The organism is Bacillus sp. T-10(2022) (assembly GCF_056502895.1).
On sequence record NZ_CP113518.1, the window covers coordinates 412501 to 470171 of the forward strand.

41 protein-coding genes, 8 rRNA genes and 1 riboswitch (1 of these 50 running past the window's edge) are annotated in these 57671 nt (G+C 43.7%); of the genes, 44 read left to right on the plus strand and 5 right to left on the minus strand.

Translation table 11 applies throughout. The features are described from left to right. From OSJ91_RS01985 to OSJ91_RS02030, 10 genes are all read left to right on the plus strand, one after another. Window positions 1-1639: ribosomal RNA gene (locus OSJ91_RS01985) — 23S ribosomal RNA — on the plus strand (it extends 1294 nt beyond the left edge of the window). A gap of 66 nt (window positions 1640-1705) precedes the next feature. Then, a 5S ribosomal RNA gene (gene rrf, locus OSJ91_RS01990) occupies window positions 1706-1821 on the plus strand. A 517-nt stretch (window positions 1822-2338) separates the two neighbouring features. Beyond that, a 16S ribosomal RNA gene (locus OSJ91_RS01995) occupies window positions 2339-3889 on the plus strand. Window positions 3890-4065: 176 nt separating this feature from the next. Then, window positions 4066-6998 (plus strand): 23S ribosomal RNA (locus OSJ91_RS02000). Window positions 6999-7062: 64 nt separating this feature from the next. Beyond that, window positions 7063-7178, plus strand: a 5S ribosomal RNA gene (gene rrf / locus OSJ91_RS02005). Together the 16S, 23S and 5S rRNA genes form the textbook arrangement of a ribosomal RNA operon. 896 nt (window positions 7179-8074) lie before the next feature. Continuing rightward, entirely contained in the window at window positions 8075-9277 is a 1203-nt protein-coding gene (locus OSJ91_RS02010; RefSeq protein ID WP_133353137.1) for an MFS transporter, read from the plus strand. A gap of 67 nt (window positions 9278-9344) precedes the next feature. Beyond that, complete coding sequence (gene aroD / locus OSJ91_RS02015; protein WP_485890901.1) at window positions 9345-10106, plus strand: type I 3-dehydroquinate dehydratase; 762 nt, start codon at window positions 9345-9347, stop codon at window positions 10104-10106. A gap of 60 nt (window positions 10107-10166) precedes the next feature. Next, entirely contained in the window at window positions 10167-11051 is an 885-nt protein-coding gene (locus OSJ91_RS02020) for a shikimate dehydrogenase (RefSeq protein ID WP_350301006.1), read from the plus strand. Between the two features lie 268 nt (window positions 11052-11319). Then, window positions 11320-12525 carry an MFS transporter gene (locus tag OSJ91_RS02025; RefSeq protein ID WP_350301007.1) on the plus strand — a complete coding sequence of 402 codons (1206 nt, stop codon included), beginning with the start codon at window positions 11320-11322 and terminating at the stop codon, window positions 12523-12525. Between the two features lie 224 nt (window positions 12526-12749). Beyond that, a complete protein-coding gene (locus tag OSJ91_RS02030; protein ID WP_485890902.1) occupies window positions 12750-13763 on the plus strand; it encodes a LacI family DNA-binding transcriptional regulator in 1014 nt (337 codons plus the stop codon). A 118-nt stretch (window positions 13764-13881) separates the two neighbouring features. Here OSJ91_RS02030 and OSJ91_RS02035 read toward each other — a convergent pair whose 3' ends face one another. Beyond that, entirely contained in the window at window positions 13882-14439 is a 558-nt protein-coding gene (locus tag OSJ91_RS02035) for a shikimate kinase (RefSeq protein WP_053533572.1), read from the minus strand. Window positions 14440-15193: 754 nt separating this feature from the next. Here OSJ91_RS02035 and OSJ91_RS02040 point away from each other — a divergent pair. The 16 genes from OSJ91_RS02040 (at window position 15194) to purD (ending at window position 33935) form a co-directional block, all read left to right on the plus strand. Then, a 16S ribosomal RNA gene (locus OSJ91_RS02040) occupies window positions 15194-16744 on the plus strand. A gap of 176 nt (window positions 16745-16920) precedes the next feature. After that, a 23S ribosomal RNA gene (locus OSJ91_RS02045) occupies window positions 16921-19853 on the plus strand. Between the two features lie 64 nt (window positions 19854-19917). Further along, window positions 19918-20033 (plus strand): 5S ribosomal RNA (gene rrf, locus OSJ91_RS02050). 576 nt (window positions 20034-20609) lie between these two features. Then, on the plus strand, window positions 20610-20810 hold the full coding sequence (locus OSJ91_RS02055; RefSeq protein ID WP_095390347.1) for an NETI motif-containing protein: 201 nt from the start codon (window positions 20610-20612) through the stop codon (window positions 20808-20810). Window positions 20811-20884: 74 nt separating this feature from the next. Continuing rightward, window positions 20885-20986, plus strand: a riboswitch (purine riboswitch). Window positions 20987-21166: 180 nt separating this feature from the next. After that, entirely contained in the window at window positions 21167-21655 is a 489-nt protein-coding gene (purE, locus tag OSJ91_RS02060; RefSeq protein WP_101225050.1) for a 5-(carboxyamino)imidazole ribonucleotide mutase, read from the plus strand. Continuing rightward, the gene (gene purK, locus OSJ91_RS02065; protein ID WP_485890903.1) at window positions 21639-22799 is read left to right on the plus strand and encodes a 5-(carboxyamino)imidazole ribonucleotide synthase; all 1161 of its coding nucleotides are present in this window, start codon (window positions 21639-21641) and stop codon (window positions 22797-22799) included. Before purE ends, purK begins: the two co-directional genes overlap by 17 nt. After that, the gene (purB, locus tag OSJ91_RS02070; RefSeq protein ID WP_034306123.1) at window positions 22796-24088 is read left to right on the plus strand and encodes an adenylosuccinate lyase; all 1293 of its coding nucleotides are present in this window, start codon (window positions 22796-22798) and stop codon (window positions 24086-24088) included. The genes purK and purB overlap by 4 nt, the downstream gene beginning before the upstream one ends. 103 nt (window positions 24089-24191) lie before the next feature. Then, window positions 24192-24911, plus strand: a complete 720-nt coding sequence (gene purC / locus OSJ91_RS02075) for a phosphoribosylaminoimidazolesuccinocarboxamide synthase (RefSeq protein WP_048680630.1) — start codon at window positions 24192-24194, stop codon at window positions 24909-24911. Continuing rightward, entirely contained in the window at window positions 24904-25158 is a 255-nt protein-coding gene (gene purS / locus OSJ91_RS02080; protein ID WP_034306118.1) for a phosphoribosylformylglycinamidine synthase subunit PurS, read from the plus strand. The genes purC and purS overlap by 8 nt, the downstream gene beginning before the upstream one ends. Beyond that, window positions 25155-25841 carry a phosphoribosylformylglycinamidine synthase subunit PurQ gene (gene purQ / locus OSJ91_RS02085; protein ID WP_048680628.1) on the plus strand — a complete coding sequence of 229 codons (687 nt, stop codon included), beginning with the start codon at window positions 25155-25157 and terminating at the stop codon, window positions 25839-25841. Before purS ends, purQ begins: the two co-directional genes overlap by 4 nt. Then, entirely contained in the window at window positions 25825-28044 is a 2220-nt protein-coding gene (gene purL / locus OSJ91_RS02090; RefSeq protein WP_485890904.1) for a phosphoribosylformylglycinamidine synthase subunit PurL, read from the plus strand. Before purQ ends, purL begins: the two co-directional genes overlap by 17 nt. After that, complete coding sequence (purF, locus tag OSJ91_RS02095) at window positions 28029-29444, plus strand: amidophosphoribosyltransferase (RefSeq protein ID WP_350301011.1); 1416 nt, start codon at window positions 28029-28031, stop codon at window positions 29442-29444. The genes purL and purF overlap by 16 nt, the downstream gene beginning before the upstream one ends. 42 nt (window positions 29445-29486) lie before the next feature. Continuing rightward, entirely contained in the window at window positions 29487-30512 is a 1026-nt protein-coding gene (purM, locus tag OSJ91_RS02100) for a phosphoribosylformylglycinamidine cyclo-ligase (RefSeq protein WP_241590148.1), read from the plus strand. Then, entirely contained in the window at window positions 30512-31087 is a 576-nt protein-coding gene (gene purN, locus OSJ91_RS02105; RefSeq protein WP_350301012.1) for a phosphoribosylglycinamide formyltransferase, read from the plus strand. The genes purM and purN overlap by 1 nt, the downstream gene beginning before the upstream one ends. A gap of 18 nt (window positions 31088-31105) precedes the next feature. Further along, window positions 31106-32641 (plus strand): bifunctional phosphoribosylaminoimidazolecarboxamide formyltransferase/IMP cyclohydrolase, encoded by a 1536-nt coding sequence (gene purH / locus OSJ91_RS02110; RefSeq protein ID WP_350301013.1) that lies wholly within the window; start codon window positions 31106-31108, stop codon window positions 32639-32641. Between the two features lie 19 nt (window positions 32642-32660). Continuing rightward, window positions 32661-33935, plus strand: a complete 1275-nt coding sequence (gene purD, locus OSJ91_RS02115; RefSeq protein ID WP_350301014.1) for a phosphoribosylamine--glycine ligase — start codon at window positions 32661-32663, stop codon at window positions 33933-33935. A 49-nt stretch (window positions 33936-33984) separates the two neighbouring features. Here the strand turns inward: purD and OSJ91_RS02120 are convergent, their stop codons facing one another. Next, complete coding sequence (locus OSJ91_RS02120; RefSeq protein ID WP_350301015.1) at window positions 33985-34251, minus strand: YgaP-like transmembrane domain; 267 nt, start codon at window positions 34249-34251, stop codon at window positions 33985-33987. A 146-nt stretch (window positions 34252-34397) separates the two neighbouring features. Here OSJ91_RS02120 and OSJ91_RS02125 point away from each other — a divergent pair, with 146 nt between their 5' ends. The 18 genes from OSJ91_RS02125 to OSJ91_RS02210 all read left to right on the plus strand — a co-directional run bounded on the left by OSJ91_RS02125 (window position 34398) and on the right by OSJ91_RS02210 (window position 55154). Then, window positions 34398-36143, plus strand: coding sequence for an adenine deaminase C-terminal domain-containing protein (locus tag OSJ91_RS02125; protein ID WP_350301016.1), 1746 nt, complete (start codon window positions 34398-34400; stop codon window positions 36141-36143). Between the two features lie 43 nt (window positions 36144-36186). Continuing rightward, window positions 36187-37224, plus strand: a complete 1038-nt coding sequence (locus OSJ91_RS02130; protein ID WP_413015108.1) for a DUF3048 domain-containing protein — start codon at window positions 36187-36189, stop codon at window positions 37222-37224. 26 nt (window positions 37225-37250) lie between these two features. Next, the gene (locus OSJ91_RS02135) at window positions 37251-37565 is read left to right on the plus strand and encodes a YerC/YecD family TrpR-related protein (RefSeq protein WP_034306094.1); all 315 of its coding nucleotides are present in this window, start codon (window positions 37251-37253) and stop codon (window positions 37563-37565) included. 215 nt (window positions 37566-37780) lie between these two features. After that, window positions 37781-38464: a heptaprenylglyceryl phosphate synthase gene (pcrB, locus tag OSJ91_RS02140; protein WP_485890905.1), complete on the plus strand. Its 684-nt coding sequence runs from the start codon at window positions 37781-37783 to the stop codon at window positions 38462-38464. A 61-nt stretch (window positions 38465-38525) separates the two neighbouring features. Then, window positions 38526-40772, plus strand: a complete 2247-nt coding sequence (gene pcrA / locus OSJ91_RS02145) for a DNA helicase PcrA (RefSeq protein ID WP_350301018.1) — start codon at window positions 38526-38528, stop codon at window positions 40770-40772. A gap of 101 nt (window positions 40773-40873) precedes the next feature. After that, entirely contained in the window at window positions 40874-42880 is a 2007-nt protein-coding gene (ligA, locus tag OSJ91_RS02150; protein WP_485890906.1) for an NAD-dependent DNA ligase LigA, read from the plus strand. 11 nt (window positions 42881-42891) lie between these two features. After that, window positions 42892-44061: a CamS family sex pheromone protein gene (locus OSJ91_RS02155; RefSeq protein WP_350301020.1), complete on the plus strand. Its 1170-nt coding sequence runs from the start codon at window positions 42892-42894 to the stop codon at window positions 44059-44061. Window positions 44062-44412: 351 nt separating this feature from the next. Beyond that, entirely contained in the window at window positions 44413-44703 is a 291-nt protein-coding gene (gatC, locus tag OSJ91_RS02160) for an Asp-tRNA(Asn)/Glu-tRNA(Gln) amidotransferase subunit GatC (protein ID WP_350301021.1), read from the plus strand. 12 nt (window positions 44704-44715) lie between these two features. Further along, window positions 44716-46176, plus strand: a complete 1461-nt coding sequence (gene gatA / locus OSJ91_RS02165) for an Asp-tRNA(Asn)/Glu-tRNA(Gln) amidotransferase subunit GatA (RefSeq protein ID WP_350302768.1) — start codon at window positions 44716-44718, stop codon at window positions 46174-46176. Window positions 46177-46188: 12 nt separating this feature from the next. Then, window positions 46189-47616 (plus strand): Asp-tRNA(Asn)/Glu-tRNA(Gln) amidotransferase subunit GatB, encoded by a 1428-nt coding sequence (gene gatB / locus OSJ91_RS02170; RefSeq protein ID WP_076372752.1) that lies wholly within the window; start codon window positions 46189-46191, stop codon window positions 47614-47616. 153 nt (window positions 47617-47769) lie between these two features. Continuing rightward, on the plus strand, window positions 47770-48312 hold the full coding sequence (locus OSJ91_RS02175) for an RNA polymerase sigma factor (RefSeq protein ID WP_350301022.1): 543 nt from the start codon (window positions 47770-47772) through the stop codon (window positions 48310-48312). Then, window positions 48309-48776, plus strand: a complete 468-nt coding sequence (locus OSJ91_RS02180; RefSeq protein ID WP_485890907.1) for a hypothetical protein — start codon at window positions 48309-48311, stop codon at window positions 48774-48776. Before OSJ91_RS02175 ends, OSJ91_RS02180 begins: the two co-directional genes overlap by 4 nt. Next, window positions 48769-49833, plus strand: coding sequence for a hypothetical protein (locus tag OSJ91_RS02185; RefSeq protein WP_413015114.1), 1065 nt, complete (start codon window positions 48769-48771; stop codon window positions 49831-49833). Before OSJ91_RS02180 ends, OSJ91_RS02185 begins: the two co-directional genes overlap by 8 nt. Then, window positions 49830-50756 carry a LiaF transmembrane domain-containing protein gene (locus OSJ91_RS02190; RefSeq protein ID WP_350301025.1) on the plus strand — a complete coding sequence of 309 codons (927 nt, stop codon included), beginning with the start codon at window positions 49830-49832 and terminating at the stop codon, window positions 50754-50756. The genes OSJ91_RS02185 and OSJ91_RS02190 overlap by 4 nt, the downstream gene beginning before the upstream one ends. A 180-nt stretch (window positions 50757-50936) precedes the next feature. Beyond that, window positions 50937-51851 (plus strand): diacylglycerol kinase, encoded by a 915-nt coding sequence (locus tag OSJ91_RS02195; protein WP_241590133.1) that lies wholly within the window; start codon window positions 50937-50939, stop codon window positions 51849-51851. A gap of 62 nt (window positions 51852-51913) precedes the next feature. Beyond that, a complete protein-coding gene (locus OSJ91_RS02200; RefSeq protein WP_485890908.1) occupies window positions 51914-52489 on the plus strand; it encodes a GNAT family N-acetyltransferase in 576 nt (191 codons plus the stop codon). A gap of 452 nt (window positions 52490-52941) precedes the next feature. Beyond that, window positions 52942-54312 carry a 23S rRNA (uracil(1939)-C(5))-methyltransferase RlmD gene (gene rlmD / locus OSJ91_RS02205; protein ID WP_350301027.1) on the plus strand — a complete coding sequence of 457 codons (1371 nt, stop codon included), beginning with the start codon at window positions 52942-52944 and terminating at the stop codon, window positions 54310-54312. 320 nt (window positions 54313-54632) lie between these two features. Then, window positions 54633-55154 carry a YitT family protein gene (locus OSJ91_RS02210; RefSeq protein ID WP_413015119.1) on the plus strand — a complete coding sequence of 174 codons (522 nt, stop codon included), beginning with the start codon at window positions 54633-54635 and terminating at the stop codon, window positions 55152-55154. Between the two features lie 9 nt (window positions 55155-55163). Here the strand turns inward: OSJ91_RS02210 and OSJ91_RS02215 are convergent, their stop codons facing one another. The 3 genes from OSJ91_RS02215 to spoVAD all read right to left on the minus strand — a co-directional run bounded on the left by OSJ91_RS02215 (window position 55164) and on the right by spoVAD (window position 57501). Continuing rightward, a complete protein-coding gene (locus OSJ91_RS02215; RefSeq protein ID WP_485890909.1) occupies window positions 55164-56024 on the minus strand; it encodes a DUF421 domain-containing protein in 861 nt (286 codons plus the stop codon). A gap of 30 nt (window positions 56025-56054) precedes the next feature. Further along, a complete protein-coding gene (locus OSJ91_RS02220; protein WP_101225000.1) occupies window positions 56055-56261 on the minus strand; it encodes a DUF1657 domain-containing protein in 207 nt (68 codons plus the stop codon). A 235-nt stretch (window positions 56262-56496) separates the two neighbouring features. After that, on the minus strand, window positions 56497-57501 hold the full coding sequence (gene spoVAD / locus OSJ91_RS02225; protein ID WP_485890910.1) for a stage V sporulation protein AD: 1005 nt from the start codon (window positions 57499-57501) through the stop codon (window positions 56497-56499). Window positions 57502-57671: the final 170 nt, after the last annotated feature.

Here is a 57671-nt window from a genome sequence, read left to right on the forward strand (position 1 = left end):
AGAATGCCGGTATGAGTAGCGAAAGAAGGGTGAGAATCCCTTCCACCGAATGCCTAAGGTTTCCTGAGGAAGGCTCGTCCGCTCAGGGTTAGTCGGGACCTAAGCCGAGGCCGAAAGGCGTAGGCGATGGACAACAGGTTGATATTCCTGTACCACCTATACATCGTTTGAACGATGGGGGGACGCAGAAGGATAGGGTAAGCGCGCTGTTGGATATGCGCGTCCAAGCAGTTAGGCCGGAAACGAGGCAAATCCCGTTTCCATTAAGGCGGAGCTGTGATGGCGAGGGAAATATAGTACCGAAGTTCCTGATTCCACGCTGCCAAGAAAAGCCTCTAGTGAGATGTAAGGTGCCCGTACCGCAAACCGACACAGGTAGGCGAGGAGAGAATCCTAAGGTGTGCGAGAGAACTCTCGTTAAGGAACTCGGCAAAATGACCCCGTAACTTCGGGAGAAGGGGTGCTTTTTAGGGTGAATAGCCCAGAAAAGCCGCAGTGAATAGGCCCAGGCGACTGTTTAGCAAAAACACAGGTCTCTGCGAAGCCGCAAGGCGAAGTATAGGGGCTGACACCTGCCCGGTGCTGGAAGGTTAAGGGGAGAGGTTAGCGCAAGCGAAGCTTTGAACCGAAGCCCCAGTAAACGGCGGCCGTAACTATAACGGTCCTAAGGTAGCGAAATTCCTTGTCGGGTAAGTTCCGACCCGCACGAAAGGTGTAACGATCTGGGCACTGTCTCAACGAGAGACTCGGTGAAATTATAGTACCTGTGAAGATGCAGGTTACCCGCGACAGGACGGAAAGACCCCGTGGAGCTTTACTGCAGCCTGATATTGAATTTTGGTACAGCTTGTACAGGATAGGTAGGAGCCTGAGAAGCCGGAGCGCCAGCTTCGGTGGAGGCGTTGGTGGGATACTACCCTGGCTGTATTGAAATTCTAACCCGCGCCCCTTATCGGGGTGGGAGACAGTGTCAGGTGGGCAGTTTGACTGGGGCGGTCGCCTCCTAAAGAGTAACGGAGGCGCCCAAAGGTTCCCTCAGAATGGTTGGAAATCATTCGTAGAGTGTAAAGGCACAAGGGAGCTTGACTGCGAGACCTACAAGTCGAGCAGGGACGAAAGTCGGGCTTAGTGATCCGGTGGTTCCGCATGGAAGGGCCATCGCTCAACGGATAAAAGCTACCCCGGGGATAACAGGCTTATCTCCCCCAAGAGTCCACATCGACGGGGAGGTTTGGCACCTCGATGTCGGCTCATCGCATCCTGGGGCTGTAGTCGGTCCCAAGGGTTGGGCTGTTCGCCCATTAAAGCGGTACGCGAGCTGGGTTCAGAACGTCGTGAGACAGTTCGGTCCCTATCCGTCGCGGGCGCAGGAAATTTGAGAGGAGCTGTCCTTAGTACGAGAGGACCGGGATGGACGCACCGCTGGTGTACCAGTTGTCTTGCCAAAGGCATAGCTGGGTAGCTACGTGCGGACGGGATAAGTGCTGAAAGCATCTAAGCATGAAGCCCCCCTCAAGATGAGATTTCCCATGGCGCAAGCTAGTAAGATCCCTGAAAGATGATCAGGTTGATAGGTCAGAGGTGGAAGCATGGTGACATGTGGAGCTGACTGATACTAATAGATCGAGGACTTAACCAACGCTTTAAAAAAATGAAATACCTTCTTATTATTATCTAGTTTTGAAGGAACAACGTTCCTTTCATGTTTGGTGGCGATAGCGAAGAGGTCACACCCGTTCCCATTCCGAACACGGCAGTTAAGCTCTTCAGCGCCAATGGTAGTTGGGGGTTTCCCCCTGTGAGAGTAGGACGCCGCCAAGCCATTTCAAAAGATCAGCCATCCGGCTGGTCTTTTTTTGTGTTCATAAGGTCATGAAAAAAGATAAATACTTTTAAGTATTTTTCAGGATACTTTCATATCTGTCCAACTAGCAAAACAGACCTTGAAACCAATCTTGATCTAATTTTGAGAAAAGGAAATATTTATTGTGAAATGTGTTGACTTTATGGTGGGAAAGGATTAATATAAATAAGCACCAATTAAAACAAACGAAAAACTTCATCGCTTTTGGCTGATTGCTGAAAGAAATAATAACTATTGACTTCTTACTATGAAAATGATAAGATGAAATGGTCGCTGAAAAACACAGCGATTTAAAATAAGTTAAAAACTTCGTAGAAGTTGACAACTAATCAATAAGATGTTATGATGAATAAACAGCCGTTCGTTAAGAACGATTGTGAAATTGCTCTTTGAAAACTGAACAAAACAAAGCGCCAACGTTAAATTTTAAGTGAGCACACACTATCAAAAAAGCAAATGAGCAAGTCAAACATTTCTTCGGAGAGTTTGATCCTGGCTCAGGACGAACGCTGGCGGCGTGCCTAATACATGCAAGTCGAGCGAATCGATGGGAGCTTGCTCCCTGAGATTAGCGGCGGACGGGTGAGTAACACGTGGGCAACCTGCCTATAAGACTGGGATAACTTCGGGAAACCGGAGCTAATACCGGATACGTTCTTTTCTCGCATGAGAGAAGATGGAAAGACGGTTTACGCTGTCACTTATAGATGGGCCCGCGGCGCATTAGCTAGTTGGTGAGGTAATGGCTCACCAAGGCGACGATGCGTAGCCGACCTGAGAGGGTGATCGGCCACACTGGGACTGAGACACGGCCCAGACTCCTACGGGAGGCAGCAGTAGGGAATCTTCCGCAATGGACGAAAGTCTGACGGAGCAACGCCGCGTGAACGAAGAAGGCCTTCGGGTCGTAAAGTTCTGTTGTTAGGGAAGAACAAGTACCAGAGTAACTGCTGGTACCTTGACGGTACCTAACCAGAAAGCCACGGCTAACTACGTGCCAGCAGCCGCGGTAATACGTAGGTGGCAAGCGTTGTCCGGAATTATTGGGCGTAAAGCGCGCGCAGGTGGTTCCTTAAGTCTGATGTGAAAGCCCACGGCTCAACCGTGGAGGGTCATTGGAAACTGGGGGACTTGAGTGCAGAAGAGGAAAGTGGAATTCCAAGTGTAGCGGTGAAATGCGTAGAGATTTGGAGGAACACCAGTGGCGAAGGCGACTTTCTGGTCTGTAACTGACACTGAGGCGCGAAAGCGTGGGGAGCAAACAGGATTAGATACCCTGGTAGTCCACGCCGTAAACGATGAGTGCTAAGTGTTAGAGGGTTTCCGCCCTTTAGTGCTGCAGCTAACGCATTAAGCACTCCGCCTGGGGAGTACGGCCGCAAGGCTGAAACTCAAAGGAATTGACGGGGGCCCGCACAAGCGGTGGAGCATGTGGTTTAATTCGAAGCAACGCGAAGAACCTTACCAGGTCTTGACATCCTCTGACAACCCTAGAGATAGGGCTTTCCCCTTCGGGGGACAGAGTGACAGGTGGTGCATGGTTGTCGTCAGCTCGTGTCGTGAGATGTTGGGTTAAGTCCCGCAACGAGCGCAACCCTTGATCTTAGTTGCCAGCATTCAGTTGGGCACTCTAAGGTGACTGCCGGTGACAAACCGGAGGAAGGTGGGGATGACGTCAAATCATCATGCCCCTTATGACCTGGGCTACACACGTGCTACAATGGATGGTACAAAGGGCTGCAAACCTGCGAAGGTAAGCGAATCCCATAAAGCCATTCTCAGTTCGGATTGCAGGCTGCAACTCGCCTGCATGAAGCCGGAATCGCTAGTAATCGCGGATCAGCATGCCGCGGTGAATACGTTCCCGGGCCTTGTACACACCGCCCGTCACACCACGAGAGTTTGTAACACCCGAAGTCGGTGAGGTAACCTTCATGGAGCCAGCCGCCTAAGGTGGGACAGATGATTGGGGTGAAGTCGTAACAAGGTAGCCGTATCGGAAGGTGCGGCTGGATCACCTCCTTTCTAAGGATAATTACGAGAGCGCTTTTGTTTTGTTCAGTTTTGAATGAGTAATTCATTCAAATAGGAAAGACAGTCATCACGATGTGATGGATTCTTTCTGCTTTGTTCCTTGAAAACTAGATAATAGATAGAAGGCAATTAATTTTTTTCAAAGCATCTGTAAGATCTTTTTTAACGGTTAAGTTAGAAAGGGCGCACGGTGGATGCCTTGGCACTAGGAGCCGATGAAGGACGGGACTAACACCGATATGCTTCGGGGAGCTGTAAGTAAGCTTTGATCCGGAGATTTCCGAATGGGGAAACCCACTGTTCGTAATGGAACAGTATCTTTACCTGAATACATAGGGTACTGAAGGCAGACCCGGGGAACTGAAACATCTAAGTACCCGGAGGAAGAGAAAGCAAATGCGATTTCCTGAGTAGCGGCGAGCGAAACGGAATTAGCCCAAACCAAGAGGCTTGCCTCTTGGGGTTGTAGGACACTCAACATGGAGTTACAAAGGAACGGGGTAAATGAAGCGATCTGGAAAGATCCGTCGAAGAAGGTAAAAACCCTGTAGTTGAAACTTCGTTCCCTCCTGAGTGGATCCTGAGTACGGCGGGACACGAGAAATCCCGTCGGAAGCAGGGAGGACCATCTCCCAAGGCTAAATACTCCCTAGTGACCGATAGTGAACCAGTACCGTGAGGGAAAGGTGAAAAGCACCCCGGAAGGGGAGTGAAATAGATCCTGAAACCGTGTGCCTACAAGTAGTCAAAGCCCGTTAATGGGTAATGGCGTGCCTTTTGTAGAATGAACCGGCGAGTTACGATTTCATGCGAGGTTAAGTTGATGAGACGGAGCCGCAGCGAAAGCGAGTCTGAATAGGGCGAATGAGTATGAGGTCGTAGACCCGAAACCAGGTGATCTACCCATGTCCAGGGTGAAGTTCAGGTAACACTGAATGGAGGCCCGAACCCACGCACGTTGAAAAGTGCGGGGATGAGGTGTGGGTAGCGGAGAAATTCCAATCGAACCTGGAGATAGCTGGTTCTCTCCGAAATAGCTTTAGGGCTAGCCTCAAGATGAGAGTATTGGAGGTAGAGCACTGATTGGACTAGGGGCCCCCAACGGGTTACCGAATTCAGTCAAACTCCGAATGCCAAATACTTATTCTTGGGAGTCAGACTGCGAGTGATAAGATCCGTAGTCGAAAGGGAAACAGCCCAGACCACCAGCTAAGGTCCCAAAGTATACGTTAAGTGGAAAAGGATGTGGAGTTGCTTAGACAACCAGGATGTTGGCTTAGAAGCAGCCACCATTTAAAGAGTGCGTAATAGCTCACTGGTCGAGTGACTCCGCGCCGAAAATGTACCGGGGCTAAACGTATCACCGAAGCTGTGGATTGACACCGTATGGTGTCGATGGTAGGAGAGCGTTCTAAGGGCGTTGAAGTCAGACCGGAAGGACTGGTGGAGCGCTTAGAAGTGAGAATGCCGGTATGAGTAGCGAAAGAAGGGTGAGAATCCCTTCCACCGAATGCCTAAGGTTTCCTGAGGAAGGCTCGTCCGCTCAGGGTTAGTCGGGACCTAAGCCGAGGCCGAAAGGCGTAGGCGATGGACAACAGGTTGATATTCCTGTACCACCTATACATCGTTTGAACGATGGGGGGACGCAGAAGGATAGGGTAAGCGCGCTGTTGGATATGCGCGTCCAAGCAGTTAGGCCGGAAACGAGGCAAATCCCGTTTCCATTAAGGCGGAGCTGTGATGGCGAGGGAAATATAGTACCGAAGTTCCTGATTCCACGCTGCCAAGAAAAGCCTCTAGTGAGATGTAAGGTGCCCGTACCGCAAACCGACACAGGTAGGCGAGGAGAGAATCCTAAGGTGTGCGAGAGAACTCTCGTTAAGGAACTCGGCAAAATGACCCCGTAACTTCGGGAGAAGGGGTGCTTTTTAGGGTGAATAGCCCAGAAAAGCCGCAGTGAATAGGCCCAGGCGACTGTTTAGCAAAAACACAGGTCTCTGCGAAGCCGCAAGGCGAAGTATAGGGGCTGACACCTGCCCGGTGCTGGAAGGTTAAGGGGAGAGGTTAGCGCAAGCGAAGCTTTGAACCGAAGCCCCAGTAAACGGCGGCCGTAACTATAACGGTCCTAAGGTAGCGAAATTCCTTGTCGGGTAAGTTCCGACCCGCACGAAAGGTGTAACGATCTGGGCACTGTCTCAACGAGAGACTCGGTGAAATTATAGTACCTGTGAAGATGCAGGTTACCCGCGACAGGACGGAAAGACCCCGTGGAGCTTTACTGCAGCCTGATATTGAATTTTGGTACAGCTTGTACAGGATAGGTAGGAGCCTGAGAAGCCGGAGCGCCAGCTTCGGTGGAGGCGTTGGTGGGATACTACCCTGGCTGTATTGAAATTCTAACCCGCGCCCCTTATCGGGGTGGGAGACAGTGTCAGGTGGGCAGTTTGACTGGGGCGGTCGCCTCCTAAAGAGTAACGGAGGCGCCCAAAGGTTCCCTCAGAATGGTTGGAAATCATTCGTAGAGTGTAAAGGCACAAGGGAGCTTGACTGCGAGACCTACAAGTCGAGCAGGGACGAAAGTCGGGCTTAGTGATCCGGTGGTTCCGCATGGAAGGGCCATCGCTCAACGGATAAAAGCTACCCCGGGGATAACAGGCTTATCTCCCCCAAGAGTCCACATCGACGGGGAGGTTTGGCACCTCGATGTCGGCTCATCGCATCCTGGGGCTGTAGTCGGTCCCAAGGGTTGGGCTGTTCGCCCATTAAAGCGGTACGCGAGCTGGGTTCAGAACGTCGTGAGACAGTTCGGTCCCTATCCGTCGCGGGCGCAGGAAATTTGAGAGGAGCTGTCCTTAGTACGAGAGGACCGGGATGGACGCACCGCTGGTGTACCAGTTGTCTTGCCAAAGGCATAGCTGGGTAGCTACGTGCGGACGGGATAAGTGCTGAAAGCATCTAAGCATGAAGCCCCCCTCAAGATGAGATTTCCCATGGCGCAAGCTAGTAAGATCCCTGAAAGATGATCAGGTTGATAGGTCAGAGGTGGAAGCATGGTGACATGTGGAGCTGACTGATACTAATAGATCGAGGACTTAACCAACGCTTTTTAAAAAATGAAATACCTTCTTATTATCTAGTTTTGAAGGAACAATGTTCCTCATATGTTTGGTGGCGATAGCGAAGAGGTCACACCCGTTCCCATTCCGAACACGGCAGTTAAGCTCTTCAGCGCCGATGGTAGTTGGGGGTTTCCCCCTGTGAGAGTAGGACGCCGCCAAGCCATTTCAAAAGATCAGCCATCCGGCTGGTCTTTTTTTGCGTTAAGAACAAAATTATGGAGCCCTGTTATTTATATATAGAAGCTGTTACATCACCATTGAAAGGGGCTGAAATCGAAAATTGTTTATCCTTTTAAATTTAAACCGTTTTGACCATCTTAACTTAGGATATAAGCGAGATATTAGTACTGCCTGCTTAGGTAATGGGTTATTAAAATCGATTGCAAATAACTGGATAATTGGTTTTAAATAAGCAGCAGTACATATATTTTAGCTAAAAAGAAATTTATTCAGAAACTGGTAACTAAAAATGTGGGGAATATCAAAATAGAAGGAAGCCCTCATAAAGGATAAAATAATTGGTGCCTCTGCAAATAAAAGGTATTCTTCCAACTTGTATGAACACTAACAAATCCAAGGTATGGCTGAACTTTTAAGGTGAATGAGATCCAAAATGAGACCTTCGGAATTTAAAAATAATACGTATGAGGAATCGCTCTATGGTCATTAAGGACTGCTTCATGAGTTTGACACAATTAAATTAGCGCAGTATAATAATCCAGTAGAACGATATACTAAATAAATTTAACTAATTAAATCTAGCATAAGTGTTAATTCAATACCTTTTGAATTTAGAACCTAATCGGTTTTTAGTAGAACGATATACCAATACTGAAATTTTGGTAGAACGATGTACTAATAATTAAGATTAGTAGAACGATATACTAGTTAGGTGAAAAGTTAGTAGAACGATGTACTAACTAAAGCCGGTTTACTTATTGTTTTATTTAGTACGTAATTTTGTTCTTGAATTTATGGTATGGGGCAAGGGGGCAACTTCTGAAAGGCTTAAGAATCAAATTGCATTTCGATAACTTTTTAAATAGGGGTGTGTTTCATGAAAAATCCATTTATAAAAATGGCCACAGGTTTATATATTAGCTATTTTATTTTAGGCATGATCAATATTATCATTGGATCAAATATGGAAAATTTGTCCGAGCAATTAAATACAAGCGCCTCAGGGATAAGTTACTTGGTTTCTGCTATAGGAATCGGTAAGTTAGTTTCCTTGTTTTTCGCGGGTAGACTGTCGGATAAATTAGGAAGGAAACCATTTGTCGTTTCAGCATCTTTTATCTACCTGATCTTCCTTATAGGCATACCTTTGGCTCCTAACTATACATTGGCATTTATATTTGCTGTATGTGCTGGTATTGCCAATTCATTTTTGGATGCAGGTACGTATCCAGCACTTATTGAGGCTTTTCAAAAGAAAGCTGGTTCCGCTACCGTATTAGTAAAAGCGTTCGTTTCAATCGGTGCCGCACTTCTTCCATTTATCATGGCGTTCTTTATAGCTAGAGATATGTTTTACGGGTATACATTCTTCTTAATGGCTGCTGTATATCTTGTTAATGGTTTTTTCCTGCTTAAGGTTTCATTCCCGGATCATAAAGCTCAAAGCCAAACTCAGAATGATGAACAGGCTGTGCCGGTTCAACAGCAATTCCTCTCAAAACCGAAGTTTGCTCAGGAAGGTTTGGCAGTCATACTATTAGGCTTCACATCAACTGCTTTATTCATGCTGGTTCAAGTCTGGCTCCCGAACTTCGGACAAGATGTATTGGGGCTAACCCAAGCAAAGGCTGTTCAATTGCTTAGTTACTATAGCATTGGCTCCCTTGTTTCTGTCATTTTGCTAGCTGTTCTATTGAATAAAGTAATTAAGCCCATTACCGTCATGATTATCTATCCGGTCATTGCAGCATTATCTTTATTGTCACTCATTTACATCCAGCAACCATTTATAACTGTTTTGAGCGCTTTCTTCATAGGGCTTTCAACTGCAGGGGTGTTCCAATTAGCCATGACAATAATCACAGAATTCTTCCCAGCCAATAAAGGGACAATTACTTCATATGTAAACATTGCAGCTAGTTCAGCCTTTATCATCATACCTTTCGTTACAGGTATCATTTCCAAGAGTGCTGGTTTAACTGCGGTCTTCTTGTTTGATGTGGCAATTGCGATAGTTAGTATTTTATTGGCCGTATTCGTTGCCTATCGATACAAAAAGGTAATTAAGGTTTCCAATTAAACGGTCTAACCGAACATCAGTGGGGCATGAACCCCACTGATGATAATGATAAAAGGGGGAAACATCCATGCAAACAATCACGATCAAAGACGTAACGATCGGAGAAGGGGTTCCAAAGATCATCGTTCCACTAATGGGGACAACGGAAGAAGAACTGCTTAAAGAAGTTGAAACGGTAAATGCGCTACGGCCGGATATCATTGAATGGCGAGTAGATGTCTTTGAACAAGTCGAAAGCTTAGAAGCCGTTTCAGATATGATTTCTAAACTTAGAAGTGCAGTTCCCAATACTTTGCTGCTTTTCACTTTTAGAAGCCATAAAGAAGGCGGAAACAAGGAAATCAGTGATGTTTATTATTTCCAACTCCTTCATACAGCAATTAAAACGAAGAATATTGATCTTGTCGATGTGGAGTTGTTTTTTGAGGAATCATCAGTGAAAGATACTGTAAAGGTAGCTGAGGAAAATGGCGTATACGTAGTGATGTGTAACCATGATTTCGATAAGACACCAGCAAAAGAAGAAATCATTTACCGATTACGTAAAATGCAGGAATTTGGCGCCCATATTCCCAAAATCGCTGTAATGCCCCAAACGGTTGGTGACTTACTCGTTTTATTAGATGCAACTTACACGATGAAAACAATGTATGCCGATCGCCCATTCATTACGATGTCAATGTCGGGTACAGGCCTGGTCAGCCGATTATCAGGTGCGGTGTTTGGGTCTGCTTGTACATTCGGAGCCGGAAAAGAAGCATCTGCCCCAGGACAAATTCCTGTTACTCAATTAAGAGATGTATTGGAGATCATTGATCAAAATATTTAACTCATAATTCCTTCCAAGAAGGAATTTATATAAAGTTTAAAAAATCAGGGGGAATAGAACATGGAAAATCTAGGACGAATTAATGGGAAAACAGAATTAGTAGGATTGCTGGCAACACCTATCGGACATTCATTATCACCTGCCATGCATAATTTAGCTTTCGATAAATTAGGCTTGAATTGCGCCTATTTAGCATTTGAGGTTGGAAATGAAGAGCTGGAAGATGCAGTAAAAGGGATGCGTGCATTAAATGTAAAAGGATTTAACGTATCCATGCCTAATAAAATGAAGATCCTTCCATATCTTGATGAATTGGCGGACAGTGCTAAATTTTCTGGGGCCGTTAATACAGTTGTCAATGTCGATGGAAAGTTCGTAGGTCACAGCACTGATGGAATGGGATATACCCGGAACTTAAAAGAACATGGTATTGATATTAAAGGCAAGAAAATGACTCTTATCGGTTCTGGTGGGGCTGCTACTCCAATTGCCATTCAATCTGCGCTGGAAGGTGTGGCGGAAATCAGCATTTTTGCTCGTGATGATGCTTTCTTCCCGCAAGCAGAAGAGAATGTACGAATCATCAATGAGGATATGAAGCATTTAAATGTGAAAGCCAACGTATACCCTCTTGAAAATGTTGAACAATTAAGAGCTGAAATCGCAACTAGTGATATTTTGGCAAATGGAACCGGCGTTGGCATGAAACCACTTGAAGGCTTAAGTGTCATTCAAGACGAATCAATGCTTCGTCCTGATTTAATCGTAACCGATGTTGTTTACATCCCACGAAAGTCTAAACTAATGGAACAAGCTGAAGCTGTGGGTGCTACAGCTATTAATGGTCTTGGGATGATGCTTTGGCAAGGTGCGCTAGCCTTTGAATTATGGACAGGTCAACAGATGCCTGTTGATTTCATCAAAGAGCAATTGTTTGCAGAATAAAATGATTCCACTCTGGAGATTGTCCTCCAAATAGAGGTTTTTTCATATTCGATTGCATCATTCGTTAAATGATTACAAAAATTTGGTGCAGAAACCTCGGAGCTAAGAAATGCAGGGAGTGAAATCCCTTGTTTTTCTTAGCGTTTTTTTTTGAAAAGTGGTTTTCATGTAAATGGATAACATAAAGGGGAGGCTTTAATGTAATTACATTGTGCATTAAGGTGTTATATGGGAGAAACACAACGTGATTTATTATAGGGGTGTAATAATGAAAAATCAGTATTTTAAAGCGGCATCTGGCTTGTATATTAACTATTTTCTACTGGGGATGGTTAATATAATTCTCGCCTCGAACATGCCCTCTTTAACAGAACAATGGGATACGGACTCTACTGGCATCAGTTATCTTATTGCAGCAATAGGAATAGGCAGATTACTCACGTATGGTCTCTCGGGAGTATTATCAGATAAATTTGGAAGAAAGCCATTAATCATGGTCTCTTCGGTTATAATGGGCGTTTTTTTAATTGGGATTCCATTTTCCCCCACTTATGAAATGGCCTTTGTATTTGCCTTACTTGCGGGGATTTCCAACTCAGCCATGGATGCTGGTACATATCCGGCGCTAACTGAAATGTTTCCTGAAGCTGCTGGTTCCGCGAGTGTTATGGTTAAGGCTTTTGGCTCGCTTGGTGCTACCATCCTGCCATTCATCATCTTGTTTCTTACTTCGAACCAATTATTTTACGGGTTTGCATTTTTAGTACCGGCTGTCATCTATTTCATGAATATGTTTTTGGTTTTGTCTGCTTCATTTCCAAGCAAATCCGAAGCTGTCAGTCAAGAGGAGGATTTGCATAGTAACAGGTTCATAACGGAACCTAAATTTTGGAGCGAAGGAGTCGCACTAATCATAATTGGGTTTACATCAACTGCGTTATTTACAGTTTCGCAAATCTGGTTACCGAGTTTCGGCCAGGAAGTCGCAGGGATGCCATCTTCAAGTGCCATTAAATTATTGAGCTATTATAGTGTTGGATCACTGATTTCCGTCCTGCTATTATCCATCTTATTAAACAAATGGATTAAGCCCGTGACGGTGATATTGCTTTATCCAATGATTACTTTAATTACGGTAATCATCATATTAACGATTCATTCACCTATTGTCTTAAGTATTAGCTCCTTTTTCCTTGGAGCCTCGACAGCTGGGATCTTTCAATTATCCATTGCAATAATGACTGAACTCTTCTGGAGAAAAAAAGGAACTGTAACAGGGATCGTTGCGACGGCATCCAGTTTGGCGAGCGTCATTTTACCAATTGCAACAGGCTTGATAGCTAAGAGTGGGGATATATCACATATATTTCTTTTTGATTGCTTTATTGCTACTATAGGAATCCTGGCTGCAGCTTTTGTATATTACCGGTATAAGAAATTGACACAGCACCAGACCATATTTAACCATGGCTAATAAATATGAAGGATTACTTAAAACTCCATCTTCTAGAACTAGGGTGGCGTTTTTTTTTGGACTAATGAATATTGGATATAGATGTATTGGAGTGAGTATTAATCGATGGTATGCCCATGTTCCAAAAGCAAGGGTGTAATAATGACAGTAACTATATTATTATTATAGTAAGAACATGATAATAATAAGTACATCAAAAATACATTCAAGATGGTGATTGAACTATGAAACAATCCAAAAAAGGGCGGGTCACGCTGCAACAGGTAGCGAAACATGCTGGGGTTTCTACATCCACTGCTTCCCTTATCGTTCGCAATAACCCTCGAATATCGGAAGCGACGCGAAAAAAGGTATTAAAATCCATGCATGAACTGGGTTATGTATACGATAGAATCGCAGCCAACTTAAGGTCGCAGAGTTCTGATACTGTAGGAATCATTATTACCGACATATCAAACACCTTTTTTTCTGAATTCCTGATAGGCGTTCATGACGCATTGGATGAGGTCGGGTATACAGTGTTGCTGGGAACTACATTCGACTCGGTTGCCAAGCAAGACCATCTCCTTTCAACTATGATGGAACATAGGGTGGGAGGCCTGATTCTTTGTCCTGTCTCTGAAAGCTCACAAGATACAATTGAACGGTTAAATGAAATTGACACGCCAATGGTCCTTGCTGTTAGGGAACTACCTGGAGTGAATAGCGACTATGTAGGCATAGACTATCCAGAAGGAGCCAGGATGGCTGTTGATCATCTCCTTGGAAAGGGACATAAAAGAATTGCGCTCCTTGGTGGCATTAAGGAATCTTCTACTTGGATAGAGAGAATGGAGGGATACCGTGAAGCTCTTTCAAGAGCGGGATTGGAAGTGGATGAATCGCTGGTTATAGATAGTGCCCCTACCCGGGAGGGAGGGCTTGAGGCTGTTCTGAAAGTACTTGAGAATCCTAATCCGCCTACCGCAATTTTTTGCTTTAGCGACTTAATTGCTTTCGGTGTTATGCAAGGGCTAATGATGAAAGGAATTACTCCTGGAAAAGATATAGATATCGTTGGGTTCGATAACGTTCCAGTCGCAGAAATCTATCATCCTCCGCTAACGACCATTTCCTCATTCCCTAGACGTATTGGAAAAGAGGCAGCGAATCTCCTGTATCAGCAAATGGAGAAAATTGAACGTGATCAACAGAGGATCATATTGAATCCAGAACTGATTATTAGAGAGTCTTCCTAATAAAGAAAAATAAAAAGGTGATTAGTTTACAGGAGGTTAGGTATCCATGCCTCTGTACCCTTTTCATCTTTTCTATTATTCTTTTATTGGGAAAATCGATTAAATGAAAGAGCTGGTCTTACTTAAGCGGTTCATAAATATCCCAGGCAACTTTCAATGAATCGACTATGAAGTCGGCAACTTCATCAACATCAAGATCATTGGTATTCACTTTTGAATGATGATAGGAGTATATTTCTTGTCTGGTGTAAAAGAGTTCTTCGATTTCTTCAAGGGACCGGCTTTGTAAAACAGGTCTACTATCAATAAGCAATCCTATTCTCTCTTTCCAGTATTCCCAAGATAAGTCCAGGTAAAAGACAATGCAATTGGATAAACAGATATTCCGTATATCCTCTTGTAAAAATGCCCCGCCTCCAACTGAAATGATTTTCAATTGTTGTTGACTAAGGCTTTCAATCACACTTTTTTCTTTTTCGCGAAAAGCTTTTTCCCCAAACTTCTTGAAGATTTCCGTAGTGGGCATATTGAATTCCTTTTCTATTTCTTGATCTATATCAATAAAGTCCCTGTATAATTTCCTTGCTACTTTCTGTCCGATCGTCGTCTTTCCTACCCCCATAAAGCCAATAAAAACGATACTTTGCATCCTCAAAGATGTGTTTTTATTAATCATTTATAAATCCCTCTCCCAACTATTTTTTATAATGATTAAAAGTCTCTCCTGAAATTTTTAAAATATATATATTATAGTACAAGAAAGTAAAATTGTAAAAAAATTTTTTAATATTTGGACAATGGAACCCTGTGATTTATCGGTTTAAATGTTTAAAACTCTACCCGGAAGGAGCATTCAGTTTTCGGTATTCGATTTATGCATCTATCCAGGTTGTTATTGCTTTACCTATCACTTGCAGTTTTATGGATTTCGCCAAAGTCATTACTTAGTTGAAGGGGAATTAGTAGTTCAAATGGATGGGATAATTGATATTCCTGGATTATATGTTTTAAGCGGAAACCAAGGTGTGACAGGCACATTTATTCCTTTATATAGTTGATTAAATCATTTAAAAAGAAAATGTATGAAATGGGTTGACTTAATGGTAGGAAAGGATTAATATAAATAAGCACCAACTAAGACAAACGAACAACTTCATCGCTTTTGGCTGATTGCTGAAAGAAATAATAACTATTGACTTCTTACTATGAAAATGATAAGATGAAATGGTCGCTGAAAAACACAGCGATTTAAAATAAGTTAAAAACTTCGCAGAAGTTGACAACTAATCAATAAAGTGTTATGATGAATAAACAGCCGTTCGCAAGAACGATTGTGAAATTGCTCTTTGAAAACTGAACAAAACAAAGCGCCAACGTTAAATTTTAAGTGAGCACACACTATCAAAAAGCAAATGAGCAAGTCAAACATTTCTTCGGAGAGTTTGATCCTGGCTCAGGACGAACGCTGGCGGCGTGCCTAATACATGCAAGTCGAGCGAATCAATGGGAGCTTGCTCCCTGAGATTAGCGGCGGACGGGTGAGTAACACGTGGGCAACCTGCCTATAAGACTGGGATAACTTCGGGAAACCGGAGCTAATACCGGATACGTTCTTTTCTCGCATGAGAGAAGATGGAAAGACGGTTTACGCTGTCACTTATAGATGGGCCCGCGGCGCATTAGCTAGTTGGTGAGGTAATGGCTCACCAAGGCGACGATGCGTAGCCGACCTGAGAGGGTGATCGGCCACACTGGGACTGAGACACGGCCCAGACTCCTACGGGAGGCAGCAGTAGGGAATCTTCCGCAATGGACGAAAGTCTGACGGAGCAACGCCGCGTGAACGAAGAAGGCCTTCGGGTCGTAAAGTTCTGTTGTTAGGGAAGAACAAGTACCAGAGTAACTGCTGGTACCTTGACGGTACCTAACCAGAAAGCCACGGCTAACTACGTGCCAGCAGCCGCGGTAATACGTAGGTGGCAAGCGTTGTCCGGAATTATTGGGCGTAAAGCGCGCGCAGGTGGTTCCTTAAGTCTGATGTGAAAGCCCACGGCTCAACCGTGGAGGGTCATTGGAAACTGGGGAACTTGAGTGCAGAAGAGGAAAGTGGAATTCCAAGTGTAGCGGTGAAATGCGTAGAGATTTGGAGGAACACCAGTGGCGAAGGCGACTTTCTGGTCTGTAACTGACACTGAGGCGCGAAAGCGTGGGGAGCAAACAGGATTAGATACCCTGGTAGTCCACGCCGTAAACGATGAGTGCTAAGTGTTAGAGGGTTTCCGCCCTTTAGTGCTGCAGCTAACGCATTAAGCACTCCGCCTGGGGAGTACGGCCGCAAGGCTGAAACTCAAAGGAATTGACGGGGGCCCGCACAAGCGGTGGAGCATGTGGTTTAATTCGAAGCAACGCGAAGAACCTTACCAGGTCTTGACATCCTCTGACAACCCTAGAGATAGGGCTTTCCCCTTCGGGGGACAGAGTGACAGGTGGTGCATGGTTGTCGTCAGCTCGTGTCGTGAGATGTTGGGTTAAGTCCCGCAACGAGCGCAACCCTTGATCTTAGTTGCCAGCATTCAGTTGGGCACTCTAAGGTGACTGCCGGTGACAAACCGGAGGAAGGTGGGGATGACGTCAAATCATCATGCCCCTTATGACCTGGGCTACACACGTGCTACAATGGATGGTACAAAGGGCTGCAAACCTGCGAAGGTAAGCGAATCCCATAAAGCCATTCTCAGTTCGGATTGCAGGCTGCAACTCGCCTGCATGAAGCCGGAATCGCTAGTAATCGCGGATCAGCATGCCGCGGTGAATACGTTCCCGGGCCTTGTACACACCGCCCGTCACACCACGAGAGTTTGTAACACCCGAAGTCGGTGAGGTAACCTTCATGGAGCCAGCCGCCTAAGGTGGGACAGATGATTGGGGTGAAGTCGTAACAAGGTAGCCGTATCGGAAGGTGCGGCTGGATCACCTCCTTTCTAAGGATAATTACGAGAGTGCTTTTGTTTTGTTCAGTTTTGAATGAGTAATTCATTCAAATAGGAAAGACAAGCATCACGATGTGATGGATTCTTTCTGCTTTGTTCCTTGAAAACTAGATAATAGATAGAAGGCAATTAATTTTTTTCAAAGCATCTGTAAGATCTTTTTTAACGGTTAAGTTAGAAAGGGCGCACGGTGGATGCCTTGGCACTAGGAGCCGATGAAGGACGGGACTAACACCGATATGCTTCGGGGAGCTGTAAGTAAGCTTTGATCCGGAGATTTCCGAATGGGGAAACCCACTGTTCGTAATGGAACAGTATCTTTACCTGAATACATAGGGTACTGAAGGCAGACCCGGGGAACTGAAACATCTAAGTACCCGGAGGAAGAGAAAGCAAACGCGATTTCCTGAGTAGCGGCGAGCGAAACGGAATTAGCCCAAACCAAGAGGCTTGCCTCTTGGGGTTGTAGGACACTCAACATGGAGTTACAAAGGAACGGGGTAAATGAAGCGATCTGGAAAGATCCGTCGAAGAAGGTAAAAACCCTGTAGTTGAAACTTCGTTCCCTCCTGAGTGGATCCTGAGTACGGCGGGACACGAGAAATCCCGTCGGAAGCAGGGAGGACCATCTCCCAAGGCTAAATACTCCCTAGTGACCGATAGTGAACCAGTACCGTGAGGGAAAGGTGAAAAGCACCCCGGAAGGGGAGTGAAATAGATCCTGAAACCGTGTGCCTACAAGTAGTCAAAGCCCGTTAATGGGTAATGGCGTGCCTTTTGTAGAATGAACCGGCGAGTTACGATTTCATGCGAGGTTAAGTTGATGAGACGGAGCCGCAGCGAAAGCGAGTCTGAATAGGGCGAATGAGTATGAGGTCGTAGACCCGAAACCAGGTGATCTACCCATGTCCAGGGTGAAGTTCAGGTAACACTGAATGGAGGCCCGAACCCACGCACGTTGAAAAGTGCGGGGATGAGGTGTGGGTAGCGGAGAAATTCCAATCGAACCTGGAGATAGCTGGTTCTCTCCGAAATAGCTTTAGGGCTAGCCTCAAGATGAGAGTATTGGAGGTAGAGCACTGATTGGACTAGGGGCCCCCAACGGGTTACCGAATTCAGTCAAACTCCGAATGCCAAATACTTATTCTTGGGAGTCAGACTGCGAGTGATAAGATCCGTAGTCGAAAGGGAAACAGCCCAGACCACCAGCTAAGGTCCCAAAGTATACGTTAAGTGGAAAAGGATGTGGAGTTGCTTAGACAACCAGGATGTTGGCTTAGAAGCAGCCACCATTTAAAGAGTGCGTAATAGCTCACTGGTCGAGTGACTCCGCGCCGAAAATGTACCGGGGCTAAACGTATCACCGAAGCTGTGGATTGACACCGTATGGTGTCGATGGTAGGAGAGCGTTCTAAGGGCGTTGAAGTCAGACCGGAAGGACTGGTGGAGCGCTTAGAAGTGAGAATGCCGGTATGAGTAGCGAAAGAAGGGTGAGAATCCCTTCCACCGAATGCCTAAGGTTTCCTGAGGAAGGCTCGTCCGCTCAGGGTTAGTCGGGACCTAAGCCGAGGCCGAAAGGCGTAGGCGATGGACAACAGGTTGATATTCCTGTACCACCTATACATCGTTTGAACGATGGGGGGACGCAGAAGGATAGGGTAAGCGCGCTGTTGGATATGCGCGTCCAAGCAGTTAGGCCGGAAACGAGGCAAATCCCGTTTCCATTAAGGCGGAGCTGTGATGGCGAGGGAAATATAGTACCGAAGTTCCTGATTCCACGCTGCCAAGAAAAGCCTCTAGTGAGATGTAAGGTGCCCGTACCGCAAACCGACACAGGTAGGCGAGGAGAGAATCCTAAGGTGTGCGAGAGAACTCTCGTTAAGGAACTCGGCAAAATGACCCCGTAACTTCGGGAGAAGGGGTGCTTTTTAGGGTGAATAGCCCAGAAAAGCCGCAGTGAATAGGCCCAGGCGACTGTTTAGCAAAAACACAGGTCTCTGCGAAGCCGCAAGGCGAAGTATAGGGGCTGACACCTGCCCGGTGCTGGAAGGTTAAGGGGAGAGGTTAGCGCAAGCGAAGCTTTGAACCGAAGCCCCAGTAAACGGCGGCCGTAACTATAACGGTCCTAAGGTAGCGAAATTCCTTGTCGGGTAAGTTCCGACCCGCACGAAAGGTGTAACGATCTGGGCACTGTCTCAACGAGAGACTCGGTGAAATTATAGTACCTGTGAAGATGCAGGTTACCCGCGACAGGACGGAAAGACCCCGTGGAGCTTTACTGCAGCCTGATATTGAATTTTGGTACAGCTTGTACAGGATAGGTAGGAGCCTGAGAAGCCGGAGCGCCAGCTTCGGTGGAGGCGTTGGTGGGATACTACCCTGGCTGTATTGAAATTCTAACCCGCGCCCCTTATCGGGGTGGGAGACAGTGTCAGGTGGGCAGTTTGACTGGGGCGGTCGCCTCCTAAAGAGTAACGGAGGCGCCCAAAGGTTCCCTCAGAATGGTTGGAAATCATTCGTAGAGTGTAAAGGCACAAGGGAGCTTGACTGCGAGACCTACAAGTCGAGCAGGGACGAAAGTCGGGCTTAGTGATCCGGTGGTTCCGCATGGAAGGGCCATCGCTCAACGGATAAAAGCTACCCCGGGGATAACAGGCTTATCTCCCCCAAGAGTCCACATCGACGGGGAGGTTTGGCACCTCGATGTCGGCTCATCGCATCCTGGGGCTGTAGTCGGTCCCAAGGGTTGGGCTGTTCGCCCATTAAAGCGGTACGCGAGCTGGGTTCAGAACGTCGTGAGACAGTTCGGTCCCTATCCGTCGCGGGCGCAGGAAATTTGAGAGGAGCTGTCCTTAGTACGAGAGGACCGGGATGGACGCACCGCTGGTGTACCAGTTGTCTTGCCAAAGGCATAGCTGGGTAGCTACGTGCGGACGGGATAAGTGCTGAAAGCATCTAAGCATGAAGCCCCCCTCAAGATGAGATTTCCCATGGCGCAAGCTAGTAAGATCCCTGAAAGATGATCAGGTTGATAGGTCAGAGGTGGAAGCATGGTGACATGTGGAGCTGACTGATACTAATAGATCGAGGACTTAACCAACGCTTTTTAAAAAATGAAATACCTTCTTATTATCTAGTTTTGAAGGAACAACGTTCCTTTTATGTTTGGTGGCGATAGCGAAGAGGTCACACCCGTTCCCATTCCGAACACGGCAGTTAAGCTCTTCAGCGCCGATGGTAGTTGGGGGTTTCCCCCTGTGAGAGTAGGACGCCGCCAAGCCATTTATTAAGATCAGCCATTCGGCTGGTCTTTTTTTGTATTGCAATATTTTCAGCTTTCAGGCAGGAGTGACGTAAATTAACATCTAATCGACCTGCAGCCTAACTTTTTCGACCTAAAATGAAATAAATCGACCCACAGGCTAATTAATTCGACCTAAAATGAAATAAATCGACCCATAAGCCAATTAATTCGACCTTCGTTAAATCCTCTCAAATTACAACAGCTGACTTATATAATCGTTCTTACTTGAATTGAAATAGTTCGCGAGAGCAAGATACGAATATGGAGCAGAGTTTAATTTCAAGAATCAGGCTATAGTAATTCAGAGGGGAAGAAGGGTAGGATATTGAAGGGGATGTATAATTTATGGGTGCAGGTGCTTTTACGGAAGAAAGGAATATCATAATCTGAGACATTATGGAATTTCCATTATAAAGTAATCGATTTTATTTACATGCATTGTTGTCTTTACTTATTCTTTTCATTATAATAGGAAGAATTTATTATTGATAATACAAGTTGGATGGGTAAGGAAGAAGGCAGGTAAAATAGAACCATGAAGGGATCGGTATTGTGAGTAAAAAGAGTAAGGAAAAGTTTGAAGTTATCGAAGGCGAGACGATCGATGCATGTTTAGATCGAATTAAAGCGGCAGGTTACTTTCCTGTAAGGCGAACGGAAGAGCCTATCTTTGCCGAGAGAATCGAGAATGGTAAAGTCCATTATGTGCCAGTTGATCGAAAAATTGTATTCGAAGCAAAGTTAATCGAGTAAAACACGAACGATTAATTAATATCATGTAAAAATATTCGATTTTAACTTGACATTAAAATGGCCGGAAGGTAAGATGAAGTTACATTAATACATCTCATATAATCATGGGGATATGGCCCAAAAGTTTCTACCTGATGACCGTAAATCATCGGACTATGAGAAAAGCATCTGACTATTTCGGAAACTAGCCAAGTCTTTTTGTGATTTTCAAAAGGGCTTTCTTTTCCGGACAGGTTGCTTTCTCGATGAGGAAGCAACCTGTCCGGTTTTTTAATTTACATGTTATAGATAAAAATGATAAGCGTCCGTCTGCATACCCGGGACGCCATAATATGAGTGTTGGAGGGAATGATGATATGAAACCGCAAGTTGGGGTTATTATGGGAAGTGTCTCGGATTGGGAAACGATGAAATACGCTTGTGAATCATTGGAACAGCTTGAGATTCCCTATGAAAAAAGAGTCGTTTCCGCCCACCGGACGCCGGATTTACTATTTGAATATGCAGAGAGTGCAAAAGATAGAGATATTAAAGTGATTATTGCCGGAGCAGGCGGGGCTGCACATCTTCCAGGTATGACCGCCGCTAAAACGATTGTCCCTGTGATAGGCGTGCCAATACAGTCGAAGGCATTAAATGGAATGGATTCGTTATTATCGATTGTTCAAATGCCTGGTGGCGTACCGGTTGCAACGGTTGCTATCGGAAAAGCGGGCGCAGTCAATGCCGGTTTGTTTGCGGCTCAAATATTAGCAGCTTTTGATTCTGACATTGCTGATAGATTAGAGGCTTTACGAGACGAAACGAGAGAAAAGGTGTTACAGAGCAGTGAACAACTTAAATAATACAATCATTTTACCGGGACAGACTATTGGAATAATCGGCGGTGGACAATTGGGCAGGATGATGGCCTTATCGGCTAAGGCATCGGGCTTTAAAATAGCGGTCCTTGAGCCGACTGCAGAAGGCCCATGTGCTCAAGTGGCGGATATTGAAATCATTGGTGCTTATGATGATATCGAAGCATTGCAAAGGTTGGCTGACGTCAGTGATGTCATAACATATGAGTTTGAAAATATCAGTTCAGAAGCACTGGATTGGTTAAAGCAACATGCATTTCTTCCACAGGGCTCAGAATTATTAAAGCTGACACAGGATAGGCTGACGGAAAAAAAAGCCATATCAGATGCAGGAGCTTCCGTTGCTCCATATCAGGAAATACAGGATATTTCAGAAATTTACCTTCATATAGAGAAATTAGGGTACCCTAGTGTGTTAAAAACGACGCGGGGCGGTTATGATGGAAAAGGGCAGTTGGTCATTAAGGAAGAAGCCGACATCAAAAAGGCTGAATCCCTGCTCAAAACAGGTATATGTGTGCTGGAAGCCTGGATTCCTTTCGTAAAAGAAATATCCATTATCGTGACGCGTAAGGCAGATGGCGAGACAAGTCATTTTCCGATTGCAGAAAACATTCATGTTGAAAACATTCTTCATAAAAGCATTGTTCCCGCCCGTATTAGTCAACAAGCTGAACGGAAAGCTATTAATGAAGCTTTACAGCTTGCAGAGAAACTTGATTTGGTGGGGACATTGGCGGTCGAGATGTTTTTAACCGCTCAGGATGATATCATCATTAATGAATTAGCGCCAAGACCTCATAACTCAGGTCATTATACAATGGAAGCATGTGAGACTTCACAGTTCGAACAGCATATAAGGGCTGTCTGCAATTGGCCGCTCGGAAATACGGAGTTATTGAAGCCCGTGGTAATGATAAACATCCTAGGTGAGCATGTCAGGCCCTTAATGGATGAAATTCCGACGCTTTCAGATTGGAAGGTTCACCTTTACGGTAAGAAAGAAGCCAAGCTTAAGCGGAAAATGGGTCATGTGAATATTTTACGTCCAACGATTGAGGAAGCTCTTTTGGAAAGTGATCGAAGCAAAATATGGAATCAACAGGTTGAAACGGAGGAAGTAAAATGATTGAACGTTATACCCGCCCAGAGATGGGAAACATTTGGACAGAAAAGAACCGCTTTAATGCGTGGTTGGAAGTTGAAATCTTAGCTTGTGAAGCATGGTCTGAGCTAGGTGTCATTCCTAAAGAAGATGTGAAGCTTCTTCGTGAAAATGCTACATTCGATGTAGACCGTATCAATGAAATCGAAAAAGATACACGCCACGATGTTGTTGCTTTTACACGTGCGGTTTCTGAAACGTTAGGTGAAGAACGGAAATGGGTCCATTACGGACTGACTTCCACTGATGTGGTGGATACAGCTCTTTCATATGTGATAAAGCAAGCGAATGAGATACTTGCCAAGGATTTAAATAACTTCGTGGAGATCCTGAAAAATAAAGCGAAAGAACATAAATACACGGTTCAAATGGGACGTACACATGGAGTTCATGCTGAACCGACCACTTTTGGGTTGAAACTGGCTCTTTGGTATCAAGAAATGAAACGCAATGTCGAACGTTTTGAAGAAGCTAGAAAGAACATTGAGGTTGGGAAAATCTCTGGAGCTGTCGGAACTTACGCGAACATCGACCCGTTCGTTGAAAAATTCGTTTGTGAAAAGCTTGGCCTTGAAGCAGCGCCAATTTCAACACAAACATTGCAGCGCGATCGCCACGCACATTATATGAGCACATTGGCTTTAATTGCGACATCAATTGAAAAATTCGCAGTGGAAATTCGCGGCTTGCAAAAAAGTGAAACACGCGAAGTGGAAGAATTCTTTGCAAAAGGACAAAAAGGATCTTCGGCAATGCCTCATAAACGGAATCCAATCGGTTCTGAAAATATGACGGGTATGGCTCGTGTAATCCGCGGTTACATGATGACAGCATATGAGAATGTGCCATTATGGCATGAACGTGACATTTCGCATTCTTCTGCTGAGCGTATCATCTTGCCGGATGCAACGATCGCATTAAACTACATGCTGAACCGTTTCAGCAACATAGTGAAGAACTTGACCGTTTATCCAGAAAATATGAAACGCAATATGGACCGTACGCTTGGATTGATTTTCTCACAACGTGTACTGCTTTCCCTTATCGATAAAGGACTTGTCCGTGAAGAAGCTTATGATACGGTTCAGCCGAAAGCGATGGAAGCATGGGAGCTTCAGGTTCCATTCAGAAGCCTGATCGAAAAGGATGATAAAATCACAAGCTTGCTTACGAAAGAAGAACTTGATGATTGTTTCGATCCTACACATCACCTGAAAAATGTTGATGTAATCTTTGATCGTTTAGGTTTATAAAAGTGAAGGCGGCAAACATGGCACCTCTAAACGGTGATATGTTTGCCAAGCCTGATCAATGGCAGGAAGATTCATAATATTCACAATGTGGGGGTCTGGACAGATGGAAAAACGAGAATTGTTGTATGAAGGAAAAGCGAAACAGATTTTTGCAACGGACAACAGTGAAATAGTTTGGGTGGAATACAAGGATTCGGCAACAGCATTCAATGGTGAGAAGAAGTCAGAGATTGCCGGAAAAGGTAAGTTGAATAATCAAATTACTAGCTTACTATTTTCAAAGCTTGCCCAAGAGAATATCCCGTCCCATTTTATTGAAATGCTTTCCGAACGGGAGCAACTGGTCAAAAGGGTATCCATCATTCCGCTAGAAGTCGTTGTCAGAAATACGGCTGCCGGCAGTTTTTCTAAAAGAACTGGCATTGAAGAAGGCCAGCCGCTCAAGAAAACGCTGATTGAGTTTTACTATAAAGACGACGAGCTCGGCGATCCTCTGTTAACGGAAGACCATATTGAAGAATTGGAACTTGCAAGCAAGGAAGATGTAGCGATTTTAAAAGAAAAGGCACAAGAAATCAGTATCGTCTTAACGTCTTTCTTTAAAGAGTTGGACATTAAATTGATTGATTTTAAATTAGAGTTCGGCAAAACCCCGAATGGAGACATTCTGCTGGCAGATGAAATTTCACCTGATACCTGCCGATTATGGGATATTAACACGAACGAAAAATTAGACAAAGATGTATTCCGCCGTGATTTAGGAAGTTTAACAGATGCTTACGAAAAAATACTAGCAAAGTTGGAGGGCACTCAACATGTATAAGGTTAAAGTATATATCACACTACGCGAAAGTGTATTAGATCCACAGGGAGCAGCAGTGCAACAATCACTTCATAGCTTGACTTATAACGAAGTTAGTGATGTTCGAGTGGGGAAATACATTGAACTTACAATTAAGGATACGGATCGTGATTTAGATCAACTTGTGAAGGAAATGTGTGAAAAACTATTGGCCAATACGGTAATTGAAGCTTACCGTTATGATGTTGAGGAGGTTATCACCCAATGAAATTTGCTGTCATAGTTTTCCCTGGCTCCAATTGTGATGTCGATATGTACCATGCGATAAAGGATGCATTGGGGGAAGAAGTGGAGTATGTTTGGCACTCTACAGACAATCTAGATCAGTATGATGGGATTCTCCTTCCTGGAGGTTTCTCTTATGGAGACTATTTACGCTCTGGAGCAATTGCACGCTTTTCGAATGTAATGGCTGAAGTCGTAAAAGCGGCACAAGCAGGAAAGCCTGTCTTGGGTGTCTGCAATGGTTTTCAGATTTTACTTGAAGCAGGACTTTTACCTGGAGCGATGCGCCGTAATGAAGGCTTGAAATTCATTTGCCGCAATGTAGGACTGAAGGTTGAAAATAACCAATCGATGTTCACGACAGGATATGAATTAAATGAAACGATTACGATCCCTGTGGCACATGGTGAAGGGAATTACTACTGCGATGATGAGACATTGGCTGAATTAAAACAAAATAACCGCATCTTGTTCACGTATGATGGTGAAAATCCAAACGGAAGCTTGGAGCAAATAGCGGGAATTACAAATGAACAAGGAAATGTCCTCGGAATGATGCCTCATCCCGAACGTGCTGTTGATTCGCTGCTTGGCAGTAAAGACGGCTTAAAGATTTTTCAATCCATCGTGAAAAACTGGAGGGAATCACATGTTATTACAGCTTGAACCAAGTCCGGAAAAAATTAAATCGGATCGATTGTACGCAACAATGGGACTATCCGATGATGAATTTGCAATGGTGGAGAAAATCTTAGGCAGACTGCCGAATTATACGGAAACTGGATTGTTTTCCGTTATGTGGTCAGAGCATTGTTCCTACAAAAATTCAAAACCCATCTTAAGGAAGTTCCCGATTACAGGGGAGAAAGTGCTGCAAGGTCCTGGTGAAGGAGCAGGTATCGTTGATATCGGTGACGATCAGGCTGTCGTTTTTAAAATAGAAAGTCATAACCACCCTTCGGCAATTGAACCTTATCAAGGTGCTGCTACTGGTGTCGGCGGTATTATCCGTGATGTTTTCTCCATGGGTGCCCGTCCGATTGCGATGTTGAACTCGCTTCGCTTCGGTGAGCTAGACAATGATCGTGTGAAATATTTATTTAAAGAAGTGGTCGCAGGGATTGCAGGATACGGGAATTGTATCGGGATTCCAACTGTCGGCGGAGAAATTCAATTTGATCCATCGTATGAAGGAAATCCTCTTGTCAATGCAATGTGTGTCGGTTTGATCGATCATAAGGACATTAAAAAAGGCCAAGCGCATGGAGTGGGCAACACAGTGATGTATGTGGGTGCCAAAACTGGACGTGATGGTATTCATGGAGCAACATTTGCATCTGAAGAGCTATCAGAGTCTTCGGAAGAGAAACGGCCTGCCGTACAAGTAGGCGATCCATTCATGGAGAAGTTGCTTTTGGAAGCATGCCTTGAATTGATTCAAAATGATGCCCTTGTCGGCATTCAGGATATGGGAGCAGCAGGTCTTACAAGCTCATCTGCCGAGATGGCGAGTAAAGCTGGCTCAGGAATAAAAATGAACCTGGATTTGGTACCGCAGCGTGAAACGGGAATGACAGCATATGAAATGATGCTTTCTGAATCACAAGAGCGGATGCTGATCGTTGTCACTAAAGGACGCGAACAGGAAATCGTCGACTTGTTTACGAAATATGACCTAGAAGCGGTTGCTGTTGGTGAAGTAACGGATGATAAAAACCTAACACTTTCCCATCAAGGTGAAATCGTTGCTGAAGTTCCGGTTGATGCACTGGCTGAAGAAGCTCCGATTTATCACAAGCCATCTGCAGAACCGCAATATTTCCGCGACTTCCAAAGCATGACGGCAGAAGTGCCGGTCATTGAAGATTATAAAGAAACATTGGTATCACTATTGAAGCAACCGACAATTTCGAGCAAGGAATGGGTCTACGACCAATATGATTACATGGTCCGTACGAATACAGTCGTTTCACCTGGATCGGATGCGGCGGTAGTGCGTGTACGGGGTACGAATAAGGCCCTTGCCATGACAACGGATTGCAACTCCCGCTTTATTTATTTAGATCCTGAAACAGGCGGCAAAATCGCAGTGGCTGAAGCTGCCCGTAACATCATTTGCTCGGGTGCGGAACCTTTAGCGATCACGGATTGCTTGAATTTTGGAAATCCAGAAAAACCTGAAATATTTTGGCAATTGGAAAAAGCGGCAGACGGTATGAGCGAAGCGTGCAGAAGCTTAAGTACTCCTGTAATTGGCGGAAATGTCTCCCTTTACAATGAAACGAATGGTGAAGCGATTTACCCGACGCCTGTAGTTGGAATGGTTGGACTAGTCAGTGACCTTCAGCACATCACTACACAAACATTTAAAAATGAATCCGATTTGATTTATGTGGTCGGCGAAGCGAAAGTTGAATTCGGAGGCAGTGAGTTGCAGAAAATGCTCGAGGGTAAAATCTTTGGACGCGCTCCAGAACTTGATTTGGCCGTTGAACAAAAACGTCAGCAGCAAATTCTGACGGCAATCCAAAAAGGACTTGTTGCATCTGCCCATGACCTTTCGGAAGGCGGTTTGGCAGTGGCTTTAGCTGAATCTTTATTCGGGGCTAGCAAACTTGGGGCTAAAGTGAATATATCCGGCGAACCGGTATCTGAATTATTCAGTGAAACGCAATCACGATTCCTACTGTCCATCAGTCCTGAAAACCAAACGGCATTTGAAGCACTGGTTGAAGATGCGAGATTAATAGGCTCAGTAACGGCTGATAATAAATTAGTCGTGGCAACAAGTGATAGCAAAGTATTGGAAGCGGACGTTGAAGATTTACAAACAGCTTGGAAGGGAGCCATACCATGCTTGCTGAAATAAGAAGCCTAAACGAAGAGTGTGGTGTTGTTGGAGTCTGGGGACATCCCGATGCTGCACAGCTTGCTTACTACGGTTTGCATAGCTTGCAACATCGTGGTCAAGAGGGAGCGGGCATCGTCGTGACGGATGGTGAGCAGATGTCCATCTCTAAGGGCGAAGGACTTGTCACAGAGATATTCACTGCCGAAAAAATGCAGGCACTTTCCGGTAGCGGTAAAGCGGCAATCGGCCATGTCCGTTATACAACGGCAGGCGGCGGCGGGTATCAAAATGTTCAGCCTTTCCTGTTCAATTCGCATACAGGAGGGCTGGCCCTTGCTCATAATGGGAATATCGTCAATGCTCATCAATTAAAAGCACAGCTTGAAGGACAAGGAAGCATTTTTCAAACGACATCTGATACGGAAGTTCTGGCACATCTGATTAAACGCTCCGGCTACTCGGATGTAAGAGATTCCGTGAAAAACAGTTTAAGCATGCTGAAGGGAGCCTATGCCTTTGTCATCATGACCGAAAACCAAATGATCATGGCAAGAGATCCGCATGGCTTCCGTCCGCTTTCCTTGGGGAAAATAGGCGATGCATATTTCGCTGCATCAGAAACATGTGCACTTGATATTGTAGGTGCAGAATTCATCCGCGATATTGAGCCGGGTGAACTCGTTGTCATTAATGATGAGGGAATCACATCCGAGTACTTTTCGCTTTCCAGCCAACAGGCAATGTGCACGATGGAGTATGTGTATTTCTCCCGTCCGGATAGCAACATTGATGGTATCAATGTTCATACGGCACGAAAAAACCTTGGCAAGCAAATGGCAATGGAAACCAAAATTGAAGCCGATGTAGTTACAGGTGTACCTGATTCCAGCATCTCGGCAGCGATTGGCTATGCTGAAGCTGCAGGCATTCCCTATGAAATGGGTTTAATAAAAAATCGTTATGTTGGACGGACTTTCATTCAGCCATCACAAAGTCTGCGTGAACAAGGCGTGAAGATGAAACTATCACCTGTAAGAGGGGTAGTGGAAGGCAAGCGGGTCATAATGGTTGATGATTCAATCGTCCGTGGGACAACGAGCAGAAGGATTGTCCGCATGTTAAAAGATGCCGGAGCGAAAGAAGTGCATGTAGTAATCAGCTCACCACCGATCAAGAATCCATGTTTTTATGGCATAGACACGTCCAAAAAGGAAGAACTGATTGCGAGCTCTAAATCGGTGGAGGAAATAAGGGAAATCATCGGTGCTGATTCCTTAACTTTTTTAAGTGTCGAAGGTATGGTCGAAGCTATTGGACGACCGTTTCCTGGAGAAACGCGCGGTTCATGCCTAGCTTGTTTCACCGGAAATTATCCGACTGAAATTTTTGAATACGAACGAGAAAAAACAAAATGTTAATCAAGTCGGCAATGATGATTGATTTTCGGAGGAGGATTTCAAATGGCTAATGCATATAAACAGGCTGGTGTGGATATTGAGGCTGGTTATGAAGCGGTAAATCGAATGAAAAAACATGTAAAGCGCACATTTCGTCCAGAAGTAATGAATGGTCTGGGCGGTTTCGGCGGCATGTTTGATTTATCTTCCTTGAACCTTAAAGAACCTGTGCTCATTTCTGGTACGGATGGTGTGGGTACAAAACTTTTGTTGGCGTTCATGATGGATAAACACGATACAATTGGAGTGGATTGTGTAGCTATGTGCGTCAATGATGTTGTCGTTCAAGGTGCTGCACCTTTATACTTTTTAGATTATATTGCATGCGGTAAAGCAGATCCTGAACGAATTGAAATGATCGTCAAAGGAATTGCAGATGGCTGTGAGCAGGCGGGCTGTGCTTTAATCGGCGGAGAAACCGCTGAAATGCCAGGCATGTATGAGACGGAAGAATACGATGTGGCAGGTTTTACTGTAGGTGCCGTTGAAAAATCACGTCTGATTACCGGTGAAGCGATCTCGGCGGGGGATGTCGTCATTGGACTCGCTTCAAGCGGCATCCACAGTAATGGGTATTCCCTTGTTCGTAAGATCCTTCTTGAGGACTCAGGTATGGGGCTTCATGACTTCGTACCGGAACTGGATTGCAAGTTGGGAGAGGAATTATTAAAACCGACAAAAATCTATGTGAAGTCCGTTTTATCGACGTTGGAAAAATTTGAGGTTAATGGCCTTGCCCATATCACCGGTGGAGGATTCATCGAGAATATTCCGCGTATCCTTCCTGAAGGATGCGGTGTTGAAATCGAGCTTGGAAGCTGGGAAATTCCAACCATATTCTCATTCCTTGAAGAAAAAGGGAACCTTGTAAAAGAGGAAATGTTCAATATCTTCAATATGGGTATTGGAATGACGGCCGTCGTCAAAAAAGAAGTGGCATCGGATGTGCTGGCCCACCTAAAGTCTTGCGGTGAAGAAGCCTCAGTTATTGGAACGATCGTGGATGGAAATGGAGTGTCGTTCAAATAATGAAACGCCTTGCTGTCTTTGCATCAGGTAACGGTAGTAATTTTCAATCAATTGCTGAAGCAATAAAAAGTGGAAAGTTGGAGGCGGAAATCTGTCTTGTCGTTTGCGATCGTGAAGACGCATATGTGCTTGAGAGAGCAAAGCTTGAGAATATTGACTCTTTCTCCTTTTCAGCAAAGAATTACTCCAACAAGACTGAATATGAAACGGAAATCCTGGAAAAACTTCGCCAGTATGAGATAGAATTCATCATTCTTGCTGGTTATATGCGTTTGATCGGTCCGACATTATTACAAAAGTATTCACAGAGGATTGTGAACATCCACCCTTCACTTCTGCCTAGTTTTCCAGGCAAGGATGCAATTGGCCAGGCTTTTGATGCCGGAGTGAAGGAAACGGGGGTAACGGTTCATTATGTGGATGATGGAATGGACACAGGACCGGTCATTGCCCAAAAAGCAGTGCCAATTCTTGAAGGGGATACGAAAGACATCCTTCAGAAAAGGATTCAGGAAATGGAGCATGACCTGTATCCGTCAGTTTTGCAGGAGCTATGCCACAAGAAACTTACTTAATGGAGGGACCAACATAACATGAAGAAACGTGCATTAATTAGTGTATCGGATAAAACAGGTATCGTAGAATTTGCTCAAGGATTAATTGAAGCAGGTTTTGAAATCATTTCTACAGGCGGTACCAAAAAAACGCTTCTGGAAAATGGTATTGAGGTTATTGGAATCAGTGACGTCACCGGTTTCCCGGAAATATTGGATGGACGTGTTAAAACGCTTCACCCGAATGTCCATGGAGCAGTGTTGGCAAAACATGATGACAAAAATCACGCAGCACAGCTTGCGGAACATAATATTGAACCGATTCAACTTGTCTGTGTGAACCTATATCCATTCCAAGCGACTATCTCCAAACCGGAAGTCACTGTGGAAGATGCTATTGAAAACATCGATATCGGTGGACCGACAATGCTTCGTTCTTCTGCTAAAAACCACGAATATGTGACTGTTATCGTTGATTCCAATGATTATCCTACCGTATTGGCTGAGCTGAAACAAAACGGCGGGGTAGCAAAAACCACGAATCGCCGCCTGGCTGCAAAAGTTTTCCGTCATACGGCAGCATATGATGCAGTTATTTCAGAGTATATGACAGAGCTTGCCGATGAAGAAAATCCTGAATCATTGACTGTTACCTATGAATTGAAACAGTCACTTCGTTATGGGGAAAATCCACATCAAAAAGCCGCATTCTATAAAAAACCGCTTGGTTCCGTTTTCTCAATTGCAGAAGCGAATCAATTACATGGAAAAGAACTTTCATACAACAACATCAATGATGCTGATGCAGCACTTCAAATCGTTAAAGAATTCAATGAGCCGGCTGCAGTTGCAGTCAAACATATGAATCCTTGCGGCGTCGGTGTCGGTGCGACCATTTTGGAAGCATATGAAAAAGCTTATGAGGCAGATTCCACCTCCATTTTCGGTGGGATCATCGCTTTGAACCGTGAAGTCGATAAGGCAACTGCGGAAAAGCTTCATGAAATTTTCCTTGAAATCATCATTGCACCTGGGTTTACACAAGAGGCAGTGGAAGTATTGACAAGCAAGAAAAACCTACGTTTATTAACGATCGATTTCAACGCGGTTAAAAAGCCTGAACGTAAATTGACATCCATTGAAGGCGGATTACTTATTCAAGATCGGGATGCACATAGCTTAAAGGATGCAGAGGTAAAAGTGGCAACGAAACGTGAGCCTACCCCTGAAGAATGGAAAGCCATGGAACTTGGCTGGAAAATCGTGAAACATGTCAAGTCGAATGCAATAGTGGTTTGTAACGATCAAATGACATTAGGTGTTGGCGCAGGTCAAATGAACCGTGTTGGAGCTGCAAAAATTGCTCTTGAACAAGCTGGGGAAAGAGCGACAGGAAGTGCATTGGCATCAGATGCTTTCTTCCCAATGGATGATACTGTAGAAGCGGCAGCAAAAGCGGGCGTCACGGCAATCATTCAGCCTGGTGGATCTGTTAAAGATGAGGATTCAATCAAGAAAGCTGATGAATATGGGATTACAATGGTGTTTACAGGAATTCGTCACTTTAAACATTAATCAAAAACGAGGTGCGATAATGAATGTACTAGTAATTGGCCGGGGCGGCAGGGAGCATGCCATAGCCCGCAAACTATTTGAAAGTAAACGGGTTGGGACTGTTTTTGCAGCACCGGGAAATCCAGGGATGACCGATGTGGCGACTCTTGTTCCAATTGATGAAAACAATCACGGGGAATTGGTTGCCTTTGCCAAAAAGAATGCAGTTTCATTAACGGTGATCGGGCCTGAAACCCCATTGTTGAATGGACTTGCCGATGATTTTACGGAGGCAGGATTACAGGTGTTTGGCCCTAATGGCCGTGCTGCAGTCATCGAGGGAAGTAAATCCTTTGCTAAAGATTTAATGAAGAACTACAGCATTCCGACAGCGGAATATGAAACATTCTCTGATTATGATTCAGCAAAGGCATATATCGAAAAAATGGGTGCCCCCATCGTCATAAAAGCGGATGGTTTGGCTGCAGGAAAAGGTGTCGTAGTTGCCATGACGATGGAAGAGGCGTTAGACGCCATCCATGATATGCTTGTCGGTGCAAAGTTCGGGGAAGCATCTGCCAAAGTCGTTATTGAGGAATTCCTTGATGGCGAGGAATTTTCATTGATGGCATTCGTTAATGGGGAAAAAGTGTATCCGATGGTCATTGCTCAGGATCATAAGCGGGTTTTTGATGGAGATCAGGGTCCGAACACAGGTGGAATGGGTGCATACTCACCAGTGCCGCAAATTTCCGATGAAATGATTCAGACTGCAGTCGAAACGATTCTTAAGCCCACGGTAAATGCGATGATTTCTGAGAATCGGAGTTTTACAGGAATATTATATGCCGGGTTGATCGCCACTGAAAAAGGCACAAAAGTCATTGAGTTCAATGCTCGTTTTGGCGATCCGGAAACGCAAGTTGTTTTACCGCGCCTAAAAACAGATTTCGTAGACACGCTTGAAGCGGTTCTTTCTGGAGAGGATTTACAACTTGAATGGCATGAAGAAGCCGTGCTTGGAGTGGTCGTCGCAGCCGATGGATATCCAGGGGAATATAAAAAGGGATCTATCATTAAAGGCTTGGAAAAGATTAATCCGAAAGCCCATGTTTATCATGCTGGAACGGCTCTCAATAATGAAGGGAACTTCATCTCGAATGGCGGACGTGTACTTCTGGTTGCTGCAAAAGGGAAAGATTTGGCCTCTGCCCAAGCTGAAGTATATAAAGAGTTAGGGCATATTGAGAAAGACGGCTTATTTTGGCGAACGGATATTGGCTACCGAGCAATAAAATACAATTTTTCATCATAATATAAAGAAGCTGACTCTAAGCGGAGTCAGCTTCTTCTTTAGAAAAAACTTAATATGATTCAGATTGATTAGATTCATTTTCCTGTTTTGGTTCACTTTTCATCAAGTTCTGTCCGTTTTCCATCGCATCGACGACAGGACAATAGCGGAGTATGCCTTCGCCTATTTTCATGGCAGAAAGCATCACCACGATTATGTAAGATTGGTTTTTCCATGGTTTTTTCACCATTTTAGCCATAGCCCATGTTAAAAATGTAAAACCACAGGTAATTCGCATTAATGCATTTATTATACTGATATTTTGTTTAAACTTCATTTAAAGTCCATCCCTTCACAAAAATTTAACAATATTCTGGATAACAATACTGTTCTAATGGGGCAAGTATGTTACTATGAAATAAAATTGGATTGAAAATGGTTTTTTTCATACATCTGTTTCTAATAACTTATGGGGGAATGTTTATGCTTGAACAGCGCTATAGATGGAAAAATAAACATCTTAGAGAACATATAGATGTGCTGGATGGCAATAGGGCACCACACATTCTGCTTAAAAATACGACTTATTTAAATCAGGCATTACGAAAATGGGTGAAGGCGAATATATGGATATATGAGGATCGCATCATATATGTTGGCGATAAGCTTCCTGATAATATAGACCGCTGTGAAATGGTAGACTGTACAAACCAGTACTTGGTCCCGGGTTATATTGAGCCGCATTCACACCCTTCTCAATTATATAATCCCCTTTCTTTTTCACGTTATGCATCTCATTTTGGCACAACGACATTGATCAATGATAACTTGCCGTTTCTATTGCAGTTAGATAAAAAGAAAGCGTTTTCTCTTTTGAAAGAATTACGTAATATTCCTGTAACAATGTATTGGTGGAGCCGTTTTGACGGACAAACGGAATTGATCGATGAAGATATGGTCTTTTCCCATGGAGCCGTTAAATCATGGCTGGAGCATGATGCCGTATTACAGGGCGGGGAACTTACTGGATGGCCGAAGCTTCTCGATGGGGATGACATGATGCTGCACTGGATTCAGGAAGCCAAGCGAATGAGGAAGAAAATAGAAGGACACTTTCCAGGTGCCTCAGAGAAGACTTTAGCAAAAATGACCTTGTTCGGCGCCGATTGTGATCATGAGGCAATGACAGGTGATGAGGTCATGTCGCGCTTGCTGCAAGGCTATTATGTATCATTAAGACATTCTTCGATCCGGCCGGATCTTCCTAAGATGATTTCTGAAATCCATGAACTCGGTATTGATCATTACGACAAATTCTTTTATACGACAGATGGATCGCCGCCTTCTTTTTATGAAGATGGATTCATAGATTGTTTAATAAAGATTGCAATAGAGCATGGTGTTCCGGTCATCGATGCTTACAATATGGCAACTATCAACATCGCACGATATTATAATATTGAATACCTTCATGGCAATATTGCCACTGGAAGGGTAGCGAACATCAACTTCCTGACCGATGTAAAGGAACCCGCACCGGTTTCGGTAATGGCAAAAGGGAAATGGGTTAAAAGGGATGGTGAAATCATTCCAGATAAACAGGAAATCCAATGGAATGATTTCGATTTTAAACCGCTCGATCTTGATTGGGATCTTAGTTTAAAGGAAGATTTTGAATTTTCCATGCCGTTTGGAATTGAATTGGTCAATAATGTAATTACGAAACCGTACTCGCTTGCCAATGATGTTGGTCATGAAGAACTGAACTTTGAGGATGATGAATGCTTTTTCATGCTTATCGACCGGGAAGGGAAATGGCGCATCAATACGATATTAAAAGGGTTTGCGGACAAATTATGCGGCTTCGCCGGCTCTTATACAAATACAGGTGATATCATACTGATCGGTAAAAGGAAAAAGGATATGCATTTGGCATTTAACCGGCTGAAGGAAATCGGCGGTGGAATCATTTTAACGGAACAAGGCAAGGTGATCCATGAACTTCCTCTGAAATTAAAGGGAGTCATGTCCACCAAGGAGGTTCCTCAACTGATAGAAGAAGAAAATGAATTGAAACATTTGCTGCGTGAGAGAGGTTATCGCTTCGCCGATCCTGTGTACACCCTTTCATTCTTTTCGACAACCCATCTGCCATATATAAGGCTAACCCAGCGAGGAGTATATGATGTAATGAATAAAACTATACTCTTTCCTACTATAATGCGTTAAAATATAAGAGAAGAAATGGCTAATAAATCAGAGGAGTGGAAAGATGAACCTTAAGAGAGTTCTTTTCATCGTTATTGCTATTTTACTGCTGGCAGGCTGTTCGACGAAAGAAGATCCTGCATCGGATGACAATAAGCCGAAAGACCAAGCTGTCATCAAAAATACAGATGTGAAAAATGAACCTTCCAATGAGTTTCCACTAACAGGTATAGCCACCGATGCAGGCAGTGAGCGCAGGGCTGCAGCAGTGATGATTAATAATCATCCGGAAGCACGCCCACAATCGGGCCTCTCAGAAGCCGATATGGTCTACGAAATGCTCGCAGAAGGTGACATAACCAGATTTTTAGCTATCTTCCAAAGTGAAATGCCAAGCCAAATCGGTCCGATTCGGAGTGCAAGGGACTATTATATCGAATTGGCTAAAGGCCTTGATTGCATCTATGTCTGTCATGGGAACAGCCCCGAGGCAAAAACCATGCTGGACAAAGGGTATATTGATAACTTGAACGGATTATATTATGATGGTACTTTGTTTCAACGTTCGGCAGATCGAAAAGCACCGCATAATTCCTACACCTCCTTTGAGGATATCCAAAAAGGTGCGAAGGAAAAGGGATATGAGTTGAATGGTGCACCGGCGCCTTATGCTTTCCTTACAAAGGAAGAGGCAGCTGGACTTCAAGGGGAACCGGCATTGAAAACCGAGGTTTCCTACGGATCAGACGAGTATGATGTACAGTATGAATACGAAGCCACGGAAGAGAAATATAAACGTTATTCGAATGGAAAGCAAACAGTCGAGCATAAATCGAATAAACCTATTTTACTGGATAATATATTGATCATTGAGGCTGCTCATCAAGTGATCGACGATAAAGGGCGTCGTAAAATCGACTTGAAAAGTGGCGGAAATGGTTATTTACTTCAAAAAGGAAAAGCGAATGAAGTAGAATGGGTTAATAAGGATGGTCGGATTATACCAGTGAAAAACGATAAAGAAGTAGGGTTGATTCCAGGGAAAACTTGGATCAATATTATTCCGGATGAACCTGGTTTAGTAGGAGACGTCTCATTTTGATACCCATGAAATTGAGGGGGAGTAACATGCAAATTGATAAGTTAAGGGGAAAAGAAACCGATCAGCTGTTTAAGTCGATCCTTTCCTTGCGTGATTTGGACGAATGCTATCGATTTTTTGATGATTTATGCACAGTTAATGAAATTTCATCACTGGCACAGCGTCTTGAAGTAGCCCGCATGCTTGAAGAAGGAAAAACCTATCATAAAATCGAAACGGAAACGGGTGCAAGCACAGCTACGATTTCCAGGGTCAAACGCTGCTTGAATTACGGAAATGATGCTTATTCCATGGCACTTAACCGTATTAAGGATAACGTTGAGGAAACAACTGAATCCTAATCGATCAAAATAAAAAGCCGGGGAATTCATTTCCCGGCTTTTTATTTTGAGTTCAGGACTCTCTTTGCCGGCTGTCTTTCAACCGTATCCGTGTTATATTGGATTTTAGATTCAGAGGTTCCATTTGGTAATAACATTTTATCGATACTTCTCTTTTTTAATGAAAAATCTTAATGCTATAATGGTGTAATGGGAAGTGTGAATGGAGGATTATAATGTACGATTTTCGCGAGTGGAAACATGTTTTCAAACTCGATCCAAATAAAGAAATAAGTGATGAGGCCCTAGAGAAAGTCTGTGAATCCGGTACTGATGCAATCATGGTCGGGGGAACGGATGGAATCACGCTAGAGAATGTGCTTCATTTAATGGCACGTGTTAGGCGATATACCGTCCCATGTGTGATGGAAATTTCTTCTGTTGAAACGGTGACGCCAGGGTTTGATTTATATTTCATTCCGAGTGTCCTGAATAGCACCAACCCGGATTGGATGATGAAACTGCATCAGCAAGCAGTCAAGGAATACGGATACCTTTTGAATTGGGATGAAATTTTCGTTGAAGGGTACTGTATCCTGAATCCTGAGTGCAAGGCGGCCCAGTTGACGAAAGCCAATACCGATTTGGATATGGATGATGTGGGTGCATACGCGATGATGGCAGAAAAGATGTTCAACCTGCCGATTTTTTATTTGGAATACAGCGGTGATTATGGCGATGTCCAGATGGTGGAAGCGGCCAAAGAGAGTTTGGAGGATACCGTACTATTCTATGGCGGTGGGATAAAATCGATTGAACAGGCCAAAGAGATGTCCGAGATTGCGGATGTCATCGTTGTCGGCAATGTGATTTATGAAGATTTGAAAGTGGCACTTGCAACAGTTTCGGCAGTTAAATGAAAACATGTAATAATTATAGTATACTAAAACAGAAACGAATGTTCGTATAGGTGGTGTGATAATGCAATATTTAGCGGAAAAATTACTAATAGGTTTGAATGAACAGCAACAAAAAGCAGTGAAAGCAACTGATGGCCCACTTTTAATCATGGCTGGGGCAGGAAGTGGAAAGACGCGTGTGCTGACTCACCGAATAGCTTACTTGATGGTCGAGAAGGAAATAGCGCCTTGGAACATCCTTGCAATCACGTTCACCAACAAAGCGGCACGTGAGATGAAGGAGAGGATCCGTGCCATACTTGGCGGTGCGTCCGAAGATATCTGGATTTCGACTTTCCACTCGATGTGTGTCCGTATTTTACGAAGAGATATCGACCGTATCGGATTTAATAGGAACTTCTCGATATTGGATACGACAGATCAGCAATCGGTCATAAAACAAATCATGAAAGACCGTAATATGGATACAAAGAAATATGATTATCGTGCCATTTTAGGTAGCATCAGTTCAGCGAAAAATGAATTGGTCGGGCCGGAAGAGTACCTGAAGACGGCGTCTGATTACTTCACTAAAGTAACTGCCGATGTATATACAGAATACCAAAAACGGCTACGTAAAAATTCAGCGCTCGATTTCGATGATTTGATCATGATGACGATTCAATTGTTCCAACTCGTACCTGAGGTGCTTGAATATTATCAGCGTAAATTTCAATACATTCATGTTGATGAGTACCAAGATACGAACAGGGCTCAATACATGCTTGTTAAACTACTGGCTTCACGCTTCCGTAATCTCTGTGTTGTCGGGGATTCAGATCAATCGATCTATCGTTGGCGCGGTGCGGATATTGCGAATATCCTTTCATTTGAAAAGGATTATCCGAATGCCAACATGATTTTCCTTGAACAGAATTACCGCTCGACGAAAAAAATCCTTGCAGCGGCGAATAAGGTCATCGATAACAATCAAAACCGGAAGCCGAAAAATCTTTGGACCGAGAATGCAGATGGCAATAAGATATTCTATTACCGTGCGGACAATGAACAAGGGGAAGCGCAATTCGTAGCCGGAAAGATAAATGAGTTAGTCCAGGATGGCAGCCGGAAATATTCAGATATAGCAATACTTTACAGAACAAATGCACAATCACGTGTCATGGAGGAAGTTCTGCTTAAATCCAATATAAATTATGCGATAGTCGGGGGCACCAAGTTCTATGACCGTAAAGAGATTAAGGATTTACTTGCCTATCTTCGCCTTATTGCGAATCCTGATGATGACATCAGTCTTCGCCGTGTAATCAATGTACCAAAACGCGGAATTGGTGCAACTTCAATGGACAAAGTGGCAGATTATGCAGATCAATATGATGTCTCCATTTATAAAGCACTGGAATCTGTGGAAATGGTAGGGATAAGCGGGAAGGCTACCAAAGCGGCAAGGGAATTCCATACGCTGATCACTAACTATACGAATCAGCAGGAGTACTTATCCGTGACGGAACTTGTGGAGGAAGTCATTAAGAAAACCGGTTACCGTGAGATGCTGCAGGCAGAAAAAACGATTGAATCACAAAGCCGCCTTGAAAATATAGATGAGTTTTTATCTGTTACGAAAGCATTCGAAGATAACAGCGAGGACAAATCATTGGTGGGCTTTTTGACTGACCTTGCGTTGGTTGCCGATATAGACCAACTTGACGAGAATACTGAAGAAGCTACAAATACGGTAACGTTGATGACGCTGCATTCAGCGAAGGGACTTGAATATCCGGTGGTCTTTCTATTGGGCCTTGAAGAAGGGGTATTCCCTCACAGCCGCTCGCTTATGGATGAAGAGGAGATGGAAGAAGAACGCCGTCTGGCTTATGTGGGAATTACAAGGGCTGAAAATGAACTATTCATAAGCAATGCCCAAATGCGGACATTGTATGGACGGACGAGCATGAATCCCGTTTCACGTTTCATTAGTGAAATACCTGAGGAACTTCTTGAAGATCTAAAACCGAAACCGGCCCCTAGAGCTAGGCAAACACCTTTCAGTTCTTCGAGAACCGGATCTCCTTCAACTGCTTCAACAAGAAAAGTGCCTGCCTTCGGAAAAGCTGTTTCTGCGCCATCCGCAACGGGCGGTGAAGAGATCGGCTGGGCTGTCGGTGACCGTGCCTCCCATAAAAAATGGGGTATAGGAACCGTGGTGAGCGTAAAAGGGGAAGGCGAAGGGAAGGAATTGGATATAGCCTTTCCAAGTCCAATCGGCATCAAGCGCTTATTGGCGAAATTTGCACCAGTTGAAAAAGCTTAAGATTAATATGTTTCCACTGGTAAAGAATAGGGATATCTGACTTTAGACACCGCTCTTCTATAAGAAGTGCGGTGGAGTCTTCTTTAGAAAGGATTGAACGTATGGACTTACAAGCTGCAGAGAAGAAAGTTCTGGAACTGCAAACGTTGTTGAACCAATACAGCTATGAATATTATGTGATGGACCAGCCATCAGTACCTGATGCTGAATATGATCGTCTGCTCCGTGAACTTATTGAGTATGAGGAGAAATTTCCGGAACTGCAAACGGCGGACTCACCGACACAACGGGTCGGTGGCGCCATTTTGGATATGTTTGAAAAAGTGGAGCATACCACACCAATGCTTAGTTTAGGCAATGCCTTCAATGAAAGTGACTTACGGGATTTTGACAGAAAGGTCAGACAATCTGTAGGTGACGATTTTTCCTATGTATGTGAATTGAAAATTGATGGACTTGCCGTCACTCTTCAATATGAGAATGGATATTTCGTAAGAGGGGCAACCCGTGGAGATGGAACGATCGGTGAAGATATTACCGCTAATTTAAAAACGATCAAGTCGATTCCATTGAAGCTGCGGGAGCCGGTTGCCATAGAAGTGCGCGGTGAGGCCTTCATGCCAAAAAAATCATTCGAATCATTAAACAAGGCAAAGGAAGAACGCGGTGAGGAACCATTTGCAAACCCAAGAAATGCAGCTGCCGGCTCGTTAAGGCAGCTTGACCCAAAACTTGCTGCGAAACGGAACTTGGATATTTTCCTTTATGCGATTGCCGATTTGGGCGAAACAGGGGTCCGTTCCCACAGTGAGGGTCTGGATTTATTGGATCGACTCGGGTTTAAGACGAATCGGGAAAGAAAAAGATGCTCGAATATAGAGGAAGTGCTGGCCTATATAGTAGAATGGACGGAACAACGTCCGAACTTAGCCTATGATATTGATGGAATTGTCGTAAAGGTGGATTCCCTTGAACAGCAGGATGAATTAGGTTTTACTGCAAAAAGTCCGCGATGGGCGATTGCTTATAAATTCCCAGCTGAAGAAGTCATTACAACCCTAAGGGATATCGAGCTGAATGTTGGCCGTACGGGTGTATTGACCCCGACCGCCGTTTTGGATCCCGTTCGGGTAGCGGGTACCACTGTACAGCGGGCTTCACTTCACAACGAAGACTTAATCCGTGAAAAGGACATCAGAATCGGAGATCAAGTGGTCGTGAAAAAAGCGGGTGACATCATTCCAGAGGTAGTCAATGTACTGGCAGAGCGCCGTACAGGGGAAGAAGTCGAGTTCCAGATGCCGACTGAGTGCCCGGAATGCAGCAGTGAACTTGTCCGGCTGGACGGGGAGGTTGCTTTACGCTGCATCAACCCGAAGTGTCCTGCACAAATACGGGAAGGCTTGATTCACTTTGTTTCCCGTACAGCAATGAATATAGACAGTCTTGGTGAAAAAGTGATTAGCTTATTATTTAAAGAAGAACTCATACAAGATGTGGCTGATATTTATAAGCTTACATACGATCAACTGATTGCTTTGGAAAGGATGGGGGATAAATCCGTCAATAAACTTCTTCAAGCGATTGAAGCTTCAAAGACCAACTCGTTGGAAAAATTACTATTCGGGCTGGGCATTCGCCATGTTGGTTCAAAAGCTGCCAAGACGCTTGCGAGGGAATTCGGGACGATGGAAGCCTTAAGTAAGGCGAGCTGTGAAGAACTAACGGCCATTAATGAAATAGGCGATAAGATGGCTGATTCCATCGTAGCTTATTTTGAGTTGGAAGAAGTCCATGCATTATTGAATGAGCTGGATGCAGCCGGTGTGAATCTTACTTTCAAAGGGCAAAGAGCTGTTGCTATAGAAGATATCGACTCCATTTTTGCCGGTAAAACAGTCGTTTTAACGGGAAAAATGCATCAGTTAACACGTAACGAAGCAAAAGAGAAATTAGAGGCGCTAGGAGCTAACGTTGCTGGAAGTGTCAGCAAGAAAACCGACTTGGTCGTAGCTGGCGAAGATGCCGGTTCCAAACTGGCAAAAGCTGAAAGCCTAGGCGTCATGGTATGGGATGAAGAGAGACTGATTGAGGAACTAAATAAATAAGAGGTGTAGCTATGAGGAAACTCTCTATTTTGGGGATGATTCTTATACTGCTTCTTGCTGGATGTGCGCCTAGTTTTGAGGATAAGCAAGAGGTAGTCCAAGACTCCAAAGACAAAAAAGAAACGGCAATTATTCCGAAGTATAAAATTTCGGAAGAATATTATCAAACAATCCTACCGTTTGAACCATCAAAAGCACGCGGTTTGGTCGTATCCAATCTAAATACCCGATATGACATTGAAGAATTCGAAAATGGATTGATGCGGTTGGCCCAAACCCAATTCGACCCGGAAGATTACCTGTTTCAAGAGGGGCAAATACTAAATAGTTCCGAGATATCTTCTTGGCTGAACAGAAAATATACCGATAGTCAGTTGAAAGAAAAGGACATGAAAGCCTCCAAGAATCTTGGCTTGAATCCGGTTGATCCAGGTAAAGGTGACATTGATAAGCGGAATGAAGATAATCCGATCTATCTTGCCCATGTTTTAGAACATAATTACTTGGTAAAAACAAAAGATAATTCAGTGAGCCTTGGCGGAGTTGTAATAGGTCTTGCGCTGAATTCAGTGCATTACTATCAAAAAGAGGCATTTGGTGCCACATATGAAAAGAAAATCGATAGTAAAAAGCTAAAGCAAGAAGGGGAGAAAATTGCTGCAGAAGTCTTAAAAAGGCTGCGTAAAAAGGACAAGCTGAAAAATGTTCCGATTACGATTGCCTTATTCGAGCAAAATGAAAAATCTTCAGTGGTCCCTGGGAATTTCATTTCCTATACAAATATCGATAAAAACTCTGACAACATTGGAAAATGGACGGACTTGAACGAAGAGTATTTCCTATTTCCTTCAGCTGGTGCTGAAAAAAAATACCGTGATGACGTCAATACTTTCACGAACTTTAAAGAAGATGTTGAAGAATACTTCCCTAACTTTAACGGAGTCATCGGCAGGGCGTTCTATATGGATGATCAATTGCAAAGTCTGAACATCGATATCCCCATTCAATTTTATGGGAACTCTGAAGCCATCGGCTTTACCCAATATGTTGCTGGGCTTATAATGGAACGTTTCCCGAACTATATTGCCGTACAGGTATCCATTACCTCTGTAAATGGACCTGAAGCGCTCATAGTCCGTGAAGCAAATCAGGACGAACCAACCGTGCATATATACGAATGAAAAAAGATGAAGCTTAACGGCTTCATCTTTTTTGTGTCCCGCTTTTAAATGGGAATGTATCCTAAATAACCTTTAACCAGGAAGTAAACCCTTCCATTTTAGGGAGCAACTGCTTTTAAAAAGGGAACATTTGTCGAATTTTAAAGGACTTATTGTCATTTCCCCGGAAATTCCGGCAGCTTTCCCATATTTCCCGGAAAATATCTCTTTTTCCTTATGAAATAATTGAATTTCGACATTGTATCTCTTGTTGCTTTACTGTGTAATAGTTTGATATGATTTAAACGATGATTATATGGAGAAAAGCGACGAAATTCAGTCGATTTGGATATTTTTTCGGAGGTGAAGAGAATGTCACGTATTTCTATGGAACAAGTTAAACACGTTGCCCATTTGGCTCGTTTGGCCATTACGGAAGAAGAAGCACAACAGTTTCAGCATCAGCTTGACCAAATGATTTCATTCGCGGAGCAGTTGAATGAGCTTGATACGGATCAAGTAAACCCGACTTCTCACGTTTTGGATATGAAGAATGTTATGCGCGAAGATGTCGCAAAACCGGGATTGCCAGTAAAAGAAGTAGTTAAAAATGCACCGGATAGCAAAGATGGATATATCCGTGTACCATCTATAATTGAATAAGGAGGGACAATGATGTCGTTGTTCGAACAAAAGGTTTCTGAGCTTCATGAACGCTTACATAAGAAAGAGATAAGTGTCACTGATCTTGTTAACGAATCGTATAAGCGAATCGGACAGGTAGAGGACAAGGTGAAGGCATTTTTGACACTTGATGAAGAAAACGCCCTCAATCAAGCAAAACGATTGGATGATCAATTGGTAAAAGGCGAGAACGAAGGCGCTTTATTTGGTATGCCGATCGGAGTGAAGGATAATATTGTCACTAAAAATTTGCGTACGACTTGCGCGAGCAAAATTTTGGAGAACTTTGATCCAATCTATGATGCAACCGTTGTTCAAAAGCTACAGAAGGCAGAAACGGTTACGATCGGGAAATTGAATATGGATGAGTTTGCGATGGGTTCTTCCAATGAGAACTCCGCGTTTCAGGCAACACGCAACCCTTGGAACACGGAATATGTGCCAGGCGGTTCTTCGGGTGGTTCAGCTGCATCTGTCGCTTCCGGTGAAGTCCTATTCTCTTTAGGTTCCGATACGGGTGGATCGATCCGCCAACCAGCGGCATATTGTGGAGTTGTCGGCTTAAAACCTACATATGGACGGGTTTCCCGATACGGACTTGTAGCATTTGCGTCTTCACTGGACCAAATCGGTCCCGTTACAAGAACTGTTGAAGACAACGCTTATTTGCTTGAAGCGATTTCAGGTGTGGATCCAATGGATTCGACCTCTGCTAATGTTGACGTGCCGAATTTTGTGAATTCATTAACAGGCGATGTTAGAGGATTGAAAATAGCTGTGCCTAAAGAATATCTTGGCGAAGGCGTTGGGGAAGAAGCACGTAATTCCGTACTTGAAGCGTTAAAAGTATTAGAGGGGCTTGGAGCTGAATGGGAAGAGGTATCCTTGCCGCATTCCAAATATGCTTTAGCTGCCTATTATCTGCTATCTTCATCGGAAGCTTCGGCTAACCTTTCACGTTTTGACGGTGTGCGTTACGGACACCGTACAGACAATGCAGAAACACTTATAGAAATGTATAAGCAAACCCGTGCAGAAGGATTCGGTGACGAAGTGAAACGCCGTATCATGCTTGGAACTTTCTCCTTAAGTTCAGGTTATTATGATGCTTATTATAAAAAGGCTCAAAAAGTACGTACGTTAATCAAAAAAGACTTTGAAGATGTCTTTGAAAAATACGATGTCATCGTTGGACCGACTACACCTACGCCTGCATTTAAAATTGGTGAAAAAGTCGACGATCCATTAACGATGTATGCGAATGATATCTTGACGATTCCAGTCAATCTTGCTGGTGTACCGGGTATATCCGTGCCATGTGGATTCGCAGCGAATGGGCTTCCGCTTGGACTGCAAATGATTGGGAAGCATTTTGATGAAAGCACGATTTACCGCGCGGCTCACGCATTTGAGCAAGCAACAGATTTTCATAAACAATTTCCTAAGCTGTAAGGGGTGAAAAAAATGGACTTTGAAACGGTGATTGGTCTAGAAGTACACGTAGAATTAAAAACGGATTCTAAAATTTTCTCAGCGAGCCCAAATCATTTTGGTGCCGCTCCAAATAGTAACACGACTGTAATCGACCTAGGCTACCCAGGTGTATTGCCTGTCGTCAATAAAAAGGCTGTTGATTTTGCAATGAAGGCTGCAATTGCCCTGAATTGCGAAGTGGCGGAAATTACGAAATTCGACCGGAAAAACTATTTTTACCCGGACAATCCTAAAGCATACCAAATTTCACAGTTCGATCAGCCGATCGGTGAGCATGGTTGGATTGAGATTGAAGTGGGCGGCAAGAAAAAGAAAATTGGCATTACCCGCATTCATATGGAAGAGGATGCTGGAAAGCTGACACATAAAGGGAACTATTCACTTTGTGATTATAACCGCCAAGGTACGCCTCTAGTTGAAATCGTATCCGAGCCGGATATCACTTCCCCGGAAGAAGCTTATGCATATCTGGAAAAATTGAAATCCATCATTCAATACACCGGCGTTTCCGATTGTAAAATGGAAGAAGGCTCACTTCGCTGTGATGCCAACATTTCCTTGAAACCTGTCGGCCAAAAAGAATTCGGTACGAAAACCGAATTGAAAAACTTGAACTCATTCAACTTCGTCCGCAAAGGGTTGGAGCATGAAGAAATCCGCCAAGCGGAAATCTTGAATGAAGGCGGCATAATCGAACAGGAAACACGCCGGTTCGATGAAGCTACAGGCAGAACGGTACTAATGCGAATTAAGGAAGGCTCCGATGATTATCGTTACTTCCCGGAACCGGACTTATTGACGATCCATATCGATGAAGAATGGAAAGCGCGTATCGCTGCCGAGATTCCGGAACTTCCGGATGCCCGGAAAAAACGCTATGTCGAAGAATTTGGCTTACCGGAATATGATGCAGCCGTTTTAACGGTAACGAAAGAAAGTGCTGATTTCTTTGAAGCGACTGTCGCTTCAGGCGCGGATGCAAAACTGGCATCTAACTGGATCATGGGCGAGGTTTCCGCTTTCTTGAATGCAGAAGGTAAAGAGCTGCATGATGTCAAATTGACTGCTGAATCGTTGGCTGGAATGATCAAGCTTATTGAAGATGGCACAATTTCTTCTAAAATCGCTAAAAAAGTTTTCAAAGAATTGATTGAAAACGGCGGGGATGCAGAAACGATCGTCAAGGAGAAGGGACTAGTCCAAATTTCCGATGAAGGCGCATTGCGTACAGCCGTTGAAGAAGCATTGAATAATAACCCGCAATCAATTGAAGATTTTAAGGCCGGTAAACAAAAAGCAATCGGCTTCCTTGTCGGGCAGATCATGAAAGCGACAAAAGGACAAGCCAATCCACAGCTTGTTAATAAAATTTTGGTGGAAGAAATCAATAAACGTTAATATTGACCGTATCACTTTTAAAGTGGTACGGTTTTCTCTTGATTAAGTGTGAAAAAGCCGGAAATATTTTTGATTTTTTTTGAGTTATCTGTAGGGGTAACTCCTTTTTGTGCGTCTATTACATGAATGACTAAAAGGAAAGGAGGAAGAGAAGTGTCGGATGAGTTAGTTGAGAAGGTAAGGGCTGGGAATGATCATGCATTCCGAATGTTGATTGAAACATATAAACAGACGATTTATAGGACCGTCTATTCCGTCTTGCGGAATCAAAAGGATGCAGAAGATGTTACCCAGGAAGTCTTTATCAAAATCTACACCTCTCTTCCTCAATATAAGAACCAAGGTTTCAAAACCTGGATTACCCGAATTGCGGTCAATCATGCAATCGATCTAAAGAGAAAGAGGGAACGCCAAAAGGAAGAATTACAGGACGAACATTCATCGGAAGTTAATTTGGGCTTAACGGATGATGTCGAGGCCGTATTCTTTCGGAATGAAAGGCGAAAGCAAGTATTACGGAAGCTGAATGACCTTCCAGAGGGATATCGGGAAGTTGTATATAGCTATTACATAAAGGAAAAGACATTCAAGCAAATTGCAGAGGAACAGCATATTCAAGTGAAATCTGTCGAGGTAAAGCTATATCGGGCAAGAAATTGGATGAGAAAACATTGGAAAGAGGAGGATTTTTCATGAATCATGTTCCTGAAGCAGAATGGGTTGCATATTTGGCAGATGAAATACCAGAGGCTCTAAAAATTGAATATGAAAATCATCTATACTCCTGTGACAAGTGTTTGTCTGCCTATATGGAAGCGATGGAAAAAGAAGAAAACAGTCTGGACATCGAAGGATTTGATATTGCAGGTCAGGTCATGGACTCGATTAGCCGATTGAAAGAAGGTTCTGGTGAAGAGGCTAAGCAACACCGAAAAGAAAAATCGCTTCGGACGATTACAAGACATTACCTGATTGCGGCCGGGTTTACGATTTTATTGATGGCAGGCGGAGTATTTCAATCATTGACGGAGTACGTGGATTCTGTGGAATCAAGCAGCGGAAAGGAAACGCAGTCCTTAACCGATGGGCTTATTGATAAAACATTTAATTGGATGGACACAATCGAGAAGAAAAATAAGGAGGGGTTTAGAAATGAATAAAAGTCCGGTATTAGCTTTTTTATTATCGTTTCTGCCAGGTTTCGGACATTTTTACCTAGGAAGGAAATATAAAGGGTTATTTTATTTTCTTGCCACGGCTGGATTGGGGCTTGGAGGTCTATTTCTTTCGTTGATCAGTCAATCGGATGCGTTTCTGGCTTTTTCCGTTATTGGAATGGTGTTTTATTTCATCAGTATATTTGATTTGGTGGTCACCTCACTGAGGAATCCTAAAAGTGAAGAGAATGTAGGGGCCGATCAGCCGGAGGCGGAAAGATTTTATGTAATCATCCTTTCATTCGTTCCAGGATTAGGGCATTTTCAGCTGGGTCTCATGAATCGGGGACTCATTTTTCTCATCGGCTTTTTAGGCCTTGGCATCATGGTGGTATTCATCAGTGTGATGACACAAATGGAAGGTCTGTTAATATTCATGGCATTATTGCCTGTTATCTGGATTTACAGCTTTTTTGATTCTGTTCAACAGCTGAATAAAAAGCAAAGAGGTGAGGAGCTTATCGATCGGACCGTTTTGGAAGATTTCGAGGAGAGAAGGGAATCCGGGAAGAAGAGTAAATCGGTTGCGACTTTATTCGCCATTTTTCCTGGTGCAGGTCACTTATATTTGGGGCTGCAAAAACGTGGGATTCAATTGATGGCAGGCTTTTTATTCGCCATTTACATACTGGATTTACTCCGGTTAGGTTTCTTCTTTTTCCTTATCCCGATTATCTGGTTTTATAGTTTTTTTGATGGATTGCAAAAAGCCTCGAAAATGGAAGAGGGTCCAGTAGAAGATACGCCCATCATTTCGGGTATGGTCAATCACCAAAAATGGCTAGGATTGGGGTTGGTGGGAATTGGAATCTATTTCTTGGCCAGTAATATAATCGTCCCGGCCATTGCCCCTCATTTAGATGAATGGATTGGAAGCAACTTGGAGTATTGGTTTAGAGATTATTTTCAAAAAGGACTTGTATGCATCCTTCTCATAGGCGGGGGAATCAAATTGCTATCGGGAAGTAAAAAAGGGAGAGTCGAGGAGGAGACAAAATGAGAACATGGAGAGTCGGAACGATTTCAATGGGGATCTCCCTGGTTGGTTTGGGTTTGGTTTTACTCGTTTCTCAAATTGCGGATATGAATTTGACGACGATTCTGCTATCGTGGTGGCCGTTGCTGTTCATTATCTTGGGTGCAGAGATTCTCTTTTATATTTATTTTTCCAGAAAAGAAAGTTCTTTTGTAAAGTATGATATTCTTAGCATTCTTTTCGTGGGATTGCTTGGAACGACGGGAATAGTTTTAATTCTGCTTACATCCAGCGGATTGATGGATCAAGTTAGGGCTGCCGTTAATAGTGAAGAGAAAACGGTCAATTTGCCTGGTTTCAATCAAAAGGCAGGGGAGGGCATACATAGAGTTGTCCTGGACACTGGCTCATACCCATTGACAATTGAAAGTGGTAAGGACGAGGAAGTTTCCGTTTTTGGAACATATGGTGAGCGGGTACTGGAAGATGCTGATTCGTTGTTGAAAAAGGCGGAAGATTATTTACTTGTTGAGAGAAATGGTGATACTCTTTATATTAGCTTCAAGGATTTACCGAGTCAAAATGGACTTTTAGACAGTGGTACAAGGAATCTTAAGGCAACCCTTATAATCCCTGCTGAGTTGGCAGTGGAGATAGACGGACAAAGTACCGATCTTGTCTTGAAGCCTAGAAAGCTCTTGAATGACTGGAGTGTGAAGGACAGCGGAAATCTAAGTGTAGTCCTTCAGGATAATAGTGATATAAAGATAGATGCCAGAGGGGTCGAGGAACTTGAAGGCCCTGAGAGTGGCTGGAAGATGACTGAAGTGAAAAAAGGAACAAGTGATGAAGGCATTGTAAAAAAGAATGGGATATTCAATACTGGTGATGGGAAACATACTTTAACGGTTACCGATACATTTAACGTGAATGTTCAATATCCATGATTGAAATCATTTACTAGAATAAAATTGTAAAAAGCATTATAATTTTCCCTGATAAGATTTCTAGTAAAATGTAAAAGATATGGACCGAAATACGGTCCTCTTTTTTTCGAATATTGCTTTTCATGTAACGAAGGATTAAGATGTAAATTATGGAATCAATATGTATAAGGATGATGGGAAATGAAAAGAGCAAGGTTGATTTACAACCCGACTTCGGGCCGGGAAGCCATTAAGAAGAGCCTGCCAGGTGTGCTAGCAAAACTTGAAGAAGCTGGTTATGAAGCTTCTGCACATGCGACGACCGGTGCCGGGGATGCGACGAAAGCGGCTAAGATAGCGATTGAACGCGGCTATGATGTAGTTATTGCAGCAGGGGGCGACGGTACGATTTATGAGGTTGTTAATGGACTGGCCACTGCAGAGAAACGTCCGAAACTAGGAATCATTCCGACGGGAACGACCAATGATTTCGCCCGGGCGCTGCATTTACCGAAGTCGATCGAAGGGGCGGCCGAAATTATTGCAAGTGGGCATACAATGCCGGTCGATATCGGGAAAATGAACGATAAGTATTTCATCAATATTGCTGGCGGGGGGAGATTGACCGAATTGACCTACGACGTGCCGATCAAGCTGAAAACCATGCTTGGTCAGCTAGCGTACTATATTAAAGGAATTGAAATGCTTCCTTCAATTAAGCCGACGGAAGTTTCTATTGAATATGATGGAAAGCTTTTTGAAGGAGAGATCATGCTTTTCTTGGTGGCTAACACAAATTCGGTCGGCGGCTTCGAGAAACTGGCCCCTGACGCCTCTTTGAATGATGGGATGTTCACGTTGCTTATTTTGAAAAAGGCAAACCTCGCTGATATTGTCCGTGTCGCAACATTGGCAATGCGCGGTGAACATATCCATGATAAAAACGTCATTTATGAAAAAGCCAATCGAATTAAAGTACATGCCAAAAAGGACATGATGCTTAACTTGGATGGGGAATTTGGCGGGATGGCCCCAGCTGAATTCGTAAATCAGTACCGCCATTTTGATGTATTCATCCCGCAAGGAATACTGCCGGACGATCCGGCAAATAAATAGGTTGAAGAGGCCACTGAATCTTGTGGCCTTTTCAGTTTAATGAAGCAAGGAGAATTACAAACATGTATATCAGGAAAGCGACACCGGAGGATGCGGAAAAGGCAGCCGTATTGACCCGGTTAGCGATTAAGGAAATTGCAGAGGTTTTGACAGGTGAAACGGAAGAAGAAAAGATACTTTCCGTTCTTGCCGATTTGTTCAGGAAAAGTGGGAATCGGGTCAGCTATGAAAATACGCTTGTCAGTGAACATGATGGACAAGTATCTGGATTGATCATTGCTTACCATGGCAAGGATGCCGAAAGCTTGGATGAACCGATAGTGAATCAATTAAGGATGAAGATGAAAGACCCAAGCGTTACGATCGATAAGGAAGCGGAAATGAGAGACTTTTATTTGGATACAGTATCCGTCGACCCGGATTTTCAAGGAAAAGGTATTGGCAGTGCACTGATTCAATATGTTGAGGGATACGCTAAACATAAGGGATATCCAAGGGTTTCTTTAGTCGTTGAAAAGGAAAATGAAGCGGCGAATCGTCTCTATGGCAGATTGGGGTATGTGGAAATTAAAACCATTTTGATTAGCGGCCATGAATTTCGCTATATGGTAAAGGAAATAGAAGAACCTCCTGTTTAACAGGGGGTCCTTTTTACTCATTTGAAATTTGGCACTGTATGCGATTACATTTGCTGTCCATTCATGGCGGCCCAATCAGCGTAAGCACCGGTGCCGTTACAGCCGGGACAGTCGTGTATATCGGAAAAATGATATTCCGTAGGTACGAAGGAGCTGTATCCACGTCCGTAACAATCCGGACAGAGGCCTTTTTCCTCCATACTTGCACGATGTTTTTCTAACCTTGTAGCATTCCAGGCCGATATAGAGTTAAATAAACCCATTTCCTCACCTCATCTGTTTTTCCTTATTTTTCTTTTTTTAGTGAACTTTTATTCATGGAACTATGAAAAATCCGTAATTCCTTCCACTATATTTTTATGAAAACCAAGGTAAATTGGTGAGTGGTTTTGTGACAAGGCCTCTATTGTGGTAAAATACAGGCTAGCATAAAAAAGAAAAGAGAAGATGATATGAAAAAAACAGCACCAGTTGCTAAAAATGATATTATAGAGGTTTTATTTGAAGATTTAACACATGAAGGGGCTGGCGTCGCTAAAGTCGATGGCTACCCGATCTTTGTTCAGAGCGCCCTTCCAGGTGAAAAAGCAAAAATTAAAGTGATGAAAGCTAATAAGGGTTATGGCTTCGGCCGCTTGATGGAGATTATCGAAAACAGTCCTTACCGTGTTGAGGTCACGACCGAAGATTACCCTAAATACGGTGGTTGTCAGCTTCAGCATATGAGCTATGAAGGACAGTTGGAATTCAAGGAAAAGCAAGTGCGTGAAGTGATGACACGCATAGGGAAACTTGAGGATGTGAAGGTTCACCCGATCATCGGGATGGAGAATCCAACCCATTATCGCAATAAAGCGCAAGTGCCTGTTGGTGAAAAGGATGGCAAGCTAATAGCAGGGTTCTTCAAACCGCGGACACATGAAATCGTTGAAACGAAAGAAAGCATTATCCAAAATGAAGTGATCAATGAAGCCGTTCAAGTTGTTAAAGAGATTTTCAGTAAACTTGGTATCCCTGCTTATAATGAAGAGGCACATAAAGGTGTATTGCGCCACATAATGGCCCGTTATGGCAAGCAAACAGGCGAATTAATGATTGTTCTTGTTACAAGAACGAAAAGTATCCCTTTCATCGAAACCATCGTGAAGGAAATCGTTGAACGTCTTCCGCAAGTGAAATCCATCGTTCAAAACGTGAATTCCAAGAAAACGAATGTTATCTTGGGCGATAAAATGACTGTACTATGGGGCGACGAAGTGATCCATGATATGATCGGTGATGTGAAATTTGCGATTTCAGCAAAATCCTTCTACCAAATCAATCCAGACCAAACGAAAGTCCTTTATGATAAAGCTCTTGAATATGCAGGACTGACCGGTGAAGAAACGGTGATAGATGCTTATTGCGGCATTGGAACCATCTCTTTATTTGTAGCTAAAAAGGCGAAAAAAGTGATCGGTGTCGAAGTGGTCGAAGATGCGATTGAAGACGCACGCCGCAACGCTGAATTGAATGAAATCTCAAATGCAGAATTCATGGTCGGCGACGCAGGTAACGTTATTGCTGAATGGTATCAAAAGGGCAACACTGCGGATGTCATCGTTGTGGATCCGCCTCGCAAAGGTTGTGAAGAATCCCTTCTGAATACGATCATCGAGATGAAACCTAAAAAAGTCGTATACGTATCATGCAACCCAGGCACTTTAGCGCGTGATCTTCATATATTGGAAGAAGGCGGATATAAAGCAGTTGATATCCAGCCTGTCGATATGTTCCCAATGACGACACATGTTGAAAATGTAGTGTTATTAGAGTTGAAATGATTGAGTGTGGGCCCGGTCTAATTGACTGGGCCTACAGTTTTTTTATGGCTTGTACAATTTGGACGTTGATTTCCGTTCAAGGCACTCGCTTTCCGCGGGTCTCCCTAGACTCACTTTTCCCTACAAACTGTGGTCCCGGTCTAAATGACCGGGACCTTTTTACCGTAATTAGTTTGAAGGGAAGGGAGGGAGATTTTTTTTTTGCATGTTTATTCTTGACGCTTTGACTTGGACATATAGTAAGAAATATATGAATTGGGAGGCAAGGTGATTTTATTAATTTTCAAAAAGCGGTGGCTGTAATCGTTGGTAGCTTTTTGGTGGGCATTGGAATCAATGGTTTTTTAGTTCCCCATCATTTAATAGATGGCGGCGTTATTGGGATTGCACTTATCCTTCATTATTTCTTTGGTTTTCAAACGGGGCTATCCATGTTGATCCTTAGTATTCCAATATTTTTATATGCCTGGTACTATGAACGGTCTTTTTTCTATAGCAGCGTTCACGGATTGCTTTTGACATCCCTTTTTATGGATTGGCTTAATCCATTGAAAAAGGTCTTTTCCATTTCGATACTTACAAGCTCTTTGATTGGCGGTGCCATCATAGGGATGGGCATAGGACTCATGCTTCGATATGAGACAAGCAGCGGGGGAACGGATATGTTAGCTAAAATCATCTCAAAATCTACCTCCATGGATATTGCTTTGGCGATTATCGTCATAGATACACTAATCATTTCAGCTGCAGCATTCACCTTAGGTATCGAAATATTTCTTTTTTCATGTGTGACGATCGTCATCATTGGACTGATCACTTCGCTTATGAAAGTGAGGAAATGAAAAATATAATCAGTTCCTTAAGATATGGGCTACGTCATCTATTGCCCTTTGCAGCTTTTCGCTATTTTTGCTAAACATCTCTTTAGCTTCCTTTGATTCAGTTCCAAGGGCAAACAACTCTAAGTCCGCTTGGCATTTTTTCAAGGTCGCGAGCAAAAGAGGTTTTTCTTGAGGGGAAGGAACTTTAAGCTTATCATCATAAAGGTCCACAGTTAATTCTCCGTTAGAATTAGCTTGACCAAGAAACACATTTTCTAGGAGTACACCCAACTTATCCAGTTCAGTATGAAGCCAATTTCGGTTCAGACCAATCGTGGAAAGTGGTTCATCAAGTATGCTGCCGTCCATAATGATGGTTTGTGGCTCCTTTACTGCAGCTACAGACAAGTTAAGGTCCTTGGCTGTTATAGGTTGATTATGCTTCTTTAACATGACTGAAAAATCCCCGTTGGCTTCCAATAAGGCAAACTCAACTTCAGAAATATCGAAGACATCCTTCTTCCGGAGCAATCCTAACAATTCATCGATGGTATATTTCTCTTTTTTTAAATTATCTTCCATGACTTTCCCATCTTTGATGAATACCGTTGCTTTTCCTTCAATAAGGTCACGAAAAGTTTTACTTTTTAAGGATATTAATCCTGCAATGAAGGGTGCTATGGCAAAAACGAGAATGGACAGTACGCCATGTATAATATTGCCTTCCACTTTTGTAGCTAATTCTGCCCCAACATTACCAATGGTTATGCCCGTTACATATTCAAAAAAGGAAAGCTGGGACAATTGTTTTTTTCCTAACACTTTAGTGATCAAAAAAAGAACAATTAAAAAGAATAATGAACGTAAAACAATTTCTATCCAATCCGGCATTACCAAACACCCCCTGATTGATCATGGTTATTAAAAACCTTTATATTGCGGTTCTTCCCTTTCTAACTCGCCTACGCGCTTCTGTACATCCTTAATAACTTCATTCACCACCAGCATCGTTTCATGCAAGATGCGTTTAGATTCATCATCTTGTGTCCGTAGTGCTAAGCTGGATAAACCTGCTTCAACTCCTTTTAGGCTAGAGACACATTGTTTGACATTGGAAGCTATCGTCATGCAGCATCCTCCTAATCTTTAGGTCTATGGGTCGGAACACTCCAGGCTGTTATCCAGGCACTGGTTACTTCAAACATGCGAGCGACAACAGCCGAACAATCCATTCTTTTCCGCATCCGCTAACGCTTCCGAAACAATCTCCGCAGCCAAGAATGTTCATCCAGTATGAGCAGGCGTCTGGTTGAATACTTCAAACATTATCTGTCCCGTTACACAAGTAAATCATGGTTGTGGTTCACTCATATTCAATCGATACGGCATGGGCAATGCATGGTATCGTCTCACTTTGTTGAAAGGAAAGGGGAGATAATAGAGCACCTGTAGCCACGACGAGCAATCGCTTTAGTTCTCCCTTTTTCATGCGATTTAATAAGTGGCCATAAACGACCGTTGCGGAACATCCTGGGCCGCTTGCCCCGGCCAGGACCGGTTGACCATCCCTGTATATCATTAAACCGCAATCTTTATATTGCGCTTCTTTAATCGGCGTGCCGTGTTTATTAAATAATTCCAAAGAAACTTCATGTCCAATCTTTCCTAAATCCCCGGTCACTATTAAATCATAATAAGATGGATCGAGGTTTCTTTCTCTTAAATGGGCTTCAATCGTATCAACGGCGGCAGGGGCCATGGCACCTCCCATATTGAAAGGGTCAGTGAGGCCCATGTCGATGACACGGCCTATCGTAGCCGAAGTTACCCTTGGGCCTTTCCCGGCACTGCTTAATAAAGCCACGCCGGCTCCTGTAACGGTCCATTGGGCTGTTGGAGGTTTTTGCCCCCCGTATTCAGTTGGGTAGCGGAATTGTTTTTCTACTGCGGCGTTATGACTTGATGCTCCTGTCAATAAGTACTCTGCTCCTTTGGTATTGACAAGGTAAGCACCAAGCGCCAATCCCTCCATGGAGGTGGAGCAGGCGCCAAATAAGCCGAGATAAGGTGTTCCCAGTGTTCGGCAGGCAAAACTAGTAGGCGTTATTTGATTGATAAGGTCGCCTCCAAGGAAAAATTGAATCTGTTCCTTCTGAAGACCAGCCTTTTCGATTGCTTTTGTGCTCGCTTCTTCCAATAAGACTTTATGTGCCTTTTCATAGGTATCTTGATTTATCCATAAATCGGAATGGAGAAGATCGAAATCATCCGCAAGCATACCGTCTGCTTCAAATGGACCGCCGACAGTTCCTGTGGAGACGATGACAGGCTTTTGTTCAAACACCCATGTGCGATGCCCCGTAAGCATTATAAACCACCCCAATGTATGAGTATTGTCAGTGCTAAGGTAAAACCAAGTAATAACATAAATGCTTCTGCCAGTTTGACTATATTGGTGCCATTCCCTTACGGATATAGCTGCATTACCGCCAATTCAATACACCACAAGTCCGGTAAGGACGGAAAAACGCTTGATAC

Bases quoted from the DNA above. Each gene is read 5' to 3' on its own strand.
- OSJ91_RS02010 (WP_133353137.1), top strand. From the start codon at position 8,075: ATGAAAAATCCATTTATAAAAATGGCCACAGGTTTATATATTAGCTAT.
- aroD (WP_485890901.1), top strand. From the start codon at position 9,345: ATGCAAACAATCACGATCAAAGACGTAACGATCGGAGAAGGGGTTCCA.
- OSJ91_RS02020 (WP_350301006.1), top strand. From the start codon at position 10,167: ATGGAAAATCTAGGACGAATTAATGGGAAAACAGAATTAGTAGGATTG.
- OSJ91_RS02025 (WP_350301007.1), top strand. From the start codon at position 11,320: ATGAAAAATCAGTATTTTAAAGCGGCATCTGGCTTGTATATTAACTAT.
- OSJ91_RS02030 (WP_485890902.1), top strand. From the start codon at position 12,750: ATGAAACAATCCAAAAAAGGGCGGGTCACGCTGCAACAGGTAGCGAAA.
- OSJ91_RS02035 (WP_053533572.1), bottom strand. From the start codon at position 14,439: ATGATTAATAAAAACACATCTTTGAGGATGCAAAGTATCGTTTTTATT.
- purE (WP_101225050.1), top strand. From the start codon at position 21,167: ATGAAACCGCAAGTTGGGGTTATTATGGGAAGTGTCTCGGATTGGGAA.
- purB (WP_034306123.1), top strand. From the start codon at position 22,796: ATGATTGAACGTTATACCCGCCCAGAGATGGGAAACATTTGGACAGAA.
- purC (WP_048680630.1), top strand. From the start codon at position 24,192: ATGGAAAAACGAGAATTGTTGTATGAAGGAAAAGCGAAACAGATTTTT.
- purS (WP_034306118.1), top strand. From the start codon at position 24,904: ATGTATAAGGTTAAAGTATATATCACACTACGCGAAAGTGTATTAGAT.
- purQ (WP_048680628.1), top strand. From the start codon at position 25,155: ATGAAATTTGCTGTCATAGTTTTCCCTGGCTCCAATTGTGATGTCGAT.
- purL (WP_485890904.1), top strand. From the start codon at position 25,825: ATGTTATTACAGCTTGAACCAAGTCCGGAAAAAATTAAATCGGATCGA.
- purF (WP_350301011.1), top strand. From the start codon at position 28,029: ATGCTTGCTGAAATAAGAAGCCTAAACGAAGAGTGTGGTGTTGTTGGA.
- purM (WP_241590148.1), top strand. From the start codon at position 29,487: ATGGCTAATGCATATAAACAGGCTGGTGTGGATATTGAGGCTGGTTAT.
- purN (WP_350301012.1), top strand. From the start codon at position 30,512: ATGAAACGCCTTGCTGTCTTTGCATCAGGTAACGGTAGTAATTTTCAA.
- purH (WP_350301013.1), top strand. From the start codon at position 31,106: ATGAAGAAACGTGCATTAATTAGTGTATCGGATAAAACAGGTATCGTA.
- purD (WP_350301014.1), top strand. From the start codon at position 32,661: ATGAATGTACTAGTAATTGGCCGGGGCGGCAGGGAGCATGCCATAGCC.
- OSJ91_RS02120 (WP_350301015.1), bottom strand. From the start codon at position 34,251: ATGAAGTTTAAACAAAATATCAGTATAATAAATGCATTAATGCGAATT.
- OSJ91_RS02125 (WP_350301016.1), top strand. From the start codon at position 34,398: ATGCTTGAACAGCGCTATAGATGGAAAAATAAACATCTTAGAGAACAT.
- OSJ91_RS02130 (WP_413015108.1), top strand. From the start codon at position 36,187: ATGAACCTTAAGAGAGTTCTTTTCATCGTTATTGCTATTTTACTGCTG.
- OSJ91_RS02135 (WP_034306094.1), top strand. From the start codon at position 37,251: ATGCAAATTGATAAGTTAAGGGGAAAAGAAACCGATCAGCTGTTTAAG.
- pcrB (WP_485890905.1), top strand. From the start codon at position 37,781: ATGTACGATTTTCGCGAGTGGAAACATGTTTTCAAACTCGATCCAAAT.
- pcrA (WP_350301018.1), top strand. From the start codon at position 38,526: ATGCAATATTTAGCGGAAAAATTACTAATAGGTTTGAATGAACAGCAA.
- ligA (WP_485890906.1), top strand. From the start codon at position 40,874: ATGGACTTACAAGCTGCAGAGAAGAAAGTTCTGGAACTGCAAACGTTG.
- OSJ91_RS02155 (WP_350301020.1), top strand. From the start codon at position 42,892: ATGAGGAAACTCTCTATTTTGGGGATGATTCTTATACTGCTTCTTGCT.
- gatC (WP_350301021.1), top strand. From the start codon at position 44,413: ATGTCACGTATTTCTATGGAACAAGTTAAACACGTTGCCCATTTGGCT.
- gatA (WP_350302768.1), top strand. From the start codon at position 44,716: ATGTCGTTGTTCGAACAAAAGGTTTCTGAGCTTCATGAACGCTTACAT.
- gatB (WP_076372752.1), top strand. From the start codon at position 46,189: ATGGACTTTGAAACGGTGATTGGTCTAGAAGTACACGTAGAATTAAAA.
- OSJ91_RS02180 (WP_485890907.1), top strand. From the start codon at position 48,309: ATGAATCATGTTCCTGAAGCAGAATGGGTTGCATATTTGGCAGATGAA.
- OSJ91_RS02185 (WP_413015114.1), top strand. From the start codon at position 48,769: ATGAATAAAAGTCCGGTATTAGCTTTTTTATTATCGTTTCTGCCAGGT.
- OSJ91_RS02190 (WP_350301025.1), top strand. From the start codon at position 49,830: ATGAGAACATGGAGAGTCGGAACGATTTCAATGGGGATCTCCCTGGTT.
- OSJ91_RS02195 (WP_241590133.1), top strand. From the start codon at position 50,937: ATGAAAAGAGCAAGGTTGATTTACAACCCGACTTCGGGCCGGGAAGCC.
- OSJ91_RS02200 (WP_485890908.1), top strand. From the start codon at position 51,914: ATGTATATCAGGAAAGCGACACCGGAGGATGCGGAAAAGGCAGCCGTA.
- rlmD (WP_350301027.1), top strand. From the start codon at position 52,942: ATGAAAAAAACAGCACCAGTTGCTAAAAATGATATTATAGAGGTTTTA.
- OSJ91_RS02215 (WP_485890909.1), bottom strand. From the start codon at position 56,024: ATGCCGGATTGGATAGAAATTGTTTTACGTTCATTATTCTTTTTAATT.
- OSJ91_RS02220 (WP_101225000.1), bottom strand. From the start codon at position 56,261: ATGACGATAGCTTCCAATGTCAAACAATGTGTCTCTAGCCTAAAAGGA.
- spoVAD (WP_485890910.1), bottom strand. From the start codon at position 57,501: ATGCTTACGGGGCATCGCACATGGGTGTTTGAACAAAAGCCTGTCATC.